59 protein-coding genes (2 of these 59 cut by a window edge) are annotated in these 55729 nt (G+C 73.5%); 46 read left to right on the top strand and 13 right to left on the bottom strand.

Annotated features, from left to right (window positions below; genetic code table 11):
* The 8 genes from MM438_RS12955 to MM438_RS12920 all read left to right on the top strand — a co-directional run.
* A protein-coding gene (locus MM438_RS12955; RefSeq protein WP_241453074.1) for a zinc-dependent metalloprotease crosses the window boundary here: on the top strand, positions 1 to 963 show its 3' portion. The gene continues 135 nt to the left of window position 1, outside the view; 963 of the gene's 1098 nt are visible here — the last part of the coding sequence; the start codon falls outside the window, past its left edge; the stop codon is at positions 961 to 963.
* Between the two features lies 1 nt (position 964).
* Complete coding sequence (tilS, locus tag MM438_RS12950; protein ID WP_241453070.1) at positions 965 to 1978, top strand: tRNA lysidine(34) synthetase TilS; 1014 nt, start codon at positions 965 to 967, stop codon at positions 1976 to 1978.
* 104 nt (positions 1979 to 2082) lie between these two features.
* Positions 2083 to 2634 carry a hypoxanthine phosphoribosyltransferase gene (hpt, locus tag MM438_RS12945; RefSeq protein ID WP_241453066.1) on the top strand — a complete coding sequence of 184 codons (552 nt, stop codon included), beginning with the start codon at positions 2083 to 2085 and terminating at the stop codon, positions 2632 to 2634.
* Positions 2635 to 2760: 126 nt separating this feature from the next.
* Positions 2761 to 4836, top strand: a complete 2076-nt coding sequence (ftsH, locus tag MM438_RS12940) for an ATP-dependent zinc metalloprotease FtsH (protein ID WP_241453064.1) — start codon at positions 2761 to 2763, stop codon at positions 4834 to 4836.
* The gene (gene folE / locus MM438_RS12935; protein WP_241453054.1) at positions 4829 to 5437 is read left to right on the top strand and encodes a GTP cyclohydrolase I FolE; all 609 of its coding nucleotides are present in this window, start codon (positions 4829 to 4831) and stop codon (positions 5435 to 5437) included. Before ftsH ends, folE begins: the two co-directional genes overlap by 8 nt.
* Before the next feature lie 11 nt (positions 5438 to 5448).
* The gene (gene folP, locus MM438_RS12930) at positions 5449 to 6279 is read left to right on the top strand and encodes a dihydropteroate synthase (RefSeq protein WP_241453052.1); all 831 of its coding nucleotides are present in this window, start codon (positions 5449 to 5451) and stop codon (positions 6277 to 6279) included.
* A complete protein-coding gene (gene folK / locus MM438_RS12925; RefSeq protein WP_241453050.1) occupies positions 6276 to 7253 on the top strand; it encodes a 2-amino-4-hydroxy-6-hydroxymethyldihydropteridine diphosphokinase in 978 nt (325 codons plus the stop codon). The genes folP and folK overlap by 4 nt, the downstream gene beginning before the upstream one ends.
* The gene (locus MM438_RS12920) at positions 7247 to 7720 is read left to right on the top strand and encodes a DUF3180 domain-containing protein (protein ID WP_241453048.1); all 474 of its coding nucleotides are present in this window, start codon (positions 7247 to 7249) and stop codon (positions 7718 to 7720) included. Before folK ends, MM438_RS12920 begins: the two co-directional genes overlap by 7 nt.
* Before the next feature lie 16 nt (positions 7721 to 7736).
* On the opposite strand, the gene MM438_RS12915 is transcribed toward MM438_RS12920, so the two are convergent.
* Positions 7737 to 8432, bottom strand: a complete 696-nt coding sequence (locus MM438_RS12915) for a hypothetical protein (protein WP_241453047.1) — start codon at positions 8430 to 8432, stop codon at positions 7737 to 7739.
* Between the two features lie 139 nt (positions 8433 to 8571).
* Here MM438_RS12915 and lysS point away from each other — a divergent pair, with 139 nt between their 5' ends.
* The 8 genes from lysS (at position 8572) to MM438_RS12875 (ending at position 16029) form a co-directional block, all read left to right on the top strand.
* On the top strand, positions 8572 to 10104 hold the full coding sequence (lysS, locus tag MM438_RS12910) for a lysine--tRNA ligase (RefSeq protein ID WP_241453046.1): 1533 nt from the start codon (positions 8572 to 8574) through the stop codon (positions 10102 to 10104).
* A gap of 33 nt (positions 10105 to 10137) precedes the next feature.
* Complete coding sequence (locus MM438_RS12905; protein ID WP_241453045.1) at positions 10138 to 10320, top strand: lysyl-tRNA synthetase; 183 nt, start codon at positions 10138 to 10140, stop codon at positions 10318 to 10320.
* A gap of 93 nt (positions 10321 to 10413) precedes the next feature.
* On the top strand, positions 10414 to 10746 hold the full coding sequence (locus MM438_RS12900) for a histone-like nucleoid-structuring protein Lsr2 (RefSeq protein ID WP_241453044.1): 333 nt from the start codon (positions 10414 to 10416) through the stop codon (positions 10744 to 10746).
* A gap of 3 nt (positions 10747 to 10749) precedes the next feature.
* The gene (locus MM438_RS12895; RefSeq protein ID WP_241453043.1) at positions 10750 to 11481 is read left to right on the top strand and encodes a (2Fe-2S)-binding protein; all 732 of its coding nucleotides are present in this window, start codon (positions 10750 to 10752) and stop codon (positions 11479 to 11481) included.
* A gap of 24 nt (positions 11482 to 11505) precedes the next feature.
* Positions 11506 to 11901 carry a nuclear transport factor 2 family protein gene (locus tag MM438_RS12890; protein ID WP_241453042.1) on the top strand — a complete coding sequence of 132 codons (396 nt, stop codon included), beginning with the start codon at positions 11506 to 11508 and terminating at the stop codon, positions 11899 to 11901.
* 98 nt (positions 11902 to 11999) lie between these two features.
* Entirely contained in the window at positions 12000 to 12686 is a 687-nt protein-coding gene (locus tag MM438_RS12885) for a hypothetical protein (RefSeq protein WP_241453035.1), read from the top strand.
* Between the two features lie 140 nt (positions 12687 to 12826).
* Positions 12827 to 15397, top strand: a complete 2571-nt coding sequence (locus tag MM438_RS12880; RefSeq protein WP_241453032.1) for an ATP-dependent Clp protease ATP-binding subunit — start codon at positions 12827 to 12829, stop codon at positions 15395 to 15397.
* 107 nt (positions 15398 to 15504) lie between these two features.
* Positions 15505 to 16029: an amino-acid N-acetyltransferase gene (locus MM438_RS12875; protein WP_241453030.1), complete on the top strand. Its 525-nt coding sequence runs from the start codon at positions 15505 to 15507 to the stop codon at positions 16027 to 16029.
* On the opposite strand, the gene MM438_RS12870 is transcribed toward MM438_RS12875, so the two are convergent.
* The 5 genes from MM438_RS12870 to MM438_RS12850 all read right to left on the bottom strand — a co-directional run bounded on the left by MM438_RS12870 (position 16013) and on the right by MM438_RS12850 (position 21830).
* On the bottom strand, positions 16013 to 16837 hold the full coding sequence (locus MM438_RS12870) for an SGNH/GDSL hydrolase family protein (protein ID WP_241453028.1): 825 nt from the start codon (positions 16835 to 16837) through the stop codon (positions 16013 to 16015). The genes MM438_RS12875 and MM438_RS12870 overlap by 17 nt on opposite strands.
* A 14-nt stretch (positions 16838 to 16851) precedes the next feature.
* Positions 16852 to 17721, bottom strand: coding sequence for an HhH-GPD family protein (locus MM438_RS12865; RefSeq protein ID WP_241453026.1), 870 nt, complete (start codon positions 17719 to 17721; stop codon positions 16852 to 16854).
* A 23-nt stretch (positions 17722 to 17744) separates the two neighbouring features.
* Positions 17745 to 18839: a DNA integrity scanning diadenylate cyclase DisA gene (gene disA, locus MM438_RS12860; protein ID WP_241453024.1), complete on the bottom strand. Its 1095-nt coding sequence runs from the start codon at positions 18837 to 18839 to the stop codon at positions 17745 to 17747.
* A gap of 150 nt (positions 18840 to 18989) precedes the next feature.
* A complete protein-coding gene (gene radA, locus MM438_RS12855; protein ID WP_241453023.1) occupies positions 18990 to 20387 on the bottom strand; it encodes a DNA repair protein RadA in 1398 nt (465 codons plus the stop codon).
* A 132-nt stretch (positions 20388 to 20519) separates the two neighbouring features.
* Positions 20520 to 21830, bottom strand: a complete 1311-nt coding sequence (locus tag MM438_RS12850) for a DUF222 domain-containing protein (protein ID WP_241453021.1) — start codon at positions 21828 to 21830, stop codon at positions 20520 to 20522.
* 235 nt (positions 21831 to 22065) lie between these two features.
* Here MM438_RS12850 and MM438_RS12845 point away from each other — a divergent pair, with 235 nt between their 5' ends.
* Positions 22066 to 22545, top strand: a complete 480-nt coding sequence (locus MM438_RS12845; RefSeq protein ID WP_241453019.1) for an NUDIX hydrolase — start codon at positions 22066 to 22068, stop codon at positions 22543 to 22545.
* Between the two features lie 37 nt (positions 22546 to 22582).
* Here MM438_RS12845 and MM438_RS12840 read toward each other — a convergent pair whose 3' ends face one another.
* Both MM438_RS12840 and MM438_RS12835 read right to left on the bottom strand, forming a co-directional pair.
* Positions 22583 to 23302, bottom strand: coding sequence for a class I SAM-dependent methyltransferase (locus MM438_RS12840; protein WP_241453017.1), 720 nt, complete (start codon positions 23300 to 23302; stop codon positions 22583 to 22585).
* A complete protein-coding gene (locus MM438_RS12835) occupies positions 23299 to 24186 on the bottom strand; it encodes a DUF3109 family protein (protein WP_241453015.1) in 888 nt (295 codons plus the stop codon). The genes MM438_RS12840 and MM438_RS12835 overlap by 4 nt, the downstream gene beginning before the upstream one ends.
* A gap of 60 nt (positions 24187 to 24246) precedes the next feature.
* Between MM438_RS12835 and MM438_RS12830 the strand changes: the two genes are divergently transcribed.
* The 13 genes from MM438_RS12830 to MM438_RS12770 all read left to right on the top strand — a co-directional run bounded on the left by MM438_RS12830 (position 24247) and on the right by MM438_RS12770 (position 34866).
* Entirely contained in the window at positions 24247 to 25179 is a 933-nt protein-coding gene (locus MM438_RS12830; protein WP_241453013.1) for a Ppx/GppA family phosphatase, read from the top strand.
* A gap of 109 nt (positions 25180 to 25288) precedes the next feature.
* Positions 25289 to 26089 (top strand): sugar phosphate isomerase/epimerase family protein, encoded by an 801-nt coding sequence (locus MM438_RS12825; protein WP_241453011.1) that lies wholly within the window; start codon positions 25289 to 25291, stop codon positions 26087 to 26089.
* Positions 26086 to 26685, top strand: a complete 600-nt coding sequence (locus tag MM438_RS12820; RefSeq protein WP_241453009.1) for a TetR/AcrR family transcriptional regulator — start codon at positions 26086 to 26088, stop codon at positions 26683 to 26685. Before MM438_RS12825 ends, MM438_RS12820 begins: the two co-directional genes overlap by 4 nt.
* A gap of 117 nt (positions 26686 to 26802) precedes the next feature.
* Entirely contained in the window at positions 26803 to 27648 is an 846-nt protein-coding gene (locus tag MM438_RS12815) for an ABC transporter ATP-binding protein (protein ID WP_241453007.1), read from the top strand.
* Positions 27645 to 28379: an ABC transporter permease gene (locus tag MM438_RS12810; RefSeq protein ID WP_241453005.1), complete on the top strand. Its 735-nt coding sequence runs from the start codon at positions 27645 to 27647 to the stop codon at positions 28377 to 28379. The genes MM438_RS12815 and MM438_RS12810 overlap by 4 nt, the downstream gene beginning before the upstream one ends.
* A gap of 18 nt (positions 28380 to 28397) precedes the next feature.
* Positions 28398 to 29351 carry a proline dehydrogenase family protein gene (locus tag MM438_RS12805; protein ID WP_241453003.1) on the top strand — a complete coding sequence of 318 codons (954 nt, stop codon included), beginning with the start codon at positions 28398 to 28400 and terminating at the stop codon, positions 29349 to 29351.
* Between the two features lie 38 nt (positions 29352 to 29389).
* Entirely contained in the window at positions 29390 to 30217 is an 828-nt protein-coding gene (proC, locus tag MM438_RS12800) for a pyrroline-5-carboxylate reductase (RefSeq protein ID WP_241453001.1), read from the top strand.
* A 49-nt stretch (positions 30218 to 30266) separates the two neighbouring features.
* Positions 30267 to 30821, top strand: coding sequence for a GNAT family N-acetyltransferase (locus MM438_RS12795; protein WP_241452999.1), 555 nt, complete (start codon positions 30267 to 30269; stop codon positions 30819 to 30821).
* A gap of 81 nt (positions 30822 to 30902) precedes the next feature.
* Positions 30903 to 32099, top strand: a complete 1197-nt coding sequence (locus MM438_RS12790) for an acetoin utilization protein AcuC (protein WP_241452998.1) — start codon at positions 30903 to 30905, stop codon at positions 32097 to 32099.
* Positions 32100 to 32283: 184 nt separating this feature from the next.
* Positions 32284 to 32484: a helix-turn-helix domain-containing protein gene (locus tag MM438_RS12785; protein WP_241452996.1), complete on the top strand. Its 201-nt coding sequence runs from the start codon at positions 32284 to 32286 to the stop codon at positions 32482 to 32484.
* Between the two features lie 93 nt (positions 32485 to 32577).
* A complete protein-coding gene (locus MM438_RS12780) occupies positions 32578 to 32676 on the top strand; it encodes a 30S ribosomal protein bS22 (protein WP_003792170.1) in 99 nt (32 codons plus the stop codon).
* 127 nt (positions 32677 to 32803) lie between these two features.
* A complete protein-coding gene (locus tag MM438_RS12775) occupies positions 32804 to 33871 on the top strand; it encodes an NAD-dependent epimerase/dehydratase family protein (RefSeq protein ID WP_241452994.1) in 1068 nt (355 codons plus the stop codon).
* Positions 33868 to 34866, top strand: a complete 999-nt coding sequence (locus MM438_RS12770) for a lysophospholipid acyltransferase family protein (protein ID WP_241452993.1) — start codon at positions 33868 to 33870, stop codon at positions 34864 to 34866. Before MM438_RS12775 ends, MM438_RS12770 begins: the two co-directional genes overlap by 4 nt.
* 21 nt (positions 34867 to 34887) lie before the next feature.
* On the opposite strand, the gene MM438_RS16400 is transcribed toward MM438_RS12770, so the two are convergent.
* Positions 34888 to 36675 carry a hypothetical protein gene (locus MM438_RS16400; protein ID WP_277627973.1) on the bottom strand — a complete coding sequence of 596 codons (1788 nt, stop codon included), beginning with the start codon at positions 36673 to 36675 and terminating at the stop codon, positions 34888 to 34890.
* A gap of 274 nt (positions 36676 to 36949) precedes the next feature.
* Complete coding sequence (locus MM438_RS12750; protein WP_241452987.1) at positions 36950 to 37624, bottom strand: sigma-70 family RNA polymerase sigma factor; 675 nt, start codon at positions 37622 to 37624, stop codon at positions 36950 to 36952.
* A 282-nt stretch (positions 37625 to 37906) separates the two neighbouring features.
* Here MM438_RS12750 and MM438_RS12745 point away from each other — a divergent pair, with 282 nt between their 5' ends.
* The 14 genes from MM438_RS12745 to MM438_RS12680 all read left to right on the top strand — a co-directional run bounded on the left by MM438_RS12745 (position 37907) and on the right by MM438_RS12680 (position 51205).
* Positions 37907 to 38206: a glutaredoxin family protein gene (locus MM438_RS12745; protein WP_338155552.1), complete on the top strand. Its 300-nt coding sequence runs from the start codon at positions 37907 to 37909 to the stop codon at positions 38204 to 38206.
* Positions 38207 to 38402: 196 nt separating this feature from the next.
* Positions 38403 to 39077 carry a redox-sensing transcriptional repressor Rex gene (locus tag MM438_RS12740; RefSeq protein ID WP_241452985.1) on the top strand — a complete coding sequence of 225 codons (675 nt, stop codon included), beginning with the start codon at positions 38403 to 38405 and terminating at the stop codon, positions 39075 to 39077.
* Positions 39074 to 40405: a glutamyl-tRNA reductase gene (locus MM438_RS12735; protein WP_241452983.1), complete on the top strand. Its 1332-nt coding sequence runs from the start codon at positions 39074 to 39076 to the stop codon at positions 40403 to 40405. Before MM438_RS12740 ends, MM438_RS12735 begins: the two co-directional genes overlap by 4 nt.
* Positions 40398 to 41414 carry a hydroxymethylbilane synthase gene (hemC, locus tag MM438_RS12730; RefSeq protein WP_241452981.1) on the top strand — a complete coding sequence of 339 codons (1017 nt, stop codon included), beginning with the start codon at positions 40398 to 40400 and terminating at the stop codon, positions 41412 to 41414. Before MM438_RS12735 ends, hemC begins: the two co-directional genes overlap by 8 nt.
* A gap of 11 nt (positions 41415 to 41425) precedes the next feature.
* Positions 41426 to 43078, top strand: coding sequence for a bifunctional uroporphyrinogen-III C-methyltransferase/uroporphyrinogen-III synthase (locus MM438_RS12725; RefSeq protein WP_241452978.1), 1653 nt, complete (start codon positions 41426 to 41428; stop codon positions 43076 to 43078).
* Between the two features lie 112 nt (positions 43079 to 43190).
* Positions 43191 to 44165: a porphobilinogen synthase gene (gene hemB / locus MM438_RS12720; protein WP_241452976.1), complete on the top strand. Its 975-nt coding sequence runs from the start codon at positions 43191 to 43193 to the stop codon at positions 44163 to 44165.
* A gap of 138 nt (positions 44166 to 44303) precedes the next feature.
* A complete protein-coding gene (locus MM438_RS12715) occupies positions 44304 to 44801 on the top strand; it encodes a MarR family winged helix-turn-helix transcriptional regulator (protein ID WP_338155551.1) in 498 nt (165 codons plus the stop codon).
* A gap of 60 nt (positions 44802 to 44861) precedes the next feature.
* Positions 44862 to 46208 (top strand): glutamate-1-semialdehyde 2,1-aminomutase, encoded by a 1347-nt coding sequence (gene hemL / locus MM438_RS12710; protein ID WP_241452975.1) that lies wholly within the window; start codon positions 44862 to 44864, stop codon positions 46206 to 46208.
* Positions 46209 to 46213: 5 nt separating this feature from the next.
* Positions 46214 to 46879 carry a histidine phosphatase family protein gene (locus MM438_RS12705; RefSeq protein WP_407568319.1) on the top strand — a complete coding sequence of 222 codons (666 nt, stop codon included), beginning with the start codon at positions 46214 to 46216 and terminating at the stop codon, positions 46877 to 46879.
* Complete coding sequence (locus MM438_RS12700; protein WP_241452972.1) at positions 46876 to 47499, top strand: TlpA family protein disulfide reductase; 624 nt, start codon at positions 46876 to 46878, stop codon at positions 47497 to 47499. The genes MM438_RS12705 and MM438_RS12700 overlap by 4 nt, the downstream gene beginning before the upstream one ends.
* On the top strand, positions 47496 to 48257 hold the full coding sequence (locus tag MM438_RS12695; protein ID WP_241452971.1) for a cytochrome c biogenesis CcdA family protein: 762 nt from the start codon (positions 47496 to 47498) through the stop codon (positions 48255 to 48257). Before MM438_RS12700 ends, MM438_RS12695 begins: the two co-directional genes overlap by 4 nt.
* The gene (gene resB, locus MM438_RS12690; protein ID WP_241452970.1) at positions 48257 to 49909 is read left to right on the top strand and encodes a cytochrome c biogenesis protein ResB; all 1653 of its coding nucleotides are present in this window, start codon (positions 48257 to 48259) and stop codon (positions 49907 to 49909) included. The genes MM438_RS12695 and resB overlap by 1 nt, the downstream gene beginning before the upstream one ends.
* Complete coding sequence (gene ccsB / locus MM438_RS12685; protein WP_241452969.1) at positions 49906 to 50934, top strand: c-type cytochrome biogenesis protein CcsB; 1029 nt, start codon at positions 49906 to 49908, stop codon at positions 50932 to 50934. Before resB ends, ccsB begins: the two co-directional genes overlap by 4 nt.
* 4 nt (positions 50935 to 50938) lie before the next feature.
* Positions 50939 to 51205: a DUF4229 domain-containing protein gene (locus MM438_RS12680; protein WP_241452967.1), complete on the top strand. Its 267-nt coding sequence runs from the start codon at positions 50939 to 50941 to the stop codon at positions 51203 to 51205.
* A gap of 54 nt (positions 51206 to 51259) precedes the next feature.
* On the opposite strand, the gene MM438_RS12675 is transcribed toward MM438_RS12680, so the two are convergent.
* Complete coding sequence (locus MM438_RS12675) at positions 51260 to 52135, bottom strand: 1,4-dihydroxy-2-naphthoate polyprenyltransferase (RefSeq protein ID WP_241452966.1); 876 nt, start codon at positions 52133 to 52135, stop codon at positions 51260 to 51262.
* A 181-nt stretch (positions 52136 to 52316) separates the two neighbouring features.
* On the opposite strand from MM438_RS12675, the gene MM438_RS12670 reads away from it, so the two are divergent.
* A complete protein-coding gene (locus tag MM438_RS12670) occupies positions 52317 to 53489 on the top strand; it encodes a prohibitin family protein (protein WP_241452964.1) in 1173 nt (390 codons plus the stop codon).
* Positions 53490 to 53514: 25 nt separating this feature from the next.
* On the opposite strand, the gene menE is transcribed toward MM438_RS12670, so the two are convergent.
* Complete coding sequence (menE, locus tag MM438_RS12665; protein ID WP_241452963.1) at positions 53515 to 54651, bottom strand: o-succinylbenzoate--CoA ligase; 1137 nt, start codon at positions 54649 to 54651, stop codon at positions 53515 to 53517.
* Between the two features lie 125 nt (positions 54652 to 54776).
* Between menE and MM438_RS12660 the strand changes: the two genes are divergently transcribed.
* Positions 54777 to 55526 carry an SDR family oxidoreductase gene (locus tag MM438_RS12660; protein ID WP_241452962.1) on the top strand — a complete coding sequence of 250 codons (750 nt, stop codon included), beginning with the start codon at positions 54777 to 54779 and terminating at the stop codon, positions 55524 to 55526.
* Between the two features lie 95 nt (positions 55527 to 55621).
* Here the strand turns inward: MM438_RS12660 and MM438_RS12655 are convergent, their stop codons facing one another.
* Positions 55622 to 55729, bottom strand: partial view of an SRPBCC family protein gene (locus tag MM438_RS12655; RefSeq protein ID WP_241452961.1) — the 3' portion only. Its footprint extends 552 nt past the window's final position; the window shows 108 of its 660 coding nt (coding positions 553-660); its start codon lies beyond the right edge, outside the window; its stop codon occupies positions 55622 to 55624.

Genomic DNA, 55729 nt, shown 5'->3' with positions numbered 1-55729 from the left:
GAGGCCACCGACGCGGTGCAGACCCTGCGACGCTGCGCCGCGGAGTCCGCCCGGCACGTCGCCGACACCGCGCGGATGCATGCCCCGGCGAGCGCCGAGCCCGCCCGGGTCCTGGACCGCGGTGGCTGGATCGACGCCAACGTCGAGTCGATGCGCGGGATGCTCGCGCCGGTCACCGACAAGCTCCTTGCCGCCCGATCCACCGAGATCGGCCCGGCCGCGCTCACGCTCGGAGGCAAGGTCACCGGCGGCGAGACCGGCGCGCTGATGGCCTTCCTCGCGAGCAAGGTGCTGGGGCAGTACGACCTGGCGCCCGGCGGCACCCCCCGCCTGCTGCTCGTCGCCCCCAACGTGGTCGAGGTCGAGCGCGAGCTCGGGGTCGACCCCACCGACTTCCGCCGCTGGGTGTGCCTGCACGAGGAGACCCACCGGGTGCAGTTCACCGCGGTGCCCTGGCTGCGGCAGCACATGCTCGACCGGACGCGCGAGCTCTCGGTCAGCCTGGTGCCCGACCCCGGCCAGCTGGCGGCCCGCCTCGCCATGATGGTCCGCAACCTGCCGGCCGCCGTGGCCGAGGGCGGCAACGGCCTGTCCGACCTGGTGACCACGCCGGAGCAGCGCGAGGAGATCGCCCGGATCACCGCCATCATGAGCCTGCTCGAGGGCCACGCCGACGTGGTCATGGACGACGTGGGCCCGACGGTCATCCCCACCGTCGACACCATCCGCGCGAAGTTCGACGAGCGCCGCGGCGGACGCTCCGACGTCGACCGGATCATCCGGCGCCTGCTCGGCCTGGAGGCCAAGATGCGGCAGTACTCCGAGGGGGCGACCTTCGTCCGCGGCGTCGTGGACGCGGTGGGCGTGGACGGATTCAACGAGGTGTGGACCTCGCCCGAGACGCTGCCCACCCCGGCCGAGATCGGCGACCACCGGATCTGGCTCGCCCGCGTCCACGGCTGACGTGGTCGGACCCCCGCCGGGCGTCGCCGCCGTCCGCCTCGCCGTCCGGCGCCACCTGGACCAGCTCCCCGAGGGGCTGGTCCTCGTGGCGTGCAGCGGCGGGACCGACTCGCTCGCCCTGGCCTCGGCGGTCGCCTTCGAGGTCGACAAGACCGGCCGGGCGGCGGGGGCCGTGGTCGTCGACCACGGCCTGCAGGACGGCTCCGTGCAGGTGGCCGCCCAGGCCGCCGACCGGTGCCGGGACCTCGGGCTGCACCCCGTCGTGGTGCGCCGGGTCGAGGTGCGGGCGGGAGCCGGCGGCCCCGAGGACGCGGCCCGCACCGCCCGCCACGGCGCGCTGGCCGAGGTCGCCGCGCAGCTGGGGGCCGTCGCCGTGCTGCTCGCCCACACCCGCGACGACCAGGCCGAGCAGGTGCTCCTCGGGCTGGCCCGGGGGAGCGGGGCCCGGTCGCTCGCCGGCATGCCCCCGGTCCGCGGGATCGTCCACCGACCGCTCCTCGGCGTCACCCGGGAGGACACGACGGCCGTATGCCGGCACGACGGCCTCACCCCGTGGGCGGACCCGCACAACGCCGATCCCACCTACGCCCGGGTGCGGGCACGGGCCCTGATGCCCCTGCTCGAGGAGCAGCTGGGCCCCGGCATACGGGATGCCCTGGCGCGCAGCGCCGCGCTGCTGCGGGCCGACGCCGACGCCCTGGACGCCCTGGCGCAGGACTGGTTGGCCGCACGTGCGGCGGGCGCCGCCGTCCCGGACGGGACCGTCACCACCCTGCCCGCCGCGGAGCTCGCCGCCCTCTCCCGCGCCGTCCGCAGTCGGGTGCTCCACCGGGCCGCCCTGGCCGCCGGGGCCACCCCAGGTGCCCTCACCGCCGCGCACGTCGACGCCCTGGACGCCCTGGTCACCCGCTGGCGGGGCCAGGGTCCGGTCGCCCTGCCCGGGTCCGTGACCGCCCGCCGCACTAGCGGGCGCGCCGGGCAGGTCGAGCTGGAACGTGACCGGCGCTCGGGCTAGGCGCACCGCAGGAGGCCCTGGGCACGGCATACTCGTCTGTGCACGTCGCACCGGGGCGGACCTCCCGGGGCGCGCAGCTCACCCCCGACCCCCGAGGAGACGCAGTGGAATCCCGCCACATGGGTGACGACCTGGCCAAGGTGCTCTTCACCGAGGAGCAGATCCAGGCCCGGCTCGCCGAGCTGGCCGAGCAGATCTGGCGCGACTACGAAGGCAAGGACGTCCTCCTGGTGGGGGTGCTCAAGGGGGCGGTCATGGTGATGGCCGACCTGATGCGGCACCTGCCCGGCAGCGTCGAGATGGACTGGATGGCGATCTCGTCCTACGGGTCCGGCACCAAGTCCTCCGGCGTCGTGCGCATCCTCAAGGACCTGGACACCGACATCAGCGGCCGGCACGTGCTCATCGTCGAGGACATCATCGACTCCGGCCTGACCCTGTCGTGGACCCGGTCCAACCTGGAGTCCCGGGGCCCCGCGAGCCTGGAGATCATGTCGCTGCTGCGCAAGCCCGACGTGGTCAAGGTGCCGATCGACGTGCGCTACCTCGGCTTCGACATCCCCGACGAGTTCGTCGTGGGCTACGGACTGGACTACGCCCAGCGCTACCGCAACCTGCGTGACATCGGCACGCTGGCTCCCCATGTCTACCGCTGACGTGGGGGAACACCTCCCCGGGCTCGGTCGTTGAGCCACACGGCGATGCCCGGACCGGGCGCCGCCGACCTATCGGCCTCGGCCGCAGTGTGAGCAGGAAGGGACGGGGTCGCTCCCCGCACGTACATGGATCTGAAGCGCATCTTCCGCAGCCCCTGGTGGCTCGCCGTCCTCGTGGCCGTCGCCCTCATGGGCTGGATGGCGATCGGTGAGAGCTCGGACTTCCGCGAGATCGACACCTCGCGCGCCGTGCAGCTCATCAAGGAGAAGAAGGTCGAGTCGGCCAAGGTCGTCGACGGCAACCGGGTCGACCTGACCTTGAAGAAGGGCAGCGAGTTCTCCGACGGCGCCAGGATCAAGGACGCGCGCCAGGTGCGGGCCCACTTCATCGACGCCCGCGGCCCCGAGATGGTCAGGCTGCTGGACGAGAACACCCCCGAGCAGGGTTACAACGAGGAGCCGCCGACCAGCTCGCCGTTCCTGGCGCTGCTCGGCTACCTGCTGCCGCTGCTGCTCTTCGGCGCCTTCGCGTGGTTCATCATGAGCTCGATGCAGGGCGGCGGGAGCAAGGTGATGCAGTTCGGCAAGTCCAAGGCCAAGGTGGCCACCAAGGACATGCCCAAGGTCACCTTCGCCGACGTGGCGGGCTCCGACGAGGCGGTCGAGGAGCTCCAGGAGATCAAGGAGTTCCTCGTCGAGCCGGACAAGTTCCTGGCCGTCGGGGCCAAGATCCCCAAGGGCGTGCTGCTCTACGGCCAGCCCGGCACCGGCAAGACCCTGCTCGCCCGTGCGGTCGCGGGTGAGGCGGGGGTCCCGTTCTACTCGATCTCCGGCTCGGACTTCGTGGAGATGTTCGTCGGTGTGGGTGCCTCGCGCGTCCGCGACCTCTTCGAGCAGGCCAAGGCCTCGGCCCCGGCCATCATCTTCGTGGACGAGATCGACGCCGTGGGTCGCCACCGCGGCGCCGGACTCGGGGGCGGGCACGACGAGCGCGAGCAGACCCTCAACCAGCTGCTCGTCGAGATGGACGGCTTCGACCCGCGCACCAACGTCATCCTCATCGCGGCGACCAACCGGCCCGACATCCTGGACCCGGCGCTGCTGCGTCCCGGCCGCTTCGACCGGCAGATCGCCGTCGAGGCGCCCGACATGCTCGGCCGTCACCAGATCCTGCAGGTCCATGCCAAGTCCAAGACGCTGGCGTCCGACGTGGACATGATGGCCGTCGCCCGTCGCACCCCCGGCATGACCGGTGCCGACCTGGCCAACGTGCTCAACGAGGCCGCGCTGCTCACGGCCCGCACGGACCAGAAGCAGATCACCAACGCCACCATCGACGAGGCCATCGACCGGGTCATCGCCGGGCCGCAGAAGCGCACGCGCATCATGTCGGCCAAGGAGAAGAAGATCACCGCCTACCACGAGGGCGGGCACGCCCTCGTCGCCGCGGCGATGCGGCACACCGACCCGGTCAGCAAGATCACGATCCTGCCGCGCGGGCGGGCCCTCGGCTACACCATGGTCCTGCCGCTCGACGACAAGTACTCCACGACCCGCAACGAGATCCAGGACCAGCTGGCCTATGCCCTCGGCGGGCGGGTCGCGGAGGAGATGATCTTCCACGACCCGACGACCGGCGCCTCCAACGACATCGAGAAGGCCACCGGCCTGGCCCGCAAGATGGTCATGGAGTTCGGCATGTCGGAGCGGGTCGGCGCGGTCAAGCTCGGCCAGTCCGGCGGCGAGGTCTTCCTGGGCCGCGACATGGGGCACGGCAAGGACTACTCCGAGGGCCTGGCGGCCGTGGTCGACGCCGAGGTACGCCGCCTGATCGAGGACGCCCACGACGAGGCCTGGCACGCCCTCAACGACAACCGCGACGTCCTGGACCGCCTCGTCCTGGAGCTGCTGGAGAAGGAGACCCTGGGCCGCGAGGAGCTCGAGGTGATCTTCGCCGACGTCGTCAAGCGCCCGGAGCGCCCGATCTGGCTGTCCAGCGAGGAGCGCCAGGTGAGCCACCGCCCGCCGGTGCTCACCCCCGCCGAGCGGGCCGCCCTGCAGCACGGCGCCGGTGACCCCTTGCGGGAGCAGGTGGGTGACCACCCCGACCCCGACCGGGAGCACCCGCCGACCCAGGTGATCGAGACCCCGCCGGGGGGCTTCGTCGACCCCGGCTACCGGGTCCCCGACACCGATGTCTGAGCGCACCGGCACCGACGTCCTCGGCCGGTGCATCGACCACGCGCGGGTCGAGGCGGCGGTGCGGGAGATCCTGCTGGCCGTCGGCGAGGACCCGGACCGCGACGGGCTGCGGGACACCCCGGCGCGGGTGGCCCGGGCCTACGAAGAGGTCTTCGCCGGCCTGCGCCAGGACCCGGGGGCCGCGCTGGACGCGGTCTTCGAGATCGGCGGTCACAGCGAGCTCGTCATGGTCCGGGACATCGAGGTCTACTCCACCTGCGAGCACCACCTCGTGCCCTTCCACGGCGTCGCTCACGTGGGCTACATCCCGGGCAAGGACGGGCGGGTCACCGGGCTGTCCAAGCTCGCCCGCCTCGTCGACGTCTACGCCCGGCGCCCCCAGGTGCAGGAGCGGCTCACCACCCAGGTCGCCGACGCCCTCGTGGAGCACCTCAACCCCGGCGGCGTGATCGTCGTCATCGAGTGCGAGCACCTGTGCATGTCGATGCGCGGCGTCCGCAAGCCCGGGTCGCGCACCATCACCTCCGCCGTCCGCGGCCAGCTGCGCGACCCGGCCACCCGGGCCGAGGCCATGCAGCTCGCCCTCGGCGGCCGGGGCTGAGCGGGTCGGCCATGGCTTCTCGCACGCGACCGCTGCTCATGGGCGTGGTCAACGTCACCCCCGACTCGTTCAGCGACGGCGGGCGCTGGCTGGACGCCGACCGGGCCGTGGCCCACGGCCTGGAGCTGGCCGCCCAGGGAGCGGCGCTCGTCGACGTGGGCGGCGAGTCCACGCGACCCGGCGCCGACCGGCCCGGCCCCGACGAGGAGCTGGCGCGCGTCATACCCGTGATCACCGGCCTCGTGGCGGCCGGCGTGGCGGTCTCGGTCGACACCATGCGCGGGTCCGTCGCCCGCGCCGCCGTGGCGGCCGGTGCCACCGTCGTCAACGACGTCAGCGGCGGCCTGGCCGACCCCGAGCTGGTCACGGTCGTCGCCGACACCGGCGTCACCATGGTCGCCCAGCACTGGCGGGCCCACGGCGCCGTCATGCAGGGCGCGGACCACCTGGCGTATGCCGACGTCGTGGCCGACGTGCGCCGCGAGCTCGGCGAGCGACTGGCCGCACTCGTCGCCGCGGGCGTGCGGGAGGAGCAGGTCGTGCTCGACCCGGGCATCGGCTTCAGCAAGACCGCCGAGCACAACTGGCGGCTGCTCGCGCACCTGGACGAGCTCGCGTCGCTGGGTCGGCCGCTGCTCGTGGGCACCAGCCGCAAGCGCTTCCTCGGGTCCCTGCTCGCCGCCCCCGACGGCGGGCCGCGGCCGGCCGACGAGCGCGACGTCGCCACCGCGGCGACCACCCTGCTCGCCGCCCAGGCCGGGGTGTGGGGCCTGCGGGTCCACGACGTGCGGGCCAGCGCCGACGCGCTCGCCGTCCTCGACGCCTGGCAGGGTGCGCGATGACCGGCTCCGCCACGGCCGCCGACCGGATCACCCTGACCGGGCTGCGCGCCCGGGGGCGGCACGGGGTGCTGCCCGAGGAGCGGGTCCTGGGGCAGGAGTTCGTCGTCGACCTGGTCCTCCACCTGGACCTGCAGCAGGCCGCCGCCACCGACGACCTCACCGCCACGGTGAGCTATGCCGAGGTCGCCGAGACCGTCCACGCGCTCGTCGCGGGGGAGCCCCACGACCTGATCGAGACCCTCGCCGGCCGGATCGGGGCGCGTCTGCTCGCCGACCACCTGCGGCTGACCTGCGTCGAGGTCACCGTGCACAAGCCCGCCGCTCCCATCGCGGTGCCCTTCGGGGACGTCGCGGTCACCGTGGTCGCGCGGCGCGACGAGCCCGTCGTCATCGCCCTCGGAGCCAACCTCGAGGACCCGGCCGCCGCCCTCACCCGGGCCGTCCGGCGGCTGCGCCGCGTGCGCGGCCTGCACGTCACCGGGCGCTCCGGCCTGTTCGAGACCGCGCCGGTGGGCGGCGTCGAGCAGCCGGACTACCTCAACGCCGTCGTCGTCGGCCGCACCACCTTGTCGGCCTACACGCTGCTCGCCGAGCTGCACCGCCTGGAGGCCGCGCAGGGGCGCGACCGCGAGCGCGAGCAGCGCTGGGGCGCACGGACCTTGGACCTGGACCTGATCGCCTACGGCGAGGTCGTCAGCGGCGACCCGGCCCTCACGCTGCCGCACCCGCGGGCCCACGAGCGGGCCTTCGTGCTCGTCCCGTGGGCGCAGGCGGACCCCGGGGCCGTGCTGCGGACTCCTTCCGGCCCACGCCCCGTGGTCGAGCTGGCGGCCGAGGTCGGGGCGGTCGATCCCGCGACAGGGGAGGGTGCGGGGATCCGACCCGGTCCGCCCTGGCCGCAGCGCCGCCGAGAGGGTCGCTCCGGGTCCGGGTCCGAGGACGCCGCCCGCTGCCCGGAGGCCCAGCCGTGCTGACGCGCGGGCTCACGGTCGGTGGCGTGGTGCTCACGGCGATGCTGACCTTCGCCCTCAGCTGGGTCGGGCTGGCTCGCTGGAGCGACACCGGTCACCCGATGCCGCCGTCGGGCTACCTGGGGGTCGTGCCCCCGCTGCTCGTGGCCGCCATGGTCCTCGCCGGAGCCTGGTCGGTGCGCCGCACCGTCACGGGCCGCCGGCCGGCGGGACCCCACGACGGGCTCCGGGGCTATCGCGTCCTCGTCCTGTGCCAGGCGGCGGCGTCGACTGGGGCCGTGGTCCTGGGATGGTCGGCCGCCCTGGCCGTCGTGGGACGCGTCACGCTCGCGCTCGAGGGGCAGAGGTCCGCTGCCGCCGGGGCGCTGGCCACGGCGCTCGCGGCGGTCGTGCTCACGGCTGCGGGGTTGCTCGGCCAGTCCTGGTGCCGTCTGGACGACGAACCGCCCGCACCGCGCTCCGGATACTGACCGGGGACCTGGCCGCTCAGCGGCCGTCGGTCGGTGAGGCGGTGGGGCTCGCGGAGGCCGAGTCGCTCGGCGCATCGTCGGGGGAGTCGCTCGGAGAGTCACCGGACGACGGCTCGTCGGGGCACACCGGCACGCTCTCGGCCTTGGTGATCCACCCCTCCTCGTCGAGGGAGAGCTTGACCAGGCCGGCGTCGTCGGGCAGGGCCTGGATCTCCTCCAGCGTGCTCTTGGTCGCCTGCGGAGCCGAGCCGTCCGGGCTGCAGGTCAGCCGCAGCACCTCGGCCGCCGGGTCCACCGGGATCCGGAAGGACAGGGTGTTGCGGTTGCTGAACCGGCTCTTGACCGTGAGGTCCAGGCCGGTGCGCCCCATCGAGGAGTCGGAGCGCCCGCGCACCGACCAGCGGTCCAGCACCAGGATCTGGTTGCCGCCCTTCTCGTCGAGACCGGTGATCTTGCCGAGGTCGAAGTTGCGGCCGCGCACGGCGCTGCGGATGTCGGGGTCGCGGGTGGGGGTAGGCGTCGGCGAGGGGGTCGTCGGCGCCGGTGCCGGTGCCATCTGGGGGGCGCTCCTGGCGCTCACCGTGATCGTCGGCGTGACGGTGACCGTCACCGGTGGGGCATAGCTCGACGTGAGTGCCGTGCAGCCCGAGACGGACACCACGACGGCGACGACGCCGAGGGGGAGGGCGCGGCGGGCAGGGAGCAGCGGCATGGTGGGTCCTTTCGTCGGGCCCAGTCTGTCCTGGCCCGCCCGAGGGACCAACCCGGCGCGCCCGGCCGAACCGGTCGGGCACCTGCGCGGGCCCGGCCACGGGACCGGGGAGGGGACGCGCGGCGACTACCCTGGACCCATGAGCGACACCCCGACCAGCGAGCAGGTCCAGCCCCATCTCGGCACCCCCGACAGCGACGTCCCCGAGCAGATGCGCGTCCGCCGGGACAAGCGCGAGCGGCTGCTGGACAAGGGGGTCGCGCCATACGCCGTGCAGGTGCCGCGCACCCACACGCTGGCCGAGGCCGCCGCGCTGGGTGCGCCGCTGGAGGCGGGGGAGGAGCCGGAGGGCGAGCAGTTCGCCGTCTCCGTCGCAGGCCGGGTCGTCTTCTCCCGCAACACCGGCAAGCTGTGCTTCGCGACGCTGCAGGAGGGCGTGGGCACCCGTCTGCAGGTCATGCTCTCCCTCGCCGACGTCGGACAGGAGGCGCTCGACGCCTGGAAGGCCGACGTCGACCTCGGCGACCACGTGAGCGTCACCGGCCGGGTCGTCCGCAGCCGTCGCGGGGAGGTGTCGGTCATGGCGTCCTCCTGGACGATGGCGAGCAAGGCGCTGCGTCCGCTCCCGACGCTGCACAAGGACCTGTCCGAGGAGACCCGGGTCCGGCAGCGGTATGCCGACCTGATCGTGCGTCAGGAGGCGCGCGACATGGTCCGCACCCGCGCGGCCATCACCTCCTCGATCCGCCGCACCCTGGACGACCGCGGATTCGTGGAGATCGAGACCCCGGTGCTGCAGCTGGTGCACGGTGGTGCGGCCGCCCGGCCTTTCCGCACGCACATGAATGCCTTCGACCAGGAGATGACGCTGCGCATCGCCCTGGAGCTCAATCTCAAGAAGGCCGTGGTCGGCGGGATCGACAAGGTCTACGAGATGGGCCGGATCTTTCGCAACGAGGGCGTCGACTCCACGCATTCCCCGGAGTTCACGATGCTGGAGTTTTACCAGGCCTATGCCGACCAGACCTCGATCGCCGAGGTGCTCCGGTCGGTGATCCTCGACGCCGCGGACGCCGTCGGCACGCGCCGCATCGAGACCGACAAGGGCGTCATCGACCTGGACGGCGAGTGGCGCTGGCTGCCGGTCTACACCGGGGTGTCCGAGGCCGTGGGCGAGGAGATCACCTGGGAGACGCCGGTGGAGCGGCTGCGGGAGCTGGCCGCCCGGCACGAGGTAGCGATCGACGAGTCCTGGGACGCCGAGAAGGTCGTCCTGGAGCTGCTCGGCGAGCTGGTCGAGCCGACCCTGCTGCAGCCCACCTTCCTGTGCGACTACCCGCCGTCGGCCCAGCCGCTGGCCCGGCAGCACCGCACGGACCCGCACCTGATCGAGGCGTGGGACCTGATCATCGGGGGGATGGAGCGCGGCACGGGCTTCTCCGAGCTGATCGACCCCGTCGTGCAGCGCGAGGTGCTCACCGCCCAGTCGCTCAAGGCCGCGGCCGGCGACCCCGAGGCGATGAGCCTGGACGAGGACTTCCTGCGGGCGCTGGAGTACGGCGCGCCTCCCATGGGCGGGATCGGCCTGGGCGTGGACCGCCTGGTCATGCTCTTCACCGGCGCGGGGATCCGGGAGACGATCCTGTTCCCCCACCTGAAGCCGCAGCAGTGACAAACCTGTCGACATACGAAAGGTGACCGGTCGATGGACATGGTCTGGAAGGTCTTCGTCGCGCTCGCGCCGACGGTCGGGGTGCTGTTCATCTTCTGGCACGTCATGAAGAGCATCCTGGAGGGGGACCGCCGCGAAAGGATTGCGCACGCCCAGTGGGAGCGTGAGCAGGATCGCGCGGCCGAAGGGGTCGGGCCGGAAAGGGGCCAGGGCTAACCCTTCCTGCTCCATAATTGCGCAAAAGCATTAGCAGAGGTTATGGTCAGGATTGCGCCTGCATTATCCCCTCATGACTTTCAGGAGCTGTCCATGGCCCAGCGTATCCAGGTGATTCTCGAAGACGACGTCGACGGCGGTGCTGCCGCGGAGACCGTGACCTTCGCGCTCGACGGTGTCACCTACGAGATCGACCTGTCCGAGGACAACGCGACCAAGCTGCGGGAGGACCTCGCCCAGTGGATCGGGCACGCTCGCCGCTCCGGTGGTCGCCGCTCCACCTCGCCGGCTCGCCGGTCCGGGTCCGCCGGCGGTCGACGCAACCTCAACGACGTGCGCGAGTGGGGCCGGGCCAACGGCTTCAAGGTGTCCGATCGCGGTCGGGTCTCGACCGAGCTGCAGGAGGCCTACGACAAGGCTCACTGAGCCGTGGGCTATCCCCTCGTCGCGGGCGAGCTGGAGCTCGCCTGCGACCTGGTCTCCTCCCGCATCGCCTGGCTCGACCTGTCGGTCGCGCCAGGCGATGGCGTGAGCGGCCGACCCACGATCGACACCGAGGCCGTGGCCGCCGGGGACCCGACAGGTCTGGCACAGCTCGCCGCCTGGCGCGAGCGGGTCGAGCAGGTGTGGCTGCGCACGTATGGCGCCGCCCAACCACCGCACATCGCCGCGACCTTCGTGCTCGGGTGGTACCTCGACGCCCTGGCTCACCCCGTGGCCCACGCGGCCGAGCTGGGGCCGTGGGTGCTGGACGTGGCTCCCGGCGCGGTGGCCATCCAGCCGCACCCCACCCAGGGCTATCCCGAGCGGGTGCTGGTGGCGCCCACCGCCTCGCACCAGGTCGTCGCCGCGGAGTCGGTGCGACGCCGCAGGGCGCAGGAGCGGTATCGCGCCCATGCCGAGGCCGTCGCGTCGGCCTACGCCGTGCCCAGGGTGCGGATGTCCACCCGGCAACGGCTCGGGATGGTCGACGATCTCTGGCGCGCCGCGACGGTGCGTGCCCGGGCTTCTGCACGGAGCCCGCTCCTCACCCCAACGGGGGATGCCGATGGTGACCAGGTCCGGCGTTCCTGCTGCTTCATCTACGCTCTCCCCGGAGGGGGCTTGTGCTCGACGTGCCCGCGCCGAACCCGGCGCGTGCCCGCTCCCCGCAGCACCTGACGCACCCGATCCGCGAGGAGAGCCATGTCGACCACCGCCGACGCCCCCGCCGCCACCGCCGACCAGACGGCCGAGCTGGAGCACGTCGTCGAGCTGGAGATGAAGCTGCTCGACCCCAACATGCGGAGCGACCGCGAGGCCGTGCAGCACCTGCTGCACGAGTACTTCAACGAGTTCGCACCCAGCGGGCTGGTCTACAACCGGGACAACGTCGAGCTCGCGCCGGTGGAGGACTCCTCCGCGGCGCTGACCGTCGAGCAGCTCGAGGCCGAGCTGCTCGCCCCCGGGGTCGTCCTCGTCACCTATCGGGTTCATCGCTCGCAGCGCGCGTCCTGGCGGTCCTCGCTGTGGCTGCACACCCCGGATCGCGGGTGGCTGCTGCGCCAGCGCCAGACGACGCCGGTCCGCCTGGACGTCTGAGGCGTCCTCGGCGTCCGAGTCGCCGCGGCCCCGGGGTACGAGACGGCTGACTTCGGCTTCTCAGACCCGGTTGGACGCGCAGTGACTACGCTGTGCACATGACGTCGTACACCACTGCTGGGCTCTTCACGCTCACGATCCTCGTCGTCGGCCTGGGCCTGATCGCGCTCCGTCATCTGTCCGGGTGGTGGTGCGTGGTGCTGGCGACGGGCGTGAGCGTGCTGCTCGCCGTGGTCCGGGTCGCCGGCTCGCACGGGGGCCCGGGGTGGCGGGACGACCTGGCCTGGGCCCTCACGGCCCTGATGCCGTTCGTGGGGGCGGTGACAGGGGAGCGGCTGTGGCGGGGCGTCCTGCGCGACGGCCGGAGGATCGCACCCCTCACCCCCGACGTCGGGACCCGTCGCTCCTGGGGGCTCGGCGCCCTCGCGCTCGTCGCCCTGGCGGCGGCCGCCGCGCTCCTCCTGAACCGCCCGTCGACCGTGCTGGCCGGGGTGGTCCAGCCAGGGGTGCTCGCGCTCGCTCTGCTCGCGCTCGGGCACCGGCTGCGGGTGGGCTGGTTGCTGGTGCTCGCGACCCAGGTCTTCACCGTGGTGCAGATCGTCACGGTGCTCGTGGTCGCGCTGCCGTCATACACCGGGCTGGGACTGACCGGCCTGCTCGTGCCGGCGGTGCTCCAGGTGGTCGCCGTGGTCGCCGTGGCGCTGTGGGGGCGGAGCGAGTGGGCCACCCGCGAGCGTAGCCGCCCGGCAGCGCCGGTGCAGGGCTCGACCGCCGCCGTCCGCTGACGGCGAACACCGGGTCCGGAACACCTGGCGGGCGGTCCGCGTTGACGCCGACGAGTCACGCGGACCTGCGTCGTTCATCACGGGGTCGGGCCGCAGTCGCAGCTAGCATCGAGCCATCTCGATAGCGAGGAGCAACCCAGATGTTCGAACGGTTCACCGACCGAGCCCGTCGCGTGGTCGTGCTTGCGCAGGAGGAAGCGCGCATGCTCAACCACAACTACATCGGGACCGAGCACATCCTGCTCGGGCTGATCCACGAGGGTGAGGGCGTGGCCGCCAAGGCCCTGGAGAGCCTGGGCATCTCGCTCGAGGCCGTGCGCGAGCAGGTCCAGGACATCATCGGCCAGGGCCAGCAGGCCCCCACCGGGCACATCCCCTTCACCCCGCGCGCCAAGAAGGTGCTCGAGCTGTCCCTGCGCGAGGCGCTGCAGCTCGGCCACTCCTACATCGGCACCGAGCACATCCTGCTCGGGCTCATCCGCGAGGGCGAGGGCGTCGCCGCCCAGGTGCTCGTCAAGCTGGGCGCGGACCTCAACCGGGTCCGCCAGACCGTGATCCAGCTGCTCTCGGGCTACCAGGGCAAGGAGACCGCCGGGGCCGGCGTCGGCGCCGCCACGGGCGGTCCGGCCGAGGGCACCCCCGCCGGTTCGCTCGTGCTCGACCAGTTCGGGCGCAACCTCACCCAGGCCGCGCGCGAGGGCAAGCTCGACCCCGTCATCGGGCGCGACAAGGAGATCGAGCGGGTCATGCAGGTGCTGTCCCGCCGCACCAAGAACAACCCCGTCCTGATCGGAGAGCCCGGTGTCGGCAAGACCGCCGTCGTCGAAGGCCTGGCCCAGGACATCGTCCGCGGCGACGTCCCCGAGACGCTCAAGGACAAGCAGCTCTACACGCTGGACCTCGGTGCCCTCGTAGCCGGCTCGCGCTACCGCGGAGACTTCGAGGAGCGGCTCAAGAAGGTCCTCAAGGAGATCCGCACCCGCGGCGACATCGTGCTGTTCATCGACGAGATCCACACCCTCGTCGGCGCCGGCGCGGCCGAGGGGGCCATCGACGCGGCAAGCATCCTCAAGCCCATGCTGGCCCGGGGCGAGCTCCAGGTCATCGGCGCCACCACGCTGGACGAGTACCGCAAGCACATCGAGAAGGACGCGGCGCTCGAGCGGCGATTCCAGCCCATCCAGGTCGCCGAGCCCACGCTCGCGCACACCATCGAGATCCTCAAGGGGCTGCGCGACCGCTACGAGGCGCACCACCGGGTGTCCATCACCGACGGGGCGCTGGCCGCCGCCGCCAACCTCGCCGACCGCTACATCAACGACCGCTTCCTGCCCGACAAGGCGATCGACCTGATCGACGAGGCCGGCGCCCGGCTGCGGATCAAGCGGATGACGGCTCCGCCGGAGCTGCGCGAGTTCGACGACAAGATCGCGACCGTGCGCCGGGAGAAGGAAGCCGCCATCGACGGCCAGGACTTCGAGAAGGCCGCCGCCCTGCGCGACGACGAGCGCAAGCTCGTCGAGGCCAAGACCGAGCGCGAGACCCAGTGGAAGTCCGGCGACATGGACGTCGTCGCCGAGGTCGACGACGAGCTGATCGCCGAGGTCCTCGCGGCCTCCACCGGCATCCCGGTCTTCAAGCTCACCGAGGAGGAGTCCTCGCGCCTGCTGCACATGGAGGACGAGCTGCACAAGCGGATCGTCGGCATGGACGACGCCATCAAGGCGCTGTCCCAGGCCATCCGCCGCACCCGCGCCGGGCTCAAGGACCCCCGCCGCCCGGGCGGGTCGTTCATCTTCGCCGGCCCCACCGGCGTGGGCAAGACCGAGCTCGCCAAGGCGCTCGCCGAGTTCCTGTTCGGCGACGAGGACTCGCTCATCCAGCTCGACATGTCGGAGTTCGGCGAGAAGCACACCGCCTCGCGGCTGTTCGGCTCGCCCCCCGGCTACGTGGGCTACGAGGAGGGCGGCCAGCTCACCGAGAAGGTTCGCCGCAAGCCTTTCTCCGTGGTGCTCTTCGACGAGGTGGAGAAGGCCCACCCCGACATCTTCAACTCGCTCCTGCAGATCCTCGAGGACGGTCGCCTGACCGACTCCCAGGGTCGGATGGTCGACTTCAAGAACACCGTCATCATCATGACCACCAACCTCGGCACCCGGGACATCTCCAAGGGTGTCTCCCTGGGCTTCGCCGGCGGCGCCGACGACACCACGTCCTACGACCGGATGAAGCTCAAGGTCTCCGAGGAGCTCAAGCAGCACTTCCGACCGGAGTTCCTCAACCGCGTCGACGACGTCATCGTGTTCCCGCAGCTGTCCAAGGACGAGATCGTCCAGATCGTCGACCTGTTCATCGCCCGCCTGGACAAGCGGCTCAAGGACAAGGACATGGGCATCGAGCTCACGCAGGCCGCCAAGGAGCTGCTCGCGAAGCAGGGCTACGACCCGGTCATGGGTGCCCGTCCGCTGCGCCGCACCATCCAGCGCAACATCGAGGACGTGCTCTCCGAGAAGATCCTGTACGGCGAGCTCACGGCCGGCGAAATCATCCTGGTCGACACCGACGGCGCGGAGAAGGACCCGAAGTTCACCTTCTCCGGCACCAAGGGCTCGGACATCCCCGACCTCCCGCCGCTCGACGTGGCGCTGGACGGTGGGCCCGCCCAGAGCAGCCCGGTGGACGGTTCGACCGAGACCGGCACGGAGATCTGACCGACCACGTCCGATGCGACGGCCCCGACCACCACATGGTGGTCGGGGCCGTCGCGCGTACGGGGTCCGGGAGTAGGTTGGGCGCCTCCGCGACCGACGAGGACCTGATGAGGCACACCCCGCAGCAGACCCCCGTGACGATCCGGCGGGCCCGGACCGCAGACGTCCTCGCCATACGAGGTCTGGTCCAGCCCTATGCCGAGCAGCGCATCCTGCTGGCCAAGGACACGGTCGCCTACTTCGAGGCGGTGCAGCAGTTCCGGGTGGCCGAGGTCGACGGCGTGGTCGTGGGGTGCGGGGCCTTGCACGTGTTCTGGGAGGACGTGGCCGAGGTGCGGACCCTGGCGGTCGCCCCGGAAGCGGCCGGGCACGGGGTGGGCGGCCGGCTGGTGCAGGCGCTGCTCGGCGACGCCCGCGAGCTCGGGGTCGCGCGGGTGTTCTGCCTGACCTTCGAGGTGGACTTCTTCGCGCGTTACGGCTTCCACCCGATCGAGGGAGCCCCGGTCGCCCCGGAGGTCTTCGCCGAGCTGGTCCGCTCCTACGACGAGGGGACCGCGGAGTTCCTGGACCTGGACCGGGTCAAGCCCAACACCCTCGGCAACACGCGGATGCTCGTCACCCTGCAGGGGTGATGGCGGGCAGCAGCTCCGCCGCCCAGGTGCGGCAGGCGGTCGGCCCGGGGTGGAAGCCATCGCTCGCCAGGTCGTCCGGGCCGATGGCCAGGTGACGGATGGGCACGTGTGCCAGACGGTGTCGGTGGGCGGCATCCGCCAGCCGCTTGTCGAGGGCGTGGGCCCGGATCGCAAGCACGGAGCTCAGCGGGCGGGGAAGGAGCGGCATCCGGGTCGGGTCGGGCAGCCCGCTCAGCACCACCTGGGCGCCGGGCGCGAGGCTCGCGATGCGGGTCGCCAGCGCCTCGACGTCCCGGGCGAAGGCCGCCGGTCGCGCGCCGCGGATGAGGTCGTTGACGCCGAGCGCCACCACCACGACGTCCACCGGCGTCCTCGCCAGCCGATCGAGCAGGTGGGTGGTGCAGTAGTCCACGGTGGCACCGGCAGCGGCAACGGTCCGCCAGGCCACGGGACGATGCTCGCGGTCGGCGAGCTGCTGGGCGAGCTGGGCCGCGAAGATCTCCTCCGGCCGGGTGCACCCGATCCCCAGGGCCGTGGACTCACCGACCACGACCAGACGGATCTCGGCGCCGTCACCGTCCGCCGGCCGGGCGAGCCCCGCCTCGCAGTCCGCGGGTGCGGCCGGCGTGGGGGCAGGGGCCGCCACCCGGCGATGAAGGAGCTCGCGGGGCCCCGGAGCCCGCAGCAGCTCGGCAGCGGCGCGGGCGGTCGAGACCGCTCTCGCGGCCGGCCCGGTGGGCTTGTCCTTGTCGAGCGCGCGTCGCACCTGGGTGACATCGATGCGGCGAGGGACGATGCGAGGAGCCATGGCCTCATGATCCCTCAGCCGGGCAGCTGGTAGCGGCCTCTCCCGACAGGTTCGACGAGTCCGTCGGCGACGAGTCCGTCCAGGCATCGCATCCGCCGCAGCTCGTCGTCGGGGCAGGCCGGGGTGAGGTCCGCCAGGCGCACCGGGTCGGCCGCGGCCCGGAGGATCGCCATCATCGCGCCACGGACCTGGCGGTCGGTCCCTTCCCAGGACTGGGTCTTGCGCGGCGGCCCGTCGTAGGCAGGGGACCCGGCGAGCACCCAGGCGCAGTGCCCGGCGATCGGGCAGCTGCCACAGCGTGGGGTGCGGGCGGTGCAGACGAGCGCGCCGAGCTCCATGACGGCGACGTTCCAGACGCGCGCGACCGCGGGGTCCTCGGGGACGAGGGAGGCGGCGAGCTCGGTCTCGGCCCGCGACAGCGAGGGGGCGGGCAGTGCGAGACCGGCGACGGCCCGGGCCTCGACCCGACGGACGTTGGTGTCCACCACCACCGTCCGCTCACCATGGGCGAAGCAGGCGACCGCCGCCGCGGTATAGGCCCCCACGCCCGGAAGGCCCACCAGCTCCGCCTCCGTGGCCGGGACCTCACCGCCGTGATGCTCCACGATCGCGGCTGCACACTGGTGCAGGCGCAGGGCCCGGCGGGGGTAGCCGAGACGACCCCATGCGCGCACCGCGTCACCTGCCGGCGCCAGGGCCAAGGACGCGGGCGTCGGCCACCGGTCGACCCACTCCCGCCATACCGGCAGCACCCGGGCGACGGGCGTCTGCTGGAGCATCACCTCGCTGACGAGGACACCCCAGGCGGAGCAGCTCTCGTCGCGCCAGGGCAGGTCGCGCCGGTTCTCGGCATACCACTGCAGGACGGGATCGACGATGCTCATGAGCGGGGCGCGCGGCGCCGTGATCAGACGTAGCGCTCGAGGATGCTGGACTCGGCGAGCCGGGACAGCCCCTCGCGGACCGCTCGGGCCCGCGACTCGCCGACCCCGTCGACGTCCATGAGGTCCTCGAGGCTGGCGGCGAGGAGCCGCTGCAGCGAGCCGAAGTGATCCACGAGCCGGTCGACGATGGTGCCCGGCAGCCGCGGGATCTTGGACAGCAGCCGGAACCCGATGGGGCTGACCGCCTGGTCGAGGACGTCGGCGTCCGAGGCGAAGCCCAGAGTGCGGGCGACCAGCTGCAGGTCGATGAGCTCGCTGGTGGACAGCTGCGCCAGTCCGGCCAGGCCGGTCTGGACGCTGACCGGGCGGTCCTCCTCGGCCGCGACCGCCTCGTGCAGGTAGTCCCGCATCACCAGCTCGCGGTCGTTGCCGAGGCCCTGCATCAGCTCCTCGAGCTGGAGGCTGAGCAGCCGCCCGTCGGTGCCCAACTCGACGACGTAGCCCTCGATCTCGTCGCTGATGCGACGCACCATCTCGAGCCGCTGCAGCACGGCCATGACGTCGCGCACCGTCACCAGGTCCTCGATCTCCAGGGCGGAGAGGGTCCCGGTGACCTCGTCCAGGCGCGCCTTGTAGCGGCCGAGGGTGGCCAGCGCCTGGTTGGCGTGGGAAAGGATGGCGGAGGAGTCCTCGATGACCCGACGCTGACCGTTGACGTAGAGCGCGATGATCTGCATGGACTGGCTCACGGAGACGACGGGGAAGCCGGTCTGCTTCGCCACGCGCTCGGCCGTGCGGTGACGGGTGCCGGACTCGCTGGTCTCGATGGACGCGTCCGGGAGGAGCTGGGTGGCGGCCCGGACGATGCGGGAGGCATCGCGGGTGAGGACGATGGCGCCGTCCATCTTGGCCAGCTCACGCAGGCGGGTCGCGGCGAACTCGATGTCGATGGGGAAGCCGCCGGTGGAGATCTGCTCCACCAGCTTGTCGTTGCCGAGGACGATGAGGGCACCGGTGCGGCCGCGGAGGATGCGCTCCAGCCCGTCGCGCAGCTCGGTGCCGGGGGCGACGGCTGCGAGGGCCGAGAGCATCAGCTCGTCGTCGGGGCGGCGGTCCACACACTCTCCTTCTCGTCCGGGCGGGGGCGCCACGGCTCCATGGTCGCTGCATGCGGGGGGGTTGCCTGCAGTTGACCCACTGTCATCCTAACGGAGCATGCAGGGTGCGTCATGGGGACCAGTCGTCTCGGCTGGTCGATGCGCGGCCCCTCAGACGCGGTCACGCGCGTCCCCGGTCCTCGGTCCGAGATCCAGGGCGAGGCCGATCGCCCGCCCCACCTGGTTGACCTCCAGGACCTGTATGCCGGCGGGCAGCTGCCCCTGCGCCGTGGTCCCGGTCGGCACGATCGCTCGTCGGAAACCGAGTCGGGCCGCTTCGATGAGGCGCCGCTGGAGCCCGGTGCAAGCCCGCACCTCGCCCGCCAGCCCCACCTCTCCGAACGCCACCGTCCCCGAGGTGACGGGGGTGCCGGCGAGGGAGGACGCGAGCGCGATGGCGACGGCCAGGTCGGCGGCGGGCTCGGTGAGGCGGACCCCGCCGACGGTGGCGAGGTAGGCGTCGCACTCGTGCACGGCGAGCCTGGCGTGCTTGCTGAGCACGGCGAGGACCATGGCCGTGCGGTTGTGGTCCACGCCGCTCGTGGTGCGCCGCGGGTTGGTGGCCTTGGTCTGGTCGAGGAGGGCCTGGACCTCGGCCACGAGCGGGCGGCGACCCTCCAGCGTCACGGTGACGCAGGTGCCGGCCACCTCGGTGTCCCGGCTCGACAGGAACAGTCCGCTGGGGTCGGCCAGCCCCACGATCCCGACGTCGGACAGGTCGAAGCACCCGACCTCGTCGGTGGGGCCATATCTGTTCTTGACCGCTCGCACGAGACGCAGCCTGCTGTGCCGCTCGCCCTCGAACTGGACGACCACGTCGACGAGGTGCTCCAGCACCCGCGGCCCGGCGATGGACCCGTCCTTGGTGACGTGCCCGACGAGCAAGGTCGCCATGTCCCGGCGCTTGGCGGCGGCGATGACGCTGGCTGCCACCTCGCGAACCTGGGACACGTTCCCGGCGGCGCCCTCGATCTCGCCCGAGCTGATGGTCTGCACGGAGTCGACGACGAGCAGGTCGGGCTGCACCGCTTCCACCTGTCCCAGCAGGGTGGCCAGGTCGGTCTCCGAGGCGAGGTAGAGCCGGTCCGCGATCGCCCCGATCCGCTCCGCGCGCACGCGCACCTGCGCCGCGGACTCCTCGCCGCTGACGTAGAGGACCGTCCCACCGGCCTGGGCGACCTGGGCCGCGACGTCGAGGAGCAGGGTGGACTTCCCGATGCCGGGCTCTCCCGCCACGAGGACGACCGCTCCGGCCACGAGACCGCCCCCCAGCACCCGGTCGAACTCGCCGACCCCGGTGGACCGAGCCTCGGCCCGGCGGGCATCGACCTGGCCGATGGGGACGGCAGGGCGCTCGACGTGGCTGGCCGCGGTGGTGCGGATGGCGACCGCCCCGACCTCGCTCACCGACCCCCAGGTCTGGCACTCGCCGCAGCGTCCGACCCACTTGGGCGTCGTCCATCCGCACTCGGAGCAACGGTAGGTCGCCTTGGGGGTCTTGCTCGCCATACCCCTCAACCTAGGCGGCGGGACCGACAAACCCCGCACGCCCGTCCTGGGCAGGGCACGAACGATCCCCGCGGGGCCGGTCGGCCTTGCGGTTCGCGACTCAGCGCTGGTCGGTGCGGGTCGGTGCGGTGCTCAGGCTGCGTCCGGCTCCGACGCCGAGGGTCTTGGCGGGGGATCGGGTTCCTCCGCCGCGGTCCAGCCCCACCTGGTGCGGCGCACGTGCCAGGTCACCCGTCCGTCGACGACGGCGCCGCGGATCCCGTGGTGGTGCGTGAACCGGTGGTGGTGGGCCTGGCACCACGAGGCGGGTGCCCCGCATCCGGGGAAGGTGCATCCGCCGTCGCGCACCTCGAGGAGCCGGCGCTGGCGTGCGGTGGCGAGCCGGGTCGTTCGGCCCACGTCCACGGGGGTCCCACGCTCGTCGACCCACACCGGTGTGACCTCCGCCGCGCAGCTCAGCTCGCGCGCGTCCGTGGGGGAGAGCAGCATGCCGCTCCCGTCGTGACCGAGCGCCAGGCTGGTCCCTGCGTCGCTGTCGGGTGACCCGGCGGCCGGGGCATCGCCATCGGCGTGGTCCGGGCCCTCGCGCGGTGCGCGCAGGGCGCCGAGGGGAAGGACGAGACTGACCCTGGTCGTGGCGCCCAGGGGGCCGGTCCGGGCCCGGGACGCGGCCTTACGGGCGAGCGACACCAGGGCGTCGAGGCGGCGCTGCGCCGGCGTCCGCTCGTCGGCAAGGACATCACCGTGGGGCCCCGGCACGTGGTCCGGTGCCGAGAGGGCGTCGACGGCGGCACCGAGCACTGCCTTGTCGGCGTCGCTCAGCAGCCCGCGCAGCGACCACAGCCTGTCGGCCTCGCGCACGAAGGCCGACAGCCCGCGCCGGGCCTCCTGGTGCCGGCGTCGGCGATCCTCGTCGACCGGGGTGGCATGGCGCAGACGGGTCGTCGTGGCGTAGGCCCGCAGCTGGTCCCGCCCGTCGGGCTGCCGGGCCAGCGTGGCCACCTCGGCGGCGATGACGGCGTGGACCTGTGGATCGGTCGTGCCACGCAGCTCTTCGTGGACTCGCGCAGCCATCACGGCGTCGGCCGGGGTCGCCTCGCCCGCCAGCACGGCGGCCCGCAGCTCGCCCACCGGCGGATCGGCGGTGACGTCCAGAGCTCGGCGTACGGCGTAGGCCTCGGCGGTGGTCAGCCCGGCGTCCAGGTCCAGGAGCCACTGCGCGCAGCCGGCCGCCCCGGACGCGGCTCGCACGCCGCGGGCCTCGGCCTCCGCCGTGCAGGTGACCAGCAGGCCTCGGGCGAGCTGCGAGATCCGGGCCGCGTCCGCCGCGACCGCGGCAAGATCGACTCCGGTGACGGCCGAGATGCCGATCCGCAGGGAGGTGAGGGCAGCCGCGAGGCTGCGGAGCGACTCCTGCGCCGCCTCGACCTCGTGCTGCCCCATGTCCCGCTGTCCCCACCTCGACCTCACCCTCACGCGACACCCGCCACGACCTCGGCCCGCACGTCGTCACACCGCGCCGTCGCACACCTGTGCTCGACCCGCTCAGCCTTCTCGAAACCATGTTCGATATGCAAGGGATGTCGCCCGAGTGACCCAGCCGCCTCCACGGAGCGAGAACGGCCGAGCGCGGCGGGCTGACCCACCGGGCGCCTACGGCGCGGGATAGCGTCCGACCATGCACTTCACCGAGTACGACACCCGTCTTGCCGCGTACGCCCTCATCGTCGACGGTGACCGGGTGCTGCTCACGTGGTTCAACGGCCAGGGCGGGCGCCAGCCGTGCTGGACCCTCCCTGGCGGCGGCGTCGAGCTGGACGAGTCCTGCGAGCAGGCGGTCGTCCGCGAGTGCCAGGAGGAGACCGGGCACACGGTCGAGCTGGGCCGCCCGCTCACGACGACCCATCGGGTATGGCGAGAAGTCGGCGCCCGCCCCTACAAGGCTGTGCGGGTGGTCTTCGAGGCCCGCATCACCGGCGGGGTCCTCGGCGTGCAGGAGGTCGGTGGGACGACGGACCGGGCCGAGTGGTTCGCCCTCGCCGAGGTGTCCGCCCTCGAGCCTCGCGCGGACAGCGTGGATGCCGCGCTCGCCGCCTGGCGCCGCCACGGGTCCGCCCCGACCGGGTCCGCCCCGACCGGGTCCGCTCCGGTGTCGTGACCCCCTCCCACGTCCACCAGGCCCTCGGCGCCGGTGGTCACCAGCTGCGGTGCCAGAGGTTCACGGCATAGTTGACCTCGGTGCCGTCGTGCCCGGCGAGGATCCGGTCGGCTGCCTCGGGCGCGAACTCCAGCCGCACGACCTGCTCCAGGTCTGCCCGGGTGGCGTGCGCCCAGCGCATGTCCACCCGCTCCGCGGACCAGCCGTGGCGTCGCCAGAAACGTTCGACTGCCAGCGGGTCGTACGTCGGCCAGGCCCGGGTGAACCACCCGCCGAAGGTCGACCGGGTCGCGTCGTTGTCGATGACGAAGGCCGTGGACCCGGGTCGCATGACGCGATCCAGCTCGGCCAGCCCGGGCTCGCACCCGGCCCCGAAGAAGTACGCCCACCGGGCGTGCGCCACGTCGACGGACCGGTCGGGGAGCGGCAGGGCCTGGGCGCCCCCCGCGCGCACCTCGATCCGGTCGCGCACCGCGGCGTCGCGAATCTCCGCCACCCGTGCCCGAGCTCGCGTCACCAGCGGCGGATGCGGCTCCACGCCGACGACTTTCGCCCCCATCGACGCGAACCGCGGCAGGTGGTAGCCAGTTCCGCAGCCGATGTCGAGCAGGTCGTGGTCGGCCAACGGTGTCCCGCCGTCGCGCCCGAGCACCCGCAGCATGGCTGCCTCGACGGCGCCCTCGGGATCGACGCCGCGGTTCTCCAGCTCGTAGCCGTCCGGGTCCTCCCAGATGTTGGGGGAGGGGATCGCGGTCATCGAGCTCTCCGGTCGCGCACGGGCTTGCGGGTCACGGCGCTCTCGCCCTGGGCGGCCAGGGTGGCGGGGTGGACGAGCAGCGGGAGCAGCGTGCGCGCCCCCGTCGAGCGGGCGGCGCGCACGGTCGCCAGGTGGGCCTCGCACCGGATCACGAGCTCGTCGTACGCGAGATCGCCCATCAGCTCGCGCAGCTCGCCCTCGGCGCTGCGATAGACCGGTTCGCGTCCGACGTGCGCCTCGGGGTTGCCGGAGCAGTACCAGTCCAGGTCGTGCCCGCCGGGTCCCCAGCCGCGGCGGTCGAACTCGCCGATCGACACCTCGAGATAGCTGGTGTCGTCGGGCATCTCGACCGTGCGGTAGCTGCGGCGGATGGGCAGCTGCCAGCACACGTCGGGCTTGACGGTGTGGGGTGCCTCCCCCTGCGCGATCGCCCACTGGTGCAGCGAGCAGCCTTGTCCGCCAGGGAATCCCAGGCGGTTGAGGAAGATGCAGGCCCCGTCGACGACGCGCGTCTTGAGGTCGCCGTCCTCCCGGTCCAGCCAGGCCGGCAGCGACTCCTCGACCCCGTCGGCGGCCTCACCGTCGCCGGTCTGCCCCGCGCCTCCCGTCGTCACCCCGACGGGCCGCAGCTCCCAGCGGTCGTCGGTCAGCTGCGAGGCCACCCGGCGCACCCGCGCCACGTCCTCCTCGTCGGTGAAGTGTGCTCCGAGGGTGCAGCATCCGTCGTCGGGCCGCTCCTCGTAGATCCCTGGGCACCCGTCCCCGAAGATGCAGGTCCACCGAGACGTGAGCCAGGTCAGGTCGCACCGGAAGCGCTGCTCGGCGTCGGCGGGATCGGGGAACTCGATCCAGGTGCGGGGCACGTCCAGGGGGGTCTCGGGCACCCGACCACGATAGGGCCCGTCGCCCGGCGGCCCCGGCAGGCGGGGGCTACCCTCGTCACCATGCGTCTCGGAGTGATCGACATCGGGTCGAATACCGTCCACATGCTCGTCGTCGACGCTCACTGGGGTGGCCGCCCGCTTCCCGCGATCAGCCACAAGGTCGAGCTGCGCATCTCCGAGCACATCGACGACGCGGGTCACGTGGACGCCCCGACGGTCCAGGCCTTGGAACGCTTCTGCGCGGAGTGCCTGCAGATGGCCGAGGACGAGGGTGTGGAGCGGCTCACGGGCTTCGTGACCAGCGCGATCCGCGAGGCGGGCAACGGTGACGAGGTGTTGGAGATGGTCCGCCGGAGCACCGGCGCCGAGCTGCAGGTCCTGTCCGGCGAGGACGAGGCGCGGATGACCTTCCTGGCGGTCCGCCGGTGGTTCGGCTGGTCCAGCGGGCGGGTGACGATGATCGACATCGGGGGTGGCTCGCTGGAGATCGCCACCGGTCTGGACGAGGACCCGGACGTGGCGCGGTCCTTCGAGCTCGGGGCCGGTCGGGTCACGCGCAACCTCCTGCAGGGCGATCCGCCGCTGGAGGCGCAGGTCCGCGAGGCCCGCAAGCACGTGCGTGCCACCATCGCCCGCGGGCTGCGGGACATCGCCAAGGCCGGCGAGCCGGACCTGGCCGTGGGGACCTCCAAGACGATGCGTTCGCTGGCCCGGGTCCTCGGTGCGGCGCCCTCCAGCGAGGGGCTCCAGGTGCGCCGGCACCTGGAGCACGACGCGCTCGCCGAGCTCGTCCCGCGTCTGGCGCGGATGACCGTCGCGCAGCGCCGGGAGCTTCCCGGCATCTCCGCCGGCCGGGCCCAGCAGCTGCTCGGCGGTGCCCTGGTGGCCGAGTCGGCGATGCACCTGCTCGGGATCGAGCGGCTGGAGATCTGCCCGTGGGCGCTGCGCGAGGGCGTGATCCTCAACGAGCTGGACCTGATGCGGATGGAGTGACCCTGCGCAGGGGGTGAGATCGGGGTGCATGCCGGGAGCTCCCCGGCATACCGGCTGATCGACGACCCGGGAGTCCACCGGTTCTGGGGCCGGGCGCTAGGCTCGCGCCGTGACCTCGGCTCCTGCTCGTCCTCGCGTCGCCCTGTCGACCTCCTCGGTCTATCCCGCCAAGGTGGCTGATGCCTTCCGGATCGCCGCGGAGCTGGGCTACGACGGCGTCGAGGTGATGGTCTACACCGACCCGGTGTCCCAGGACGCCGCCGCGCTCGACGCGCTGGTGCAGCGGCACGGCATCCCGGTGGTCTCGATCCACGCCCCGACGCTGCTGCTCACCCAGCGGGTGATGCACGCCGAGCCCTGGCCCAAGATCGACCTGTCCATCGAGCTGGCGCGGGCCGTGGGCTGCGAGACGGTGGTGGTGCATCCGCCCTTCCGCTGGCAGCGGGTCTACGCGCGGGAGTTCGTCGAGGGCGTGGCTGTGCGCGAGCACGAGACGGGCATCACCATCGCGGTGGAGAACATGTATCCCTGGCGCGCCGGCCAGCGCCTGGTGCAGGCCTATCTGCCGCACTGGGACCCGGTCGAGCAGCCCTACGACCACGTGACCCTGGACCTGTCGCACGCGGCGACGGCGCTGGAGGACTCCCTGGAGATGGCCCAGGCACTCGGTGACCGGCTGCATCACGTCCACCTCACCGACGGCCTGGGGTCGGCGCTGGACGAGCACCTGGTGCCGGGGCGGGGCTCGCAGCCGGTCAAGGAGCTGCTGGAGCACCTCACCGCCACCGGCTTCACGGGGGACGTGGTGGTCGAGGTGAGCACCCGCAAGGGGGACGCCAGGCAGCGGCTCGTGGACCTCGCGGAGTCCCTCGACTTCGCGCGTCGTCACCTGGGGCGGCAGGGCGCGTGAGCCCGCGGGGACCTCGCCCGGCCGGGGAGGACGCGCGCGCCGACATCGTCGAGGCGGCGCGGACCGAGTTCGCCGAGCGGGGGTATGACGGCACGTCCCTGCGCGCCGTCGCGCGGGCTGCGGGCGTCGACCCTGCCCTGGTCCACCACTACTTCGAGGGCAAGCCGGGGCTGTTCGCGGCGACGATGGAGCTGCCGGTCAACCCGCGCGACGTGGTGGACGAGATCCTGCAGGCCCCGCACGACCGGCTGGGCGAGTCGCTGGTCCGGCACTTCCTGGCCGTGTGGGACTCGCCGGAGGGTCGCCCGCGGATGGCGGCGCTCCTGCGGGCGGCGGCGACCCACGACGCGGCGGCGACGGTGCTGCGGGAGTTCGTGGTGGCCGAGGTCTTCGGGCGGATCGCCGAGGCTCGCCCGGCGGGATCGCCCCTGCGGGGCCCGGAGGAGACGCAGCGCCGCGCGGCGCTGGTCGGGTCCCAGATGGTGGGGGTGGCGTTCCTGCGCTACGTCATCGGGCTGCCGGGAGTGGCCGACGCGGACCCGGAGCAGCTGGTCGCCGACCTCGCCCCCTCGATCCAGCGCTACCTGGACCGGTGACGCACCGAGACCTCTTGTGGCGCCGCCACCTGCGCGCTAAATTCATCACATGATGAAACATCAGGAGTCGTGATGCGAGGCCGACGTCCGACCTCCTCGACCTCGCCTTCCGCCTCGATGTCTGAGGCCACCGCGACCTCGCCGGACCGTGCCGCTGCCGAGCCCCGGGGCGACCTGGCCATCGACGTCCGGGGGCTGGTCGTGCGCCGCGGCCCCCGCGAGGTCCTCCACGGCCTCGACCTCCAGGTGCCCACGGGGCAGGTCGTCGGCCTCCTCGGCCCCTCCGGCGGGGGGAAGTCCACCCTGATGCGCGCCGTCGTCGGCGTGCAGGTCATCCACGGCGGGGAGGTCCTCGTCCTCGGCCGGCCGGCCGGCTCGCCCGCCCTGCGCCGCGAGGTGGGCTACACCACGCAGGCGCCCAGCATCTACGACGACCTGTCCGTCCGCGCCAACGTCACCTACTTCGCGCGCCTGCTCGGGGCACCGGACGTCGAGGCCGAGGTCGACCGGGTCCTGGACCTGGTCGACCTCACCAGCCACGCCGACGACACCGCCGGTGCCCTGTCCGGCGGCCAGCGCGGCCGGGCCTCCCTGGCCTGCTCGCTGGTCGGCCGCCCCCGGCTGCTCGTCCTCGACGAGCCGACCGTCGGGCTCGACCCGGTCCTGCGCCGCGACCTGTGGGAGCTCTTCCACCGGCTCGCCGCCCAGGGCGCCACGCTGCTCGTCTCCAGCCACGTCATGGATGAGGCCGCCCGCTGCGACCGGCTCGTCCTGATCCGCGACGGCCGGATCCTCGCCGACGCGACCTGTCCCGAGCTCCTCGCCGCCACCGGCGCCGACGACGCAGAGCAGGCCTTCCTCGCCCTCATCGACCGGGCCGACGCCGGGGGCGGGGTGCGCGACGCCCGGTCTGCCCCGCGGGTCGGCACCCCGCGCACCGACATACGGCGGGAGCAGTCATGAACCCCCGCCTCACCGCGGTCACCGCGCGTCGCATCCTGGCCCAGATCGTCTCCGACCGGCGCACGGTCGCCCTCCTGCTGCTCGTCCCCTGCGTGCTCATGGGGCTGCTGGCCTGGGTCTTCGACGGCGGACCCGTCCTCGACCTGGTGGGACCGGCCCTGCTCGGGGTCTTCCCCTTCGTCGTGATGTTCATCGTCACGAGCATCACGACCCTGCGCGAGCGGTCCTCCGGCACGATGGAGCGGCTGTGGACCACTCCCCTGGGCAAGGGCGACCTCCTCGCCGGATACGCCCTCGCCTTCGGGTTGTTCGCCCTCCTGCAGGCACTGGTCGCCACGGCCTTCGCGGTGTGGGTGTGCGGCCTGGACGTCCAGGGCTCCCTGGGCATGCTGGTGCTCGTCGCGGTCGTGGACGCGGTCCTCGGCAGCACCTTCGGGCTCTTCGTCTCGGCCTTCGCCACGACGGAGTTCCAGGCCGTGCAGTTCATGCCGGCGTTCGTGCTGCCCCAGTTCCTGCTCTGCGGGCTGCTGACGCCGCGCGACCGGATGCCGGAGGTCCTGCACCGGGTCAGCGACGTCCTGCCGCTGAGCCATGCCGTCGACGCCATGCAGACGATCAGCCGTCGGTCCGACGGCGCCGGCGACGTCTGGCGTGACATCGCCGTCATGGCGGCCTTCGTGGTCGCCGCGATCGTCCTGGGAGCAGCCACCCTGCGTCGGCGGACCCCCTGACGGTCTAGCCTGGGCGCCATGCTCGACCCCGCCGACTCCCTGCGCCTGGCCTCGCTGCGGCTGGCCCGCGTCCACCGCGTCCAGTCCGTCATCGAGGAGTCGCCCGGCACCCGTGAGGTGCTCGCCCGCTACATCGCGGGCGACACCACGCGGACGGCCGTGGACGCCTCGCGCGACCTGATGGAGACCGGGCGGGACGTCACCGTCGCCTACCTCGGGCCCGACGCCGACACCCGGGCCAACAGCGACGCCACCGTCGTCGAGCACCTCCGGCTCGTCGAGCAGGCACGCGAGCGGGGGCTGACCCGCGGCCGGCGGTTCGAGCTGAGCGTGCGACCCGCAGCCTTCGGCCGGCTCGACCAGACCACCGGTCAGGAGCTCGCGCTCACCCAGCTGCGCCGGGTCGTCCGGGCGGCCCACAACGCCGGCGTGGAGACCACCTTGGACATGGAGGGGCTGGACTCGGTCGAGGCGACCATGCGGATCGCCGACGCCCTGCGCGCCGACCTGCCGACCGTGGGGGTGACCGTCCAGGCGGCGCTGCTGCGTGCGGAGGGGGACTGCGAGCGGCTCGCCGGGGCCGGGGCGCGGGTGCGGCTGGTCAAGAGCGCCTACACCTTGCACGAGCGGGGGACCTTCGACGCGGCGCCGGACGTCGACCGGTCTTATGCCCGCTGCCTCGCGATCCTCATGCGCGGCAACGGCTATCCCATGGTCGCGACCCACGACCCGCGCCTCACCGACCTGGCCGAGCGGCTCGCCCAGGTGACCGGCCGGGGCCCGCGCGACTACGAGCACCAGATGTACCTCGGCATCCGCCCCCTGGAGCAGACCTCGCTCGCCGACCGCGGGATGCGGATGCGGGTCTACGTCCCCTACGGCCCGTCGTGGTACTCCTATCTCGTCCAAAGGGTGGCCGAGCGTCCCACCAACGTCACCTTCTTCCTCCGCTCCCTGCTCACCCGTCGCTGACCGTCGGACCTGGACCGGCATACCTGAAAGGGCTCGAGATGGCTGAGGACCCGCAGGACCTGGGGACGCGCACGGTCGCGTTCTACGGCGCCGGGGCGATGGGCTCCGCGCTGCTCGTCGCCCTGGTGACGGGTGGCCACCCGGCCTCGCAGGTCATCGCGGTGGACGCCCACGGACCGGCTCTCGAGCGGGTCCGGCAGCGGTATGCCGTGCGCACGGCGTCGCGGGCGGCCGAGGCCGCGCCGGACGCCGCGATCCACGTGGTCGCCGTCAAGCCCGCGGACGTGGCCGGGGTCCTCGCCGAGATCGGGGAGCACCTGGGCGAGGACGACCTCGTCGTGAGCATCGCCGCCGGGGTCCCCCTGGCCGCGCTGGAGGACGCACTGCCCGAGGGCGCGGCGGTCGTCCGGGTCATGCCCAACACCCCCGCCCTCGTGGGGGAGGGGATGGCGGTGCTGGCCCCCGGGTCGGCGTGCTCGCCCGCCCGGTCCGCCCTGGCCGCAGCCGTGCTCGCCCCCTCCGGGCACGTGCTCACCCTCCCCGAGAAGCACCTCGACGCCGTCACCGGGTTGTCGGGCTCGGGGCCGGCCTATGTCTTCTACGTCGCCGAGGCGCTCGCCGAGGGCGGCGTACTCATGGGTCTGCCCCGTGACGTGGCGGTGACGCTGGCGCACCAGACCCTCCTCGGGGCGGCCACCATGCTGGCCCAGGGCGAGGACAGCGCCACCGTCCTGCGCGAGCGGGTCTCCTCGCCGGGTGGGACCACCATGGCCGGCCTGGCCGAGCTCGACGACCGCGCGGTGCGGGCGGCGTTCGTGGCCGCCGTGCGCCGGGCCGCCGAGCGGTCGGCGGAGCTGGGGCGCTGAGCACTCCCTGCTGTGGCAGGGTGCAGACCCTCCGTGCGAGGATCTAGTCATGACCGAGCTGACCGTGCGCGTGCTGACCGACAACGACTGGGAGCTCTACAAGAGCTTCCGGCTGGCGTCGCTGCAGGAGTCCCCGGAGGCCTTCGCCGCGACCTTCGAGGCCGAGTCCGCCTGGGGTGACCAGGCCTGGCACGAGCGGATGCAGCGGGCGACGCGACTGCTCGCCGAGCTGGACGGCAAGCAGGTCGGGGTCGGCTCGGTGCGGGCGCAGGCGCCGCGCGAGGGCACGGACGACGCGATGGCCGAGTTCTTCGGGATGTGGGTGAGCCCGCAGGCTCGTGGCAAGGGGGTCGGCGCCGAGCTGGTCCGCGCCGCCGCCGGCATCGCCCGCAGCATGGACTGCCGTCACCTGGCCTACTGGGTGGGCACCGACAACGGTGTGGCGGTCGCCTTCGCCAGCTCCTACGGCTTCCGGGTCACCGACACCCGGCGCCCGATGGTGGCCCTGGGCGAGTCCCCCGAGGACGCCGACGAGGACGAGATGATGATGATCCTCCCCCTCGCGGACGACCCGGGCGCGGTCGCCAGCACGTCCCTGCGCTGAGCCGGCCGGTGGCCCCCGCCTGACGCGCGGGCTGTCGCCTTCGTCGCGCCGCCCGGCCGCGCCGCGGGTACGGTCGAGGGCATGTCGCTGCCGACGAGAGTGGTCTGGGACCAGAGCTTCACGCGCTACGACTTCGGGCCCGACCATCCCATGAGCCCGGTGCGCCTCGACCTGACCGCGCGCCTGTGCGAGGAGCTCGGTGTCTTCGCCCACGACGACGTGGAGCTGGTCGACCCTCCGGTGGCCGACGACGAGACCCTCGCCCGGGTGCACTCGGCGGACTACATCGCGGCCGTGCGGGCGGCCGGGGAGGACCCGAGCCAGGCCGACCAGGCGTATGGCGTGGGCACCGAGGACGACCCGGCCTTCCCTGGCATGCACGAGGCGGCCGCCCGGATCGCGGGCGGGACCCTCGCGGTGTGCCAGGACGTCTGGGAGGGGCGGGCCCGCCACGGGGTCAACTTCTGCGGCGGGATGCACCATGCGATGCCCGACAGGGCGGCCGGCTTCTGCATCTACAACGACGCGGCGGTGGGGATCCACTGGCTGCTCGAGCACGGCGCCGAGCGGGTGGTCTACGTCGACGTCGACGTGCACCACGGCGACGGGGTCGAGCGCTGCTTCTGGGACGACCCGCGGGTGATGACGATCTCCGTCCACGAGACCGGCCGGGTGCTGTTCCCGGGCACCGGCTTCGCGCGGGAGACGGGCGGTCCGGCCGCCGACGGCACGGCGGTCAACGTCGCCCTCCCGCCGGGCACGGGGGACGCCGCCTGGCTGCGCGCGATCAACGCGGTGGTCGACCCGCTCGTCCGAGCGTTCGCCCCCGACGTCCTGGTGACCCAGCAGGGGTGCGACTCGCACTTCCAGGACCCGCTGGCTCACCTGGCCATCTCCGTGGACGCGCAGCGGCAGGCCTTCGAGGGGCTGCACCGGCTGTCCCACGAGGTCTGCGATGGCCGCTGGGTGGCGTTGGGCGGTGGCGGCTACGAGGTCGTCGACGTGGTGCCCCGGGCCTGGACCCACCTGACCGCCATCGCGGCGCACCACCCGCTGCGGCTGGACACCCCCACGCCGGCGGCCTGGCGCAGCTATGTCCAGGAGCGGCACGGCCGACCCGGGCCGGAGACCATGAGCGACGGCATCGCCGAGGGTGGGATCGTCTGGTGGCGCGGGTGGGAGTCGGGCTACGACCCGGAGGACCCGGTCGACCGGGCGGTGATGCAGACCCGCGAGGCGGTCTTCCCCCTGCACGGCCTGGACGTCTGGGTCGACTGATCGGACGACGTCGTATGCCGGACCGAGACGTCCGCCACGGCGTGTCGGCTGGACAGCATGGGTGAATCTGCTGCCGGCGCCGTTCTCGGGGATCCCTCAGGCGCCTACAGTCGCAGCAGCTCACGGGTGGCGCCTCGACGGGTTCTGCCGACGACGCCCGGTGCGCCAGGAAGGCGAGACAACGATGACGGCTGCACGTCCCTTCGAGGGCGTCACCTTCTGCACGGTGGCCGAGGTGGCGGCCCGCCTGCGGGTGTCGAAGATGACGGTCTACCGGCTGGTGCACAGCGGCGAGCTGCCGGCCGTGCGCGTCGGCCGCTCCTTCCGGGTGCCCGAGCAGGCGGTCGACGAGTACCTCTCCCGCGCCTTCACCGAGACGGCCTGAGGGGCGTCGGCCCGGGAAGCGGATTGGTCGAGCCCACCGGCCAGGCGGTAGGCTGGGACGGATTCTCTCCACCTGCCCGACGAAGGACGACCTATGGGTTCCGTGATCAAGAAGCGCCGCAAGCGCATGGCCAAGAAGAAGCACCGCAAGCTGCTTCGCAAGACGCGCCACCAGCGCCGCAACAAGAAGTGAGCGCCCAGGGCCTTCGACCACACCGGTCGGAGGCCCTGCTCGTCCTCCCCGGTGCCTGGTCGTGCGTCCTACCCGGCGCTCACCTAGGCTCGGGGCACCGCTACTCGCCGGTCAGCAGGAGGTTGCCGTGCCCGACGTCGTGCTCGTCACGGGCGTGTCCCGGCTGCTGGGGGGCCTCACCGCGACGGCGCTCGCCGCCCGCGAGGACGTGGGCCAGGTCGTGGGCATCGACGTGGTCCCGCCTGCCCGCCCGCTCCCGGGCGTCGACTTCGTCCGGGCGGACCTGCGCAACCCGGTGGTGGCTCGGCTGGTGGAGCGGTATGCCGTGGACACGGTCGTCCACATGGGCGTCATCGCGACGCCCACGGCGGCGGGTGGGCGTGCGTCCCAGAAGGAGATCAACGTCCTCGGCACCATGCAGCTGCTCGCGGCCTGCCAGAAGGCGCCCTCGGTCCGCCGCCTGGTCGTGAAGTCGGCGGCCGCGGTCTACGGCGCCTCGCCGCACGACCCGGCGGTGTTCGCCGAGACGGCGGCGCTCGGGGTGCGGACCGCCAACGGCTTCGGCCGGGACTCCTGCGAGGTGGAGACCTATGTCGCCGCGTTCTCCCGGCGCCGGCCCGAGGTGGAGGTTGGCGTCCTGCGCTTCGCCAACGTCATCGGCCCCAGCATCGCGACGGGCCTCACCGACCACTTCAGCCTCCCCTTCGTGCCGATCCCGGCCGGCTTCGACGGACGGCTGCAGTTCGTCCACGAGGACGACTGCGTGCGCGCCATGGTCCTCGGGGCCACCGGCAGCGCCGAGCGCGTGGTCGGCACCACCAACGTCGCCGGCGACGGGGTCCTTACCGTGAGCCAGTGCGCGGGCATCGTCCGCCGCCCGGTCGTCCCCACGCTGCTGGCGGCCGAGGGGAGCCTGCGCCGAGCCTTTCGCTGGTCCCGCATGGCCGAGCTCCCGGAGGGCCAGCTGCAGCAGCTGGCCTACGGCCGCGTGGTGGACACCCGGCTGATGCGGGAGCGCCTCGCCTTCGAGCCCACCTGGACGACCCGTCAGGCCTTCGAGTCCTTCGCGCGCAGCGCCACCCTCACCGTCCCCGGGGTCGACCTGGCCCGGACCGGCCTCCACCAGGTCGACACGGTGCTGGCCGCCGTGGGTCTGCGCCCCGATCCCGCCACCACCCCAGGAGCGCGTCCATGACCGGCGTCCCCATCAGCGATCGCGTCCCGCCCCGGCGGTCGGGGGTGCCGGGTGCGACCTCGCCCCTGGGCGGTGCCTTCGACCTCGACGCAGCCGTGGACGCCCTCGTCCAGGTGCTGCGCGGCGCCGCCGCCCTGGCGCAGCTGTCCCCCGAGGACGCCGAGGTGCAGATCGCCGAGGTCCTGGGCTTCCTGCGCCGCCGGGTGACCGGCGACTACGAGGTGGACGAGTTCGGCTTCGACGAGGACTTCCTGCGGCACGCCTGCCTGCCCGTCCTGCGTCCGCTCTATCGGCAGTGGTTCCGGGTCGAGGTGCGTGGCATCGAGCACATCCCCGCCGAGGGAGGCGCGCTGGTGGTCGCCAACCACTCCGGCACCATCGCCCTGGACGCCTTCATGACGCTCCTCGCGATCCACGACGAGCACCCCGCGGCGCGGCACCTGCGGCTCCTCGGCGCCGACCTGGTCTTCAGCTCGCCGGTCGTCGGCGACATCGCCCGCAAGGCCGGCGCCACCCTCGCGGCCAACGACGACGCCGAGCGGCTGCTGCGCCGCGGTGAGGTCGTGGGCGTCTTCCCCGAGGGCTTCAAGGGCGTCGGCAAGCCCTTCAGCGAGCGCTACCGGCTGCAGCGGTTCGGTCGCGGCGGCTTCGTCGCGGCAGCCCTGCGCTCGGAGGTCCCCATCGTCCCGTGCGCCATCGTGGGTGCCGAGGAGACCTATCCGATCATCGGTCAGGTGCCGGCGCTCGCGAAGCTGCTGGGGCAGCCGTACTTCCCGCTGACCCCCACCTGGCCGTGGTTCGGGCTGCTCGGGCTGGTCCCGCTGCCCAGCAAGTGGATCATCGAGTTCGGCCCGCCCGTGCCCACCGACGAGCTGGGCCCCGAGGCTGCCGACGACCCGATGCTGGTGTTCGGGCTCACCGACGAGATCCGACAGACCATCCAGGAGTCGCTCTACCGGTTGCTGGCGACCAGGGAGTCCGCGTTCTTCGGCTGACCGTACGCCGGGGAGCGGGCGCTAGGGACGCCCACAGTCCAGGTAGAGCCGCCCCCAGGTGCTCGTGGCCCCGTCGGCGAGGACATGGCCCGGCAGAGGACGGGCGCGCACGGTGACCTCGACGACACCCCCCAGGGTGGCACGGTCCCAGGAGTAGACGAGGCCGTGCACCTTGGGCAGGGTGACGATCCGCGGTCCGGGGAGGCACCGGTCGGCGAAGACCGGAGCCACCGGCTCGACCGGCTCGGGATGACCGGTGGGCCGGGGTCGACCGGTGGGAGCGGGGTCCGTCGCTGTGCTGGTGGCGGACGGCAGGCCTGGGGCCGGCTGCGCGGGCGGTGCGGTGGTGGTCGGCGGTGCCGTCGGCTCGGGGGCCTCGGGCTCCGGCGCGGGAGCCGAGGACGCCGGCGGGGCGGGCACACCGGTGGGCGCCGGCTCCGGCGCGGGGGAGCCGGTCGATGCCGGGGAGGGCAGGACAGGGGTCGACGTCGCCGTCGGGGACGGGCTCACCGGGACGGAAGCCGTCGGCTTGGGGGGCGACGGCGCGGGGGGCGACGGTGCAGGGGCTGTGGGCTCGGGTGCCGGCGTCACGGGCGCGGGCGCGGTCGGCCCCGTGGTCGGGGTGGTCTCCGGGACGGGCGGCAGCGGGACGACGGTCACCGTGAGCTGTTCCGGTCCCTGCGGCATCCGGATGCAGTAGGGACCGATCCGGACGTAGCCGGGCGGGCAGTGGTGGGTGTGGGTGGGGCTCGGCGTCGGCGGCACCACGGTGGGCCCCGCGGTCGTGGTCGCGGTCGGTCTGGGACCGGGGTCGGTGGGCTCGGGCGCGGCCGTCGTGGTCGGGGGCGCGGGAGGCGGAACGGTCGCCGTCGCGGTGGCGGGCGGGCGCGGCGGGTGGGGGACGCGGGTCGCCGGCACGGTCACCGGGGGAGGGGCGGTCGGCACCTGGCCCGGGACGGTGCGCCAGGGCGGGATCGGGCCCGCCGGAGGCTCCGTCGTCGGCAGCACCACGGGCGGGATCACCGGGGTCGGCAGGGGTCGAGAGCTGGCGGTGGAGGTGACGGGGGGCGCCGTGCTCGGGCTGGCCGGGATGGTCGGGGTGACTGCGGGGGAGGTGGCCGAGGGGGTGCTCGCGGTCTCGGGGGCGCGCTGCACCACGATGTCCTTGCAGGCGTCCCCGCACGCGGCCAGTTTGGCGCGCAGCTCGGTGGCCCCGGACTCGACGGCCGACTCCAGCGACGCCAGCTCGCCGGACACGGCGGCCGGCAGCCTGCGGCGCAGCTGCCGCAGGGCCGGCTCGGACCACGACGTGAAGTCCCGGACCACGACCAGGTGGCTGGGGTCCCGGGTCGAGTCGAAGGCCAGGAAGAGCTTGGCGTCGCCGGACTCCACCGAGGCCGCCGCGCCGCGCAGCGCCTCCCGCACGGCGTCCACCTCGGGCTCGGGGCGACCCGAGAGCGTCTCGGTGTCGCCGATGTGCCGCCGGGCCTGGGCCAGCAGCGTACGTCCTTGATCCCCGTCGGAGCCGGCCAGCTGGACCTCGAGCCCGTCGACGACGCCGCGGACGCCATACAGCAGGTCGCCCGGCAGGGCGTGCTCGGAGGCGACCCCCAGGCCCGTGGTGGCCACGATGACGCCCGCCGCGGCGCCGGCGAGAGCCTTGGGCCAGGCGCGGGGGACCCGCACCACGGAGGGACCGTGGTGCGGGCCCGCCGCCGGGGCGATCGCCTCGGCGCGCAGCCGGTCGGCGAGCCGGGCGACGAAGGCCGGGTCCGGCGCGGGCACCGAGATCGCGGAGACCTGGCCCACGGTCTCGAGCAGCCGGGCCAGGTCGGGGAGGAGCGGCCGGTGTCCAGGGCGGCCTGGAAGGCGTCGGCATCGGCACGGGAGACGAAGTCGTCGAGGGTGCTCATCGCTACCTCCTTCCTGGGGACAGCCGGGTGGTGCTTCCGGGGGTGCGGGGTGACGGGATGAACGGGGATGGAACGGCGCGTGACGAAGGGGCGGCCCCTGCCTGGTCGTGCTCGCCGTGACTAACGAGTCGACGGTGCCGAGGGTTACGGCCCAGGGCCGACTCCTGTGCTCACAGCTCCTCGCCCTCCAGCGCCCGTTGCAGGGCTCGGACGGCGCGCAGCTGCAGCTGCTTGACGGCATTGACCTGCTTGCCCATGACCTCGGCGGTCTCGGCGAGGGACAGGCCCTGGATGAAGCGCAGGGTGACGCACTCGGCCTGTTCGGGCTTGAGCTGGGCGACCGCCCGCAGCAGCCGCTCGTCCCGCATCCGGTCCATCACCTCGCCGTCCGGGGAGTCCACCTGCGAGTCGGCGTCCCGCATGTCCGCCGTGGCCACCTCGAGGCGGAAGCGCGAGCTCTTGGTGTGGTCGTTGACGACGTTGCGGGCGATGGTGATCAGCCAGGCCGCGAGATCCTTGCCCTGCCAGGTGAAGCCCGGCAGGGCGCGCAGCGCCTTGATGAAGGTCTCGCTGGTGAGGTCCTGGGCGGTGTGGGCCGAGCCCACACGGACGTACACGTAGCGGTAGACCGCCTCGATGTGCCGGCGGTAGAGCTCGCCGAAGGCGTCGGCGTCCCCGTCCTGGGCCAGCGCCACCAGGGCGCGCTCCCGCTCGAGGTCGTCCTCCTCCGCGGCGGAGCGGCCGCCGGGGCCGCCGTCCGACGGGGGCTGGGCGCCACCGACGACCATCCACAGGACCCCCAGGTCCAGGGTCGGCGGGGACTGCTGTCCCAGGGCAGAGGGCACCGGCACCAGGGGCCCGAGGGAGGCTGGCTGGAGCGCTCGCGTCGCGCGCGCGAGCAGCCCGCGACGGCCGCTGCGTCTGCGTCGGGTGACGGTCCGGATGGTGTGGCCTCCTGGGCGGGGCGAGGGTGCCGAGGCGGGGCACGGAGCGTCCATTGCAGCACAGGCTCACGGCCGGTGGCGACCTACGCACGCCCCCAGCGTGGCGACCAGCAGGAGCGGGAGGCGACCGTTCCGAGGACGCCGTCCCGCGTCAGTCACCGTCTGCTCGGTAGGGTCGGACGGGTGAACCCAGCAGCGACTCCCGGATCCCCGGCGGCCGGCCCCTCGGACCCCGTCTCCCCGCTCACCGGTGCCCGCGTGGTCCTGCTCGGACGCGACGGCTGCCACCTGTGCGACGGCGCCCGCGGGGTGATCGAGCCGGTCGTGGCCGAGACCGGCGACACCTTCGCCGAGGTCTCGATCGACGACCACCCCGAGCTGCTCGAGCGGTATGCCGAGCAGATCCCGGTCACCTTCGTGGACGGGCGCCAGCACGACTACTGGCGGGTGGACGCCGCCCGGCTGCGGCGTGCTCTCGGCTGAATCCGCCCACCCGGGGGTGAGTGCCGGGCCGCCGCGCCAGCTCGTGGCGGGTTTGGGCAGGTAGCAGCCGCCGACATACGCTGGTCTGCGGTGCCCGCCCGAGGGTGCCGGGGTCCTCGTCCGCCGTGGCGCTCGCCGCGCGGGCCGGACCGCAGACAGCAGGGGGCCGTGGCGGCCACCAGGAGGAGCGGCTCACATGGTCGAGGCCACCGAGCGCCGGGAGCTCTCCGACGCCACCGTGCTTCGCCTTCCCAGCTATCTCGACGCCTTGGACTCCCTGCGGGCCCGCGGCGTCCGGGGCGTCTCCTCCGAGGAGCTGGCCACCGCCGCCGGCGTCACCTCCGCGATGCTGCGCAAGGACCTGTCCCAGCTGGGCTCCCTGGGGGTGCGCGGGGTGGGCTACGAGACCGAGGCGCTGCGCTCCCAGCTGATGACCGCCCTGGGCCGGGACGCGGTGCGTCCGGTCGTCATCGTCGGCCTGGGCCGGCTGGGACTGGCCATCGCCTCGCACGGCGGCTTCGACGGTGACGGCTTCGAGGTGGTCGGGCTTCTCGACCACGATCCCCAGGTGGTGGGCACGACCGTGCTCGGTCGCGAGGTGCGCGACGTCCGAGACCTGCCGCAGGTGGTCGCGGTGGCCGGCCCCGGCACCATCGGGGTCGTGGCCACCCCGGGGTCGGCCGCGCAGGACGTCGCCGACCTGCTCGTGTCGGCCGGCGTCCGGGCCATCCTGACCTTCGCCCCCACCCCGCTGCGCGTCCCCGAGGGGATCGCCGTGCGCGAGGTGGACCTGTCCTGCGAGCTGCGCCTGCTGGCCTACCGCTCCCGGGCGGTCGCGGCCCACCCCACCGCCGGAGGTGTCCGCGCGTGACCCTGCTCGTCGTGGGCCTGTCCCACCGCAGCGCACCCTTCGACCTGCTCGAGCGCACCACGCTCGACACGGATCGCGCCACGACCCTGCGCGACGCCCTCGCGGCCGCCGGCCAGGTGCGCGAGGCGGTCCTGGTCAGCACCTGCAACCGCACCGAGGTGTATGCCGACGTGCTCACCTTCCACGGGGGCGTCACCGAGATCGGTCACCTGCTGGCCCAGGTGACCGCGGTCGATCCCCTCCTGCTGCGCGAGCACCTCTACGTCCACCACGAGGACCGGGCCGTCTCGCACACCTTCTCCGTCGCCTGCGGGCTGGACTCGATGGCGATCGGCGAGGGGCAGATCCTCGGCCAGCTGCGGGGGGCGCTGCGGGCCGCCCAGTCCGCCGGCGAGGTCGGCCCGGAGCTCAACGCCCTCTTCCAGCGGGCGCTGCGCGTCGGCAAGCGGGCCCATGCCGAGACCGAGCTCGACGACGTGTCGGTCTCCCTGGTCTCGGCCGGGATCGACGCGGCCGTCGCGGTCCTTGGCCCGATCGGCGGGCTCGGCGTCCTCGTCGTGGGCGCAGGGGCGATGAGCTCGCTCGCCGTGGCGACCGCCACCCGGGCCGGCGCCGGCTCGGTCGTCGTGGTCAACCGCACCGACGCCAAGGCCGCCCACCTGGCCGCGGCCTACGACGCGCGGGTCGTCCGCTGGGGCGACCTGGACGAGGCGCTCGCCGCCGCGGACCTGGTGATCACCTGCACCGGCGCCGCCGGGCGGATCGTCGACCGGGACCGTGCCAGCCGCGCGGCCGCGGCCCGCGAGCACCGGCCGCAGGTCTACCTCGACCTGGCCCTGCCGCTCGACGTCGACCCGGCCGTCGCCGAGGTCTCCGGCCTGACCGTGATCGGCCTGCAGCGGCTCGGTGAGCTGCTCGCCGGCGACGGGCTCGTCCCGGCCCAGGTGCAGCAGGTGCGCGACCTGGTCGTGGAGGAGGTCGAGGGTTACCTCGCCGCCCGCCGCGTCCAGGCCGTGGCCCCGACCCTGGCCGCGCTGCGCCGGCGGGCCAGCCAGGTCGTCGACGCCGAGCTGACCCGCCTGGACGGACGGGTCCCCGACATGGACGAGGCCACCCGCAAGCAGGTCGCCCAGACCGTCCACCGGGTCGTCGAGAAGCTCCTGCACACGCCGACCGTGCGGGTGAAGGAGATGGCCGAGGAGGAGGCCTCCGGGTCCTACGCCGAGGCGCTGCACCGCCTCTTCGACCTCGACCCCCACACCGTCGCCGCGGTCTCCGCGGCCCGCGTCCAGCCCCCCGTGGAGATGAGTGGTGCCAGCGATGAGTGACCAGACCACCAGCACGATCCGGCTCGGGACCCGCCGCAGCGCGCTCGCGACCACCCAGTCCGGGTGGGTGGCGGGCCGGCTGCGGGAGCTCGGCCTGGAGGTGGAGCTCGTCGAGATCACCACCGAGGGCGACACCAACGCCGCCCCCCTGACGACCATCGGCGGCACCGGCGTCTTTGCGAGCGCCATACGAGATGCTCTGCTGGCCGGGCAGATCGACTGTGCCGTGCACTCCCTCAAGGACCTGCCCTCGGCCCCCCACCCGGGCCTGGTCATCGCCGCCGTGCCCGCGCGCGAGGACGTCCGGGACGCCCTGTGCGCCCGCGACGGCCTGACCCTGGGCGAGCTGCCCGAGGGCGCCGTCGTCGGCACCGGCTCGCCCCGACGGGCCGCCCAGATCGCCGCGCTCGGGCTGGGGCTGGAGCTCGTCCCCATCCGTGGCAACGTCGACACCCGGCTGCAGCACGTGCGTGACGGGCGCTGCGACGCCGTGGTCCTCGCGATGGCGGGCCTGCGGCGGCTGGACCGGACCGAGCTCGTCACCGAGGCCCTCGACCCGGTGCAGGTGCTCCCGGCCGCCGGGCAGGGCGCCCTGGCGCTGGAGTGCCGCGACGACCACCCGCTGCGCGCGACCTTCGCGCGTCTGGACGACCCGGAGACCCGGGCGCGGGTGGAGGCCGAGCGGTCGCTGCTCGCCACCCTCGAGGCCGGGTGCACCGCCCCCGTCGGGGCCCTGGCCGAGGTCGTGGAGTCGGAGGACGGCGTGGAGCTGTCGTTGCGCGCCTTCGTGGGCGCGGTGGACGGGTCCGAGGGGCTGCGCAGGTCGCTGACCGGCCCCTATGCCGATCCCGCCGAGCTCGGGCGGCGCCTGGCCACCCTCCTGCTGGAGGACGGAGCCCCCGGTCTCGGCGGTGCGGGTGATGTCTCGCCGCCGAGACTTGGCATGCCGAGCGCGGTGGGCGAGACTGCACCCTGGGTCACTCCAACGATCACCGATACGAGGGCCTAGGAGCAGGTTAGATGCGCAAGTCGAGCACCACAGGCGTCGCCTGTGCGCCCCCGGCGCCGCAGGCGGCCGCAGGCGCCCAGGTGGCCTTCGTCGGCACCGGACCCGGCGACCCAGGTCTGCTGACCCTCCGGGCGGCCGAGCTGCTCACCCGTGCCGACGTGGTGCTCCTCGACCGGTCCGACTCCGCGGAGATCGTCCGCCGCCACTGCCGCGACGACGCGCGGATCGTCTCCCCGCCTGCCCTCGCGATCCCCGAGGTGCTGCCGGCCCCGACCCCCGAGTCCCTGCAGTACGAGCGGGTGCTCGACGCGATCCGCTCCCTGGACGGGGGCGGCCTGGTGGTGCGCCTCATGTCCGGCGACCCGGGCGTCTTCACCTGCCTGCTGCAGGAGTGCAGCGCACTCACCGCCGAGGGCGTCCCCTTCGAGGTCGTCCCCGGCGTGACCAGCCTGTCGGCGATCCCGTTGTATGCCGGCATCCCCCTTACCTCCCCGGAGTCCCCGCGGCTGCACCTGCTGGACACCTCCTTGCGGCACGACCTCGGCGACTCGGCGCGCGACGACGTCACCGTCGTGATGATGGGCACCCCCGGCCGCCTGGTGGAGCAGCTCAGCTCGCTCCTGGAGGCCGGTCGCGACCCGGGCACGACGGTGGCCCTGACCGACCACGGCACCACCGCCATGCAGCACACCAGCACCACGTCGCTGGGTGACGCGGCGCACGTGCTCGACCACCTCGACGACGACGCGCAGCTGCTCGCCATCGTCGGGCGCACGGTCCCCCTGCGGACGTCGATGAGCTGGTTCGAGAACAAGCCGCTCTTCGGCTGGCGGGTGCTCGTGCCCCGCACCAAGGAGCAGGCGGGCGGCATCACCGCGCGGCTCGAGCACTACGGCGCCATCCCCACCGTCGTGCCGACGATCAGCATCGAGCCCCCGCGGACGCCCCAGCAGATGGACAAGGCCATCACCGGTCTGGTCGCCGGGCGCTACGAGTGGGTCGGCTTCACGTCGGTCAACGCCGTCCGCGCGGTCCGGGAGAAGTTCGACGAGTACGGCCTGGACGTGCGGTCCTTCGCCGGGCTGCGGGTGGCCGCCGTCGGTGGGGCCACCTCGGCCGCGCTGCGCGAGTGGGGCCTGTGCCCGGACCTGGTGCCGAGCGGCGAGCAGTCCGCGGCGGGCCTGCTGGAGGAGTGGCCGCCCTACGACGCGCTGCTCGACCCCATCAACCGGGTCTTCCTGCCGCGCGCCGACATCGCCACCGAGACCCTCGTCGCCGGGCTGCAGGACATGGGCTGGGAGGTCGAGGACGTCACGGCCTACCGCACCGTGCGTGCGGCCCCGCCCGCCGCCGACGTCCGCGAGGCGATCAAGGCCGGCGACTTCGACGCCGTCGTCTTCACGTCCAGCTCGACGGTGCGCAACCTCGTGGGCATCGCCGGCAAGCCGCACCGCGGCACCGTCGTGGCCTGCATCGGCCAGGCCACGGCCAGGACCGCCGAGGAGCACGGCCTGCGCGTCGACGTGATCGCCCGCGAGGCGAGCGGCGAGTCGCTCGTCGACGGTCTGGCGGAGTTCGGTCACGCCCAGGCGTGCGCGGCCTACGAGGCCGGCGAGCCCGTCATCCTGCCCAGCAAGCGCCGTCGGCGTCGGCGCAGCAGCTGATCGTCGGCCGGGCCCCTCCGGGGTCCGGCCCACCCCCCGGCCGCCGGTGCCGCGAGAGTCCGCGAGGAGTCTTCCGGCATACGACGGGCAGCCTTGCCACCGAGAGGATCTCGTGAGCTTCCCCACGCACCGTCCGCGCCGCCTGCGCCAGTCCCCGGCGGTCCGCCGCCTGGTCGCCCAGACCCGGCTGCACCCCGCCCAGCTGATCCTGCCGGTCTTCGTCAAGGAGGGCGCGCAGGAGCCGACGCCGATCGCCTCGATGCCCGGCGTCGTGCAGCACTCCCTCGCGTCGCTGGAGCAGGCCGCCCGCGGGGCCGTCGCGGCGGGCGTCGGCGGGATCATGGTCTTCGGCGTCCCGGCCGCCAAGGACGCCGTCGGCTCCGGGGCCACCGACCCCGACGGCATCCTCAACGTCGCGCTGCGCCGCCTGGCCGACGCGGTGGGGGACGAGATCGTGGTCATGGCCGACCTGTGCCTGGACGAGTTCACCGACCACGGCCACTGCGGGGTGCTCGACGCGCGCGGCGCGGTCGACAACGACGCCACCCTGGAGCGCTACGCGCAGATGGGGATCGCCCAGGCAGAGGCCGGCGCCAGCGTGCTCGGCCTGTCCGGGATGATGGACGGTCAGGTGGGGCACGTGCGCGCCGCGCTGGACCAGGCCGGTCACCCCGACACGATCGTCCTGGCCTATGCCGCGAAGTACGCGTCCGGGTTCTACGGCCCCTTCCGCGAGGCCGTGGCCAGCTCGCTCGTCGGGGACCGCAAGACCTATCAGCAGGACCCCGCCAACCTCACCGAGTCGCTGCGAGAGGTGCGCCTGGACATCGAGGAGGGCGCCGACATGGTGATGGTCAAGCCGGCCCTGCCCTACCTCGACGTGCTGTCTGCGGTCGCCGCCGAGTCCACGGTGCCGGTGAGCGCCTACCAGGTGTCGGGGGAGTACGCCATGATCGAGGCGGCCGCCGCCAACGGGTGGATCGAGCGCGAGCGGGTCGCCCTGGAGGCGCTGACCGGGATCCACCGGGCGGGTGCCCAGCAGATCCTGACCTACTACGCCACCGAGGCAGCCGCCTGGCTCGGCTGAGCCGACCTCCGGCCGCCGCGACCGGGTCGTGGTCAGGCGGCGTGGCCAGGGGTCACGGCCAGGTCCGGCGGTACTCGCTAGTCTGTGCCGTCATACCGGGTCAAGACCACTGGCCCGATCGAGCGTGGGGGTCTGAGCGTGTCCGAGTCGGTTCGATGGCTGAGTTCGACCGAGCAGATGGCCTGGCGGGCCTATCTGCGGGGCCAGCGGCTGCTCGAGACGGCCCTGGACAAGGACCTGCAGGCGCACGGGGTCACCTTGTCGGAGTACGAGATCCTGTCGATGCTGTCCGAGCAGAGCGGCCGATCGCTGCGGATGTCCGAGCTGGCGGCGCTGGTGGTGCAGTCGAGGTCGCGCCTCACCCACACCGCCACCCGCCTCGAGACCCGTGGGTGGGTGCAGCGGCGCCCCGTCCAGGGCGACGGCCGTGGGGTCGAGCTCGTGCTCACCGACGCCGGCCTCGCCGAGATCCGGGCCATCGCCCCGGTCCACGTGCAGAGCGTGCGGGAGCACTGGCTGGACGCGCTCAGCCCCGAGCTGGTGCAGGCGCTCGGCGAGGCGATGACGCGGGTGCGGGACGACAACGGCACCTCCACCCAGCAGCGGGACGAGGTCGACCGCATCCGTCGGGCCTGACACGGCGGACGCACCGGACGTCGTTTGGTGCCCCGGTGCCCCGGGCGCGAGACTAGGGCCATGGCCACCTCCCTCCCGTCATACCCCCTGGACGCCCCGGCCTCGGAGGCGATGTTCGCGCGGGCGAGCGCCGTCATCCCGGGCGGGGTCAACTCGCCGGTGCGGGCCTTCCGGTCCGTCGGGGGGACGCCGCGGTTCATGGCGAGCGCTCGCGGTCCTTACCTCATGGACGTCGACGGCCGGGAGTACGTCGACCTGGTCTGCTCGTGGGGCCCGATGATCCTCGGCCACCAGCACCCGGCGGTGCTCGAGGCGGTCCGGGACGCGGCGACCAAGGGCTTCTCCTACGGCACGCCGAGCGAGAACGAGGTGCTCCTCGCCGAGGCGATCGTCAACCGCGTCGAGCCGGTCGAGCAGGTGCGCCTGGTGTCCAGCGGCACCGAGGCGACGATGAGTGCGCTGCGCCTGGCGCGCGGCTTCACCGGTCGGTCGGCCGTGGTGAAGTTCGCCGGGTGCTACCACGGGCACGTGGACGCGCTGCTGGCGCACGCCGGGTCCGGGGTCGCGACCTTCGCCCTGCCCGACTCCGCCGGAGTGCCGGCGAGCTCGGCCGGCGAGACGATCGTCCTGCCCTACAACGACTCCCGCGCCCTCGAGGAAGCCTTCCGCGAGCGTGGGGACCAGATCGCCGCGGTCATCACGGAGGCCGCGCCCGGCAACATGGGGATGGTGCCGCCGGCGCCCGGCTTCACCGCCGCGATCCGCCGGCTGACCCGCGAGCACGGCGCGCTGATGATCACCGACGAGGTGATGACCGGCTTCCGCGCGTCGATGTCCGGCTGGTACGGCGTGGAGGGCCCCACGGAGCTGGGGGCCCCGGACCTGTTCACCTTCGGCAAGGTCATGGGGGGCGGCTTCCCGGCCGCGGCGTTCGGCGGGCGGCGGGACGTGATGGAGCACCTGGCGCCGGCGGGCCCGGTCTACCAGGCCGGCACCCTGTCCGGGAACCCGGTCGCCACGGCCGCGGGTCTGGCGACGCTGCGCGGTTGCACGCCGGCGGTCTACGACCGGCTGGAGACGGTGGCGCGCGCCGTCGCCGACGGGGTGTCCGCCGAGCTGGCCGCCGCCGGGGTGGCGCACACGATCCAGTGGGCCGGCTCGATGTTCTCGGTGTTCTTCCGCGAGGGACCGGTGCTGTCCTACGCCGATGCCCAGCAACAGGACACCGCGGCTTTCGGGCGCTTCTTCCACGCGATGCTCAGCCAGGGGGTCCACCTGCCGCCGAGCGCCTACGAGTGCTGGTTCGTCAGCGCGGCCCACGACGACCTGGCCGTGGACCGGGTGCTGGCCGCGCTGCCTGCCGCTGCCAGGGCCGCCGCAGCCGGTGCGGGGACGATGCAGGGATGAGCGCCATGACCGACCTGACCCGCACCGGCGAGCCGCGGACGGTGGTGCACGTCGTCCGCCACGGCGAGGTGCACAACCCCGACAAGATCCTCTACGGCCGGCTGCCGGACTTCCACCTGTCCGAGCTGGGCCGCCGGATGGCCGACCGGGTCGCCGAGCACCTCGCCGGCCACGACGTCGCCCTGGTCGTCGCCTCCCCGCTGGAGCGGGCGCAGGAGACGGCCCGCCCGACCGCCGACGCCTTCGGGCTGCCGGTGCTGACCGACAGCCGCCTGATCGAGGCGGGCAACCACTTCGAGGGGCGCCGCTTCGGCCACGGGGCGGGCTCCCTGGCCCGCCCGGCCAACTGGTGGCTGGTCCGCAACCCCTTCACCCCCTCCTGGGGCGAGCCCTACCGCCGGATCGCAGCGCGCATGGAGGAGGCCGTCGACGCGGCCCGCCTCCAGGCCCCCGGCCGCGAGATCGTCCTCGTCTCCCACCAGCTCCCGGTGTGGACCCTGCGGTGCCACCTCGAGGGGCGGCCGCTGTGGCACGACCCGCGCCGCCGCCAGTGCGACCTGGCCAGCGTGACCAGCCTGCACTACGTCGGCGACCGGCTGGAATCCCTGCGCTACACCGCGCCCGCGGCGTCGCTGCTCGCCCCGGCGGACGACGACCAGGTGGGTGCATGACGGCTGCTCTGTCCTTCCGGCCTACGCGCCGGAGCCTCCTGGCGATCCTGTCGGCCGCGGTCGTCGCGACGCCGCTGGCCGCGTGCTCGCAGGACCCGGGATCGATCAACGCCCAGGCCCGCTCGGGCGACCAGAAGGGCTACCTGTCCGGCGACGGCACCCTCGAGCGGCTGCCCGTCGCCCGGCGCAAGGCCCCGGTGACCCTCAAGGGCACCACCCTGGACGGGAAGCCCTGGGACGCCGCTCGGCAGCGCGGCCACGTCGTCGTCCTCAACCTGTGGGCCTCCTGGTGCCCGCCGTGCGTCGAGGAGCAGCCCCGGCTCACCGCGCTGTGGACCACCCTGCGCCGCACCCACCCCGACGTGGAGCTGCTCGGGGTGCACGCGGGCCGCGAGTCGGCCGACAACGCCCGCGACTTCGCCCGTGGCCACCAGGTGCCCTATCCCACGCTGGCGTACGACGGGCAGACCGTGCTTGCCCTGCAGGGCAAGGCGCCGTCGCCGCCCACCACCCTGGTGCTGGACGCCCAGGGCCGCATCGCCGCGCGGATCCTCGGGCCCGTCGCCTCCGAGCGCACCGTCGCCGACCTGATCACCGACGTGGTCGAGGAAGGCCGGTGATCACCGGCGCGACCGACGTGATCGCCGGCGGGGCGCTGCCGCTCGCCGCGCTCGTCGCCCTCGCCGCCGGGGCCGCGTCCTTCCTGTCGCCCTGCGTGCTGCCGCTCGTGCCCGGCTTCCTCGGCTACGTCACCGGGCTCGGCGACACCCGGCTGGAGGAACGCCGCTCCCGGACGATGCTGCTCGGCACCGCGTTGTTCGTCCTGGGCTTCACCGTGGTCTTCGTCCCGCTCGTGGTCGCGGTGGTCTCGGCCCTGTCGACCGCGCTGCAGGAGCACCGTGAGCTCCTCGTGCGCGTCGGTGGCGCCGTGGTGCTGGCGCTCGCCGCCGTCTTCGCCGGGCTCGGCACCCAGCGCCAGGTCAAGGTCGGGTGGCGGCCCGCCGCGGGCCTCACCGGCGCGCCCTTGCTGGGCGCGGCCTTCGCCCTCGGCTGGACCCCCTGCATCGGGCCGACCCTCGGCGCCGTCATGGTGCTCGGCAGCCCCCTCGACGGCAGTGCCGGACCGATCGCCCGCGGCGCGGTCCTCGGCGTCGCCTACTGCCTGGGCCTCGGGCTGCCCTTCCTCGCCCTCGCTGGTGGTTACGCCCGGCTCGTCGGCGCCTGGACCGCGCTGCGCCGCCACCAGCGGGCCCTGCAGCTCGCCGGCGCCGCCCTGCTCGCCGTCCTCGGCCTGCTCATGCTCCTCGGCGTGTGGGAGCCCCTCGTCTCCGGCCTGCAGCAGCGGCTCGTGGACCTCGTCGGAGACCCGGTGCTGTGATGCCTGCCGCCACCCCGCCGCCCGCACGCGACGACGTGGCCCAGCCGCGGCTCGGCACCCTGGGCCTGCTGCGCTGGGCCTGGCGGCAGCTGACCAGCATGCGCACCGCGCTGCTCCTGCTCCTGCTGCTCGCCGTCGCCGCCGTCCCCGGATCGGTGTTCCCCCAGCGCGGCATCGACCCGGTGCGGACCCGCACCTACCTGCAGCAGCACCAGGCCCTCGGACCCTGGCTGGACCGCGCCGGCCTCTTCGACGTCTACGCCTCGCCGTGGTTCTCGGCGATCTACCTGCTGCTGTTCATCTCCCTCGTCGGCTGCGTCGTCCCCCGGCTGCGGCTGCTGTGGCGCGAGGTGCGCTCGCAGCCGCCCCGCGCCCCCCGGCGACTGGACCGGATGCCCGAGCACCGGGTCGTCGACCTGGGCGACGTGGCTCCCGCGACCGCGCTCGCCGCGGCGCGCGAGCTGCTGGCCGCCCGGCGCTACCGGGTGCGGGCGGACGACCCTGCGACCGACGGGCCCGCGGGCGCCGTCTCCTCGGCATACGGCTCGGTCTCCGCGGAGCGGGGCTATCTGCGCGAGGTCGGCAACCTGCTCTTCCACCTGGCGCTGCTGGTCGTCATCGTCGCGGTCGCGGTCGGGCACCTGCTCGGGTGGCGCGTCGACGCGATCGTGCCGGCCGGGGAGACCTTCGCCAACACCACCAGCCAGCACGACACCTTCACCAAGGGGCCCTGGGTCGACGAGGAGTCGCTGCCGCCGTTCACGGTGCGCGTGGACAAGGTCACCGTCGACTTCGAGACCGGGCTCAAGGGCAAGCAGTTCGGCCAGCCGCGGTCCTTCGAGGCGGCCACCACCACCCGCGCCACCCCGGACAGCCCCGAGGTCCGGCAGCGGCTCGCGGTCAACGAGCCGCTGAGCTTCGGGCAGTCGTCGGTCTACCTGCTCGGCAACGGCTATGCCCCGATCATCACCGTCAAGGACGGACAGGGCCGGCAGGTCTACCACCAGGCGACGGTGTTCCGCCCGCAGGACAACAACTACACCTCCAACGGCGCGGTCAAGGTGTCCGCGCTGCCGGACGGCAAGCAGCTCGGCTTCCTCGGGATGTTCGCCCCCACCATCTCCGACCAGGGCCTGCGGATGCGCCCGCAGAGCGACTTCCCGGCGCCCGTCGCACCCGGCCTGCTCCTCGAGCTGTGGGAGGGCACGCTGTTCCCCGACGGCCGGCCGCAGTCGGTCTACACCCTGGACACCTCGCGGATGACCCAGCCCCGGCAGGAGTCCGGGCTCCCGGTCCGGATCGCGCTGCGGCCGGGGGAGACCATGGCGCTGCCCGGCGGCCGGGGGAGCGTGACCTTCGACGGCTACGAGCGCTTCGCCGGTCTGTCGGTGCGCTACGACCCGGGCAAGCCGGTGGCGCTGGCGGGCGCCGGGCTGGTGCTCGTGGGTCTGCTCATGTCCTTGCTGATCCGACGCCGCCGCGTCTTCGTCCGCATCACGACCCGCGACGGACGTACCCTGCTGGAGACGGCCGGCCTGGCCAAGAGCGAGGACCCGCGCCTGGCCGAGGCCGTCGACGACCTCACCGCCGAGCTCTGCTCGCGGCTGCGGGTCGACGCGCCAGCCCGCACCACCGAGGAGAGCCCCCGATGACCCATCCCGCGCTCGCGCAGTACTCCACGCTGTGCGTCTATGCCTCGCTGCTCGTGCTGGGCGTCGCGTTCGTGGCCTTCGCCCTCGACCTGGCGCAGGTCCGCCACCGCGCCCTGGACGCCGGCGACGGTATGATGACCGCCTCCGGCGGCACCGCCACGTGCACGACCGCCTCCGTGGGCGCCGCAGGCGGGGGCACCGACACGCTCGTGCGCACCGCGGCCGGGTCACCCGCCTCGCCGGGCACGGCCGCCCCCGGTCCTCGTCCGGCCGCCGGGATCGGGCTTGCCCTCACGCGCCTCGACGCCCTGCTGCTCCTCGCCGCCGTCGTGCTGCGGGGCCTGTCGGTGATGCGCGCCCCCTGGGGCAACCTCTACGAGTTCCTGGTCACCGCGGCGATGCTCGTCGTGGTGGTCTACGTCGTCATGGGGCTGCGGCAGGACCTGCGCTGGCTGGGTGTCTTCGTGTCCGGGCTGACGCTGCTCGTCCTGGGGCCGGCCCTGACGGTCTACACCGAGGCCGGGCAGCTGATGCCGTCGCTGCGGTCCTACTGGCTCGTGGTCCACGTCTCCATCGCGATCCTCGCCTCGGCCATGTTCGCCATCGGGGCGGCCCTGTCGGCGCTCTACCTCGTGCAGGAGTCCAGCGAGCGGCGTCACGCGGCGGGGGCGACCCTCGCCGGCTGGCGTCGGACCCTGCTCGCCGCGGTGCCCGCCTCGCGCACCCTGGACCGGATGGCCTACGGCCTGCACGCCCTGGCCTTCCCGCTGTGGACCTTCACCGTGATCGCCGGCGCCGTCTGGGCCGAGCGCGCCTGGGGCCGCTACTGGGGCTGGGACCCCAAGGAGGTCTGGTCCTTCATCATCTGGGTGGTCTACGCGGCCTACCTGCACGCCCGTGCCACGACGGGGTGGAAGGTCCGGCACGCCGCCTGGATCGCCCTGGCCGGTTTCCTGTGCATCGTCATGAACTCCTTCGTGGTCAACAAGTTCATGACCGGGATGCACTCCTACTCGGGGATGTGACCTGATGAGTCCTGGTGTGCGCTACACCCTCCTGCGGCTGCTGCTGTTCTTCGGCTGCCTGGCCGCCCTCGGGCTCGCGGGTCTGCGGGGCCTCCTGCTCGTCGTCCTCGCGGGCCTGCTCTCCATGGTCCTGTCGCTGTTCGTCCTGCGTGGTCTGCGCGACGAGTGGAGCGCCCGCATCCAGCAGCGGGTCGAGGGGCGGCTGGAGGACCGGCAGGGCGCCCACAAGGTCACCGACGACGAGGTCGAGGACGCCGAGCTCGACCGCTGAGCCGGGCTGTTGAGCCGCGGGTGAGCGCGGCCTCTCGGCATACGGCCCGGTGGGTCAGCGGACGGCGAGCCCGGCCGCGAGGGTGAGGCCGTAGGTCAGGCTGACGAGCCCCGTCGTGCCGAGCACGGCGACGAGCGCCGGGCCCTGCGCGCCGGCCAGCACCGACCGGCAGGGCTTCACCGCGGGGACGAGGCCCAGGAGCGACAGCAGCGCGCAGGGGTGACCGGTGAGCGCGGCGAGGACCGAGCACCCGGCCGGCAGCGCCATCAGCGCGACGTAGAACCACCGGGTGGTCCGGTCGCCCACCCGCACGGCCAGGGTGTGCTTGCCGGAGACCGTGTCGCCCGCGATGTCGCGCAGGTTGTTGACCACCAGCACCGCGGTGATGATCGAGCCGATGCCGACCGCGCCCGCCCAGGTGCCCGTGTCGGTGGTCTTGACCTGGGTGTATGCCGTGCAGACGGTCGCCACGAGACCGAAGAACACGAAGACGAAGACCTCGCCGAGCCCGGCGTAGCCGTAGGGGCGCGGCCCCCCGGTGTAGAACCACGCGGCCAGGACCGCCGCGACACCGATGCCGAGCAGCCAGGTGACGCCCGACAGCCCGGTCAGCGCGAGGCCTGCCAGGCAGGCCAGCCCGAAGCAGACGAACGCCGCGTACTTCACGAGCGCCGGCGTCGCCAGGCCCTGGCCGACGAGGCGCACCGGACCGACCCGCTCGGCGTCGGTGCCGCGGATCCCGTCGGAGTAGTCGTTGGCGTAGTTGACGCCGATCTGCAGGAGCACGGCCACGAGCAGCGCCAGGAGCGCCAGACCGGGGTCCAGGTGGCCCAACCCGGCCGCCGATCCGGTGCCGACGGCGACGGGGGCGAGCGCTGCGGGGAGGGTGCGCGGGCGGGCGCCTGCCACCCACTGGGAGATCGTGGCCATGGGGAGCATTCTCTCGTGCCCGTCCGGGGGCCGGGCGCACGGCTCGCACGCCACTCGGGTGACCCGGACCAGGCTCGCGGCGGGGGTCGGAACCCGGACGAATCTCCGCGACGTCGTAGGGATGTCGATCCGCCAGGGGGGCGGGTCCCGTGGCGCCTCGGGCGCAGAATCGCAGGCCTTGATGGGCACCTTCGTCCTCGGAGTTCTCCTCCTTCTCACCGGTCTGGCCACCCTGGCGGTGGCTCGCCGGGCCCGGCGCCGGGCGAGCGCGCCCACCCCACCGGGGGCTGAGGCCACCGCCGTGTCCCCGCCGCCCGAGAGCGGGCCGGAGCTGGATCGCTGGCAGCAGGCCGCCAAGGCGCAGCGGCGCCGGGCCCCGATCGCCACGAGCACTCCCACGCCCGCCTGGTTCCTCCCGCTCGCCGGGTGGGCGATGACCGGCCTGGGCGTCCTCACCCTGTTCCTGTCCACGCTCTACACCCAGGACGTGGGTGAGGCGATCGTCCTGCGCACGCCGGGCGGCACCGTCGCGGGCGTCGACATCACGCCGGGCTTCTCGATGAAGGCGCCGTGGAACGACATCGTGAAGTACGACGTGCGCAACCAGGTCATCACCATGGCGGGGGAGCAGGGAGCCACCGACGGCCCCGCCATCAACGCGCAGACCAGCGACAACGCCACCGCCGCCGTCGACATCACCGTGCGCTACTCGATCGTCCCCGCCAAGGTGGGCGACATCTACTCGGCCTACCGCACCCAGGAGGGGCTGGTCAGCCGGGCCCTGGACGTGGACGTCCGTTCGATCGTCCGCGACGTGCCCGTGCACTACACCGCGGGCGAGCTGCGGCAGAAGCGCGCGCAGGTCTCCACCGACATCGCCAAGGAGCTGCAGACCCGGTGGGAGCGGCTGGGCGTGACCGTCGACTCGGTCGACCTGCGCGACATCCGCTATCCCCAGGAGATCGAGCAGTCCCTCGCGGCCGTGCAGACCGCCCGCTCGCGCGTGGAGTCCGCCCGCGCGGAGCTCGAGTCCTCGAAGATCAACGCCGAGAAGGTCAAGACCGAGGCCCAGGCCCAGTCCGACTCGGACCAGATCATCCGCTGCGGCGCCATGTCCACGACGGTCAAGGAGATGATCGCCGGCAAGGAGGTCGCCTCCGTCAAGGTCGTCCCGGTGCCGCCCGCCCAGTGCCAGAACCGGCTCAACGAGCAGGTCCTCACCAGCAAGTACATCGACATGCTCAAGGAGGCGGCGGCCAAGGGCAACACGATGTATGTCGTCCCGCCGAGCCAGTCGACGCTGCTCCAGCTCCCGGCCCCGGCGAACGCACCCGCCGCGACCCCGAAGCGCTGACCGTCGCGTAGCGGACGGGGACGCACTAGTCCGACAACAGCTCTCGTGCCGCTGCGCGGTCTGGCTTGCCCGGGCCGCGCAGCGGCATCTCGGCGACCAGCCGCACCCGGCGGGGCAGGGCGTGGCCGGGCAGGTGCGGGCGCAGCAGCTCGCGCAGGGCGGGGACGTCCCCGGACCGGTCCTCGGCGCCGGGCTCGCCCACCAGCAGCACCCCGACCGCCTGGCCCCAGTCGGGATCGGGCACCCCGACGACGAGGCTCTCCCGGATCCCGGTGACGTGGGCCAGGATCGCGTCCTCCACCACGCGCGGGGCGACCTTGAGTCCGCCGGTCGTGATCAGGTCGTCGGCCCGCCCCAGGACCGTGAGTGTCCCGCCGGGCGCCACCTCGCCCAGGTCGTCGGTGCGGAACCACCTCGTGCCCCGCTCGTCCGTGGTGAGGACGGCCGCGGTCAGGTCCGGGCGGCCCAGGTAGCCGTCCATCACCACCGGGCCGCCGAGCTCCACGCGGCCCTCGCGGGTGAGGCGGACGGCGGTGGCCGGGAGCGGCTTCCCGTCGTACACGCAGCCGCCGCAGGTCTCGCTCATCCCGTAGGTGCGCACGATCCGCAGCCCGGCCGCGAGCGCCTGCGCGTGGACGCTCGCGGGGAGCGCGGCGCCGCCGACGAGGATGGCGTCGTAGCTTGCGGCCGCCTCGGTCCCGGCGCGGGAGGCCAGCAGCCGCACGAGCTGGGTGGGCACCAGCGAGGTGTGATGCCGTGTGCCGGGAGCCAGGCGGGCGGTCGCCTCCGCGAAGACCTCTGGCGTGAACGGCCCGTCGGTCACCGCGACCGGGGTGTGGCCGGCGAGCAGGGAGCGCGCCAGGACCTGGAGCCCCGCGACGTGGGTGGGCGGCAGCGCGAGGAGCCACTGTCCCTGGCCGCCGAGGTGCTCGGCCGTGGCCTGCCCGGACGCCCGCACGGCGGCCGCGGACAGGACGGCGAGCTTGGGCGTGCCCGTGGACCCCGAGGTGCCCACCACGACGGCCGCGTCGCCGGGGGACTCGGCGACCACGCCCGACGGGCACACCGCCGGGCCGGCGCCGGTCAGCGCCCGCTCGAGCGGACCCGGGTCGCGCACGGCGTCGGCGGGGGAGGGGGACGGGGGCCAGGCGACGAGCTGCACCCCCGCACGATAGCCAGGGAGCCGGTCGAGGGCCCGGCTGCCACGGGTGGGCTGCGGCGAGCCGCGGCCGGGTCGCGGGCGGGGGCGCGTGCGCGCCCGGACGGGGCGGCGCGACAATGGGTCGCATGACCCAGACTCCTCGCCTCGCCGTCGTCACCGGAGCCTCCAGCGGGATCGGCGCCGCCACCGCCCGCCGCCTCGCCGACGAGGGCTACCAGGTGATCTGCGCCGCCCGCCGCACCGACCGCATCGAGGCGCTCGCCGCCGAGATCGGTGGCCGGGCGGTCACCTGCGACGTGAGCGACCCGGCCGACGTCGCCCGCCTGACCGCCGAGGTGGGCGACCGGCTCGACCTGCTCGTCAACAACGCAGGTGGCGCGCTCGGGACCGAGACGGTCGCCGACGCCGTGGTCGACAAGTGGCGGACGATGTACGAGTCCAACGTGATCGGCGCCCTGCAGGTCACCCAGGCGCTGCTGCCCGCGCTGCGCCAGGTCAAGGGCGGGATGGTGGTCTTCGTGTCGTCCATCGCCGGCCTCGGGGTCTACGAGGGCGGTGCGGGCTACTGCGCGGCCAAGCACGCCGAGACCGTGATCGCCGAGACGCTGCGGCTCGAGGCGGTGGGCGACGGGGTGCGCGTCTGCGAGATCGACCCGGGCATGGTGCACACCGAGGAGTTCTCCCTCGTCCGGCTGGGCGGGGACCAGGCCGCCGCGGACAAGGTCTACGAGGGCGTCGAGGAGCCGCTGGTCGCCGAGGACGTCGCCGACGCCATCGCCTGGATCGCGACGCGACCCGCCCACGTCAACGTCGACCGCCTGGTGCTCAAGCCGCAGGCGCAGGCAGCACCGCACAAGGTGATCCGCAGGTCCTGAGCCGGCGACGGGGCCGCGCTCGGCGGCCCCGTCCGGCCCGCCGGCCGCGCCGTGCTCCGTCCCGTGCACCGGTCGGCCGTCGCTGCGGGCTGGTCCTAGGCCTGCGCGTGCTGCGGCTGCTCGGCGAGACGCTTGATCGTCAGCAGCATCTCCCGACTCATGACGAAGCTCACCGGCTCGATGACGTAGGGGCCGCCGGTGAG

Source organism: Arsenicicoccus dermatophilus (genome assembly GCF_022568795.1).
Classification (GTDB): Bacteria; Actinomycetota; Actinomycetes; order Actinomycetales; family Dermatophilaceae; genus Arsenicicoccus; species Arsenicicoccus dermatophilus.
The sequence above is the reverse complement of the archived record's forward strand: the minus strand, read 5'-3'. Positions and strand labels throughout refer to the sequence as shown.

Bases quoted from the DNA above. Each gene is read 5' to 3' on its own strand.
- ftsH (WP_241453064.1), top strand. From the start codon at position 2,761: ATGGATCTGAAGCGCATCTTCCGCAGCCCCTGGTGGCTCGCCGTCCTC.
- folE (WP_241453054.1), top strand. From the start codon at position 4,829: ATGTCTGAGCGCACCGGCACCGACGTCCTCGGCCGGTGCATCGACCAC.
- folP (WP_241453052.1), top strand. From the start codon at position 5,449: ATGGCTTCTCGCACGCGACCGCTGCTCATGGGCGTGGTCAACGTCACC.
- folK (WP_241453050.1), top strand. From the start codon at position 6,276: ATGACCGGCTCCGCCACGGCCGCCGACCGGATCACCCTGACCGGGCTG.
- MM438_RS12915 (WP_241453047.1), bottom strand. From the start codon at position 8,432: ATGCCGCTGCTCCCTGCCCGCCGCGCCCTCCCCCTCGGCGTCGTCGCC.
- lysS (WP_241453046.1), top strand. From the start codon at position 8,572: ATGAGCGACACCCCGACCAGCGAGCAGGTCCAGCCCCATCTCGGCACC.
- MM438_RS12905 (WP_241453045.1), top strand. From the start codon at position 10,138: ATGGACATGGTCTGGAAGGTCTTCGTCGCGCTCGCGCCGACGGTCGGG.
- MM438_RS12900 (WP_241453044.1), top strand. From the start codon at position 10,414: ATGGCCCAGCGTATCCAGGTGATTCTCGAAGACGACGTCGACGGCGGT.
- MM438_RS12890 (WP_241453042.1), top strand. From the start codon at position 11,506: ATGTCGACCACCGCCGACGCCCCCGCCGCCACCGCCGACCAGACGGCC.
- MM438_RS12885 (WP_241453035.1), top strand. From the start codon at position 12,000: ATGACGTCGTACACCACTGCTGGGCTCTTCACGCTCACGATCCTCGTC.
- MM438_RS12880 (WP_241453032.1), top strand. From the start codon at position 12,827: ATGTTCGAACGGTTCACCGACCGAGCCCGTCGCGTGGTCGTGCTTGCG.
- MM438_RS12875 (WP_241453030.1), top strand. From the start codon at position 15,505: ATGAGGCACACCCCGCAGCAGACCCCCGTGACGATCCGGCGGGCCCGG.
- MM438_RS12870 (WP_241453028.1), bottom strand. From the start codon at position 16,837: ATGGCTCCTCGCATCGTCCCTCGCCGCATCGATGTCACCCAGGTGCGA.
- MM438_RS12865 (WP_241453026.1), bottom strand. From the start codon at position 17,721: ATGAGCATCGTCGATCCCGTCCTGCAGTGGTATGCCGAGAACCGGCGC.
- radA (WP_241453023.1), bottom strand. From the start codon at position 20,387: ATGGCGAGCAAGACCCCCAAGGCGACCTACCGTTGCTCCGAGTGCGGA.
- MM438_RS12850 (WP_241453021.1), bottom strand. From the start codon at position 21,830: ATGGGGCAGCACGAGGTCGAGGCGGCGCAGGAGTCGCTCCGCAGCCTC.
- MM438_RS12845 (WP_241453019.1), top strand. From the start codon at position 22,066: ATGCACTTCACCGAGTACGACACCCGTCTTGCCGCGTACGCCCTCATC.
- MM438_RS12840 (WP_241453017.1), bottom strand. From the start codon at position 23,302: ATGACCGCGATCCCCTCCCCCAACATCTGGGAGGACCCGGACGGCTAC.
- MM438_RS12830 (WP_241453013.1), top strand. From the start codon at position 24,247: ATGCGTCTCGGAGTGATCGACATCGGGTCGAATACCGTCCACATGCTC.
- MM438_RS12815 (WP_241453007.1), top strand. From the start codon at position 26,803: ATGTCTGAGGCCACCGCGACCTCGCCGGACCGTGCCGCTGCCGAGCCC.
- MM438_RS12810 (WP_241453005.1), top strand. From the start codon at position 27,645: ATGAACCCCCGCCTCACCGCGGTCACCGCGCGTCGCATCCTGGCCCAG.
- MM438_RS12805 (WP_241453003.1), top strand. From the start codon at position 28,398: ATGCTCGACCCCGCCGACTCCCTGCGCCTGGCCTCGCTGCGGCTGGCC.
- proC (WP_241453001.1), top strand. From the start codon at position 29,390: ATGGCTGAGGACCCGCAGGACCTGGGGACGCGCACGGTCGCGTTCTAC.
- MM438_RS12795 (WP_241452999.1), top strand. From the start codon at position 30,267: ATGACCGAGCTGACCGTGCGCGTGCTGACCGACAACGACTGGGAGCTC.
- MM438_RS12790 (WP_241452998.1), top strand. From the start codon at position 30,903: ATGTCGCTGCCGACGAGAGTGGTCTGGGACCAGAGCTTCACGCGCTAC.
- MM438_RS12785 (WP_241452996.1), top strand. From the start codon at position 32,284: ATGACGGCTGCACGTCCCTTCGAGGGCGTCACCTTCTGCACGGTGGCC.
- MM438_RS12780 (WP_003792170.1), top strand. From the start codon at position 32,578: ATGGGTTCCGTGATCAAGAAGCGCCGCAAGCGCATGGCCAAGAAGAAG.
- MM438_RS12770 (WP_241452993.1), top strand. From the start codon at position 33,868: ATGACCGGCGTCCCCATCAGCGATCGCGTCCCGCCCCGGCGGTCGGGG.
- MM438_RS12740 (WP_241452985.1), top strand. From the start codon at position 38,403: ATGGTCGAGGCCACCGAGCGCCGGGAGCTCTCCGACGCCACCGTGCTT.
- hemC (WP_241452981.1), top strand. From the start codon at position 40,398: ATGAGTGACCAGACCACCAGCACGATCCGGCTCGGGACCCGCCGCAGC.
- MM438_RS12725 (WP_241452978.1), top strand. From the start codon at position 41,426: ATGCGCAAGTCGAGCACCACAGGCGTCGCCTGTGCGCCCCCGGCGCCG.
- hemL (WP_241452975.1), top strand. From the start codon at position 44,862: ATGGCCACCTCCCTCCCGTCATACCCCCTGGACGCCCCGGCCTCGGAG.
- MM438_RS12705 (WP_407568319.1), top strand. From the start codon at position 46,214: ATGACCGACCTGACCCGCACCGGCGAGCCGCGGACGGTGGTGCACGTC.
- MM438_RS12700 (WP_241452972.1), top strand. From the start codon at position 46,876: ATGACGGCTGCTCTGTCCTTCCGGCCTACGCGCCGGAGCCTCCTGGCG.
- resB (WP_241452970.1), top strand. From the start codon at position 48,257: ATGCCTGCCGCCACCCCGCCGCCCGCACGCGACGACGTGGCCCAGCCG.
- ccsB (WP_241452969.1), top strand. From the start codon at position 49,906: ATGACCCATCCCGCGCTCGCGCAGTACTCCACGCTGTGCGTCTATGCC.
- MM438_RS12680 (WP_241452967.1), top strand. From the start codon at position 50,939: ATGAGTCCTGGTGTGCGCTACACCCTCCTGCGGCTGCTGCTGTTCTTC.
- MM438_RS12675 (WP_241452966.1), bottom strand. From the start codon at position 52,135: ATGGCCACGATCTCCCAGTGGGTGGCAGGCGCCCGCCCGCGCACCCTC.
- MM438_RS12670 (WP_241452964.1), top strand. From the start codon at position 52,317: ATGGGCACCTTCGTCCTCGGAGTTCTCCTCCTTCTCACCGGTCTGGCC.
- MM438_RS12660 (WP_241452962.1), top strand. From the start codon at position 54,777: ATGACCCAGACTCCTCGCCTCGCCGTCGTCACCGGAGCCTCCAGCGGG.